36 protein-coding genes and 1 rRNA gene (1 of these 37 running past the window's edge) are annotated in these 40747 nt (G+C 73.0%); 14 read left to right on the forward strand and 23 right to left on the reverse strand.

Annotated features, from left to right (window positions below):
• The 4 genes from HHX37_RS34770 to HHX37_RS34785 all read right to left on the reverse strand — a co-directional run.
• Positions 1-15: the beginning of an HD-GYP domain-containing protein gene (locus tag HHX37_RS34770; protein WP_182877757.1), read on the reverse strand. It extends 1341 nt beyond the left edge of the window; the window shows 15 of its 1356 coding nt (coding positions 1-15); its start codon is at positions 13-15; its stop codon lies beyond the left edge, outside the window.
• Positions 16-317: 302 nt separating this feature from the next.
• The gene (locus HHX37_RS34775) at positions 318-1235 is read right to left on the reverse strand and encodes an NAD-dependent epimerase/dehydratase family protein (protein WP_182883782.1); all 918 of its coding nucleotides are present in this window, start codon (positions 1233-1235) and stop codon (positions 318-320) included.
• A 101-nt stretch (positions 1236-1336) separates the two neighbouring features.
• A complete protein-coding gene (rsrA, locus tag HHX37_RS34780; RefSeq protein ID WP_117408816.1) occupies positions 1337-1603 on the reverse strand; it encodes a mycothiol system anti-sigma-R factor in 267 nt (88 codons plus the stop codon).
• Entirely contained in the window at positions 1600-2241 is a 642-nt protein-coding gene (locus HHX37_RS34785; protein WP_117408844.1) for a sigma-70 family RNA polymerase sigma factor, read from the reverse strand. The genes rsrA and HHX37_RS34785 overlap by 4 nt, the downstream gene beginning before the upstream one ends.
• A 302-nt stretch (positions 2242-2543) precedes the next feature.
• Here HHX37_RS34785 and HHX37_RS34790 point away from each other — a divergent pair, with 302 nt between their 5' ends.
• Entirely contained in the window at positions 2544-3284 is a 741-nt protein-coding gene (locus tag HHX37_RS34790; protein ID WP_182877759.1) for a class I SAM-dependent methyltransferase, read from the forward strand.
• A 61-nt stretch (positions 3285-3345) separates the two neighbouring features.
• Here HHX37_RS34790 and HHX37_RS34795 read toward each other — a convergent pair whose 3' ends face one another.
• Positions 3346-3675 carry a TraR/DksA family transcriptional regulator gene (locus HHX37_RS34795; RefSeq protein WP_117408817.1) on the reverse strand — a complete coding sequence of 110 codons (330 nt, stop codon included), beginning with the start codon at positions 3673-3675 and terminating at the stop codon, positions 3346-3348.
• Between the two features lie 131 nt (positions 3676-3806).
• Positions 3807-4556, reverse strand: coding sequence for an SOS response-associated peptidase (locus HHX37_RS34800; protein WP_182878095.1), 750 nt, complete (start codon positions 4554-4556; stop codon positions 3807-3809).
• Between the two features lie 87 nt (positions 4557-4643).
• Here HHX37_RS34800 and aroA point away from each other — a divergent pair, with 87 nt between their 5' ends.
• Together aroA and rsgA are read left to right on the forward strand one after the other, a co-directional pair.
• Positions 4644-6008 (forward strand): 3-phosphoshikimate 1-carboxyvinyltransferase, encoded by a 1365-nt coding sequence (aroA, locus tag HHX37_RS34805; protein ID WP_182888107.1) that lies wholly within the window; start codon positions 4644-4646, stop codon positions 6006-6008.
• A 31-nt stretch (positions 6009-6039) separates the two neighbouring features.
• Positions 6040-7068 (forward strand): ribosome small subunit-dependent GTPase A, encoded by a 1029-nt coding sequence (rsgA, locus tag HHX37_RS34810; RefSeq protein WP_182878099.1) that lies wholly within the window; start codon positions 6040-6042, stop codon positions 7066-7068.
• Here rsgA and HHX37_RS34815 read toward each other — a convergent pair.
• Positions 7065-7700: a LysE family translocator gene (locus HHX37_RS34815; protein ID WP_182888108.1), complete on the reverse strand. Its 636-nt coding sequence runs from the start codon at positions 7698-7700 to the stop codon at positions 7065-7067. The genes rsgA and HHX37_RS34815 overlap by 4 nt on opposite strands.
• 125 nt (positions 7701-7825) lie before the next feature.
• Here HHX37_RS34815 and HHX37_RS34820 point away from each other — a divergent pair, with 125 nt between their 5' ends.
• Positions 7826-9163 (forward strand): PLP-dependent aminotransferase family protein, encoded by a 1338-nt coding sequence (locus tag HHX37_RS34820; protein ID WP_182883786.1) that lies wholly within the window; start codon positions 7826-7828, stop codon positions 9161-9163.
• A gap of 34 nt (positions 9164-9197) precedes the next feature.
• Here HHX37_RS34820 and HHX37_RS34825 read toward each other — a convergent pair whose 3' ends face one another.
• Positions 9198-9641, reverse strand: a complete 444-nt coding sequence (locus tag HHX37_RS34825) for a DUF4442 domain-containing protein (RefSeq protein ID WP_117408822.1) — start codon at positions 9639-9641, stop codon at positions 9198-9200.
• 82 nt (positions 9642-9723) lie between these two features.
• Between HHX37_RS34825 and hisN the strand changes: the two genes are divergently transcribed.
• Positions 9724-10509, forward strand: a complete 786-nt coding sequence (hisN, locus tag HHX37_RS34830) for a histidinol-phosphatase (RefSeq protein WP_182883788.1) — start codon at positions 9724-9726, stop codon at positions 10507-10509.
• 14 nt (positions 10510-10523) lie between these two features.
• Here the strand turns inward: hisN and HHX37_RS34835 are convergent, their stop codons facing one another.
• Positions 10524-11480, reverse strand: coding sequence for a hypothetical protein (locus HHX37_RS34835; protein ID WP_182888109.1), 957 nt, complete (start codon positions 11478-11480; stop codon positions 10524-10526).
• A 4-nt stretch (positions 11481-11484) separates the two neighbouring features.
• A complete protein-coding gene (locus tag HHX37_RS34840) occupies positions 11485-12210 on the reverse strand; it encodes a hypothetical protein (RefSeq protein ID WP_182888110.1) in 726 nt (241 codons plus the stop codon).
• A 183-nt stretch (positions 12211-12393) separates the two neighbouring features.
• Between HHX37_RS34840 and HHX37_RS34845 the strand changes: the two genes are divergently transcribed.
• Positions 12394-14262 (forward strand): helix-turn-helix transcriptional regulator, encoded by a 1869-nt coding sequence (locus HHX37_RS34845; RefSeq protein ID WP_182888111.1) that lies wholly within the window; start codon positions 12394-12396, stop codon positions 14260-14262.
• An 11-nt stretch (positions 14263-14273) separates the two neighbouring features.
• On the opposite strand, the gene HHX37_RS38050 is transcribed toward HHX37_RS34845, so the two are convergent.
• Positions 14274-16889 carry a CHAT domain-containing protein gene (locus HHX37_RS38050; protein ID WP_220503394.1) on the reverse strand — a complete coding sequence of 872 codons (2616 nt, stop codon included), beginning with the start codon at positions 16887-16889 and terminating at the stop codon, positions 14274-14276.
• 163 nt (positions 16890-17052) lie between these two features.
• Between HHX37_RS38050 and HHX37_RS34855 the strand changes: the two genes are divergently transcribed.
• From HHX37_RS34855 to HHX37_RS34865, 3 genes are read left to right on the forward strand one after another with little or no spacing between them, the layout of a single operon-like run.
• A complete protein-coding gene (locus tag HHX37_RS34855) occupies positions 17053-18639 on the forward strand; it encodes a S8/S53 family peptidase (protein ID WP_182888112.1) in 1587 nt (528 codons plus the stop codon).
• 56 nt (positions 18640-18695) lie between these two features.
• Positions 18696-19259: an RNA polymerase sigma factor gene (locus tag HHX37_RS34860; RefSeq protein ID WP_208759317.1), complete on the forward strand. Its 564-nt coding sequence runs from the start codon at positions 18696-18698 to the stop codon at positions 19257-19259.
• Positions 19260-19284: 25 nt separating this feature from the next.
• The gene (locus tag HHX37_RS34865) at positions 19285-19722 is read left to right on the forward strand and encodes a carboxypeptidase-like regulatory domain-containing protein (RefSeq protein WP_182888113.1); all 438 of its coding nucleotides are present in this window, start codon (positions 19285-19287) and stop codon (positions 19720-19722) included.
• Between the two features lie 75 nt (positions 19723-19797).
• On the opposite strand, the gene HHX37_RS34870 is transcribed toward HHX37_RS34865, so the two are convergent.
• From HHX37_RS34870 to HHX37_RS34915, 10 genes are all read right to left on the reverse strand, one after another.
• On the reverse strand, positions 19798-20568 hold the full coding sequence (locus tag HHX37_RS34870) for a peptidoglycan-binding protein (RefSeq protein WP_182888114.1): 771 nt from the start codon (positions 20566-20568) through the stop codon (positions 19798-19800).
• A complete protein-coding gene (locus HHX37_RS34875; RefSeq protein ID WP_165900820.1) occupies positions 20540-20689 on the reverse strand; it encodes a hypothetical protein in 150 nt (49 codons plus the stop codon). The genes HHX37_RS34870 and HHX37_RS34875 overlap by 29 nt, the downstream gene beginning before the upstream one ends.
• A complete protein-coding gene (locus HHX37_RS34880; RefSeq protein ID WP_182888115.1) occupies positions 20686-21684 on the reverse strand; it encodes a hypothetical protein in 999 nt (332 codons plus the stop codon). The genes HHX37_RS34875 and HHX37_RS34880 overlap by 4 nt, the downstream gene beginning before the upstream one ends.
• Positions 21681-24584: a hypothetical protein gene (locus tag HHX37_RS34885; protein WP_182888116.1), complete on the reverse strand. Its 2904-nt coding sequence runs from the start codon at positions 24582-24584 to the stop codon at positions 21681-21683. The genes HHX37_RS34880 and HHX37_RS34885 overlap by 4 nt, the downstream gene beginning before the upstream one ends.
• Before the next feature lie 18 nt (positions 24585-24602).
• Entirely contained in the window at positions 24603-26828 is a 2226-nt protein-coding gene (locus HHX37_RS34890) for a hypothetical protein (RefSeq protein ID WP_182888117.1), read from the reverse strand.
• 15 nt (positions 26829-26843) lie between these two features.
• Positions 26844-29021, reverse strand: coding sequence for a hypothetical protein (locus HHX37_RS34895; RefSeq protein ID WP_182888118.1), 2178 nt, complete (start codon positions 29019-29021; stop codon positions 26844-26846).
• A gap of 37 nt (positions 29022-29058) precedes the next feature.
• The gene (locus HHX37_RS34900) at positions 29059-31335 is read right to left on the reverse strand and encodes a hypothetical protein (protein ID WP_182888119.1); all 2277 of its coding nucleotides are present in this window, start codon (positions 31333-31335) and stop codon (positions 29059-29061) included.
• Positions 31332-33668, reverse strand: coding sequence for a hypothetical protein (locus HHX37_RS34905; protein ID WP_182888120.1), 2337 nt, complete (start codon positions 33666-33668; stop codon positions 31332-31334). Before HHX37_RS34905 ends, HHX37_RS34900 begins: the two co-directional genes overlap by 4 nt.
• A 98-nt stretch (positions 33669-33766) precedes the next feature.
• Complete coding sequence (locus HHX37_RS34910) at positions 33767-34576, reverse strand: fructosamine kinase family protein (RefSeq protein ID WP_182888121.1); 810 nt, start codon at positions 34574-34576, stop codon at positions 33767-33769.
• A complete protein-coding gene (locus HHX37_RS34915) occupies positions 34563-35024 on the reverse strand; it encodes a low molecular weight protein-tyrosine-phosphatase (protein WP_182888122.1) in 462 nt (153 codons plus the stop codon). The genes HHX37_RS34910 and HHX37_RS34915 overlap by 14 nt, the downstream gene beginning before the upstream one ends.
• A 163-nt stretch (positions 35025-35187) precedes the next feature.
• On the opposite strand from HHX37_RS34915, the gene pstS reads away from it, so the two are divergent.
• The 5 genes from pstS to HHX37_RS34940 are packed head-to-tail and all read left to right on the forward strand — an operon-like array spanning position 35188 to position 39684.
• Complete coding sequence (gene pstS, locus HHX37_RS34920; RefSeq protein ID WP_117408838.1) at positions 35188-36297, forward strand: phosphate ABC transporter substrate-binding protein PstS; 1110 nt, start codon at positions 35188-35190, stop codon at positions 36295-36297.
• A 4-nt stretch (positions 36298-36301) separates the two neighbouring features.
• A complete protein-coding gene (gene pstC, locus HHX37_RS34925; RefSeq protein WP_182883803.1) occupies positions 36302-37282 on the forward strand; it encodes a phosphate ABC transporter permease subunit PstC in 981 nt (326 codons plus the stop codon).
• Positions 37279-38163 (forward strand): phosphate ABC transporter permease PstA, encoded by an 885-nt coding sequence (gene pstA, locus HHX37_RS34930; protein ID WP_117408840.1) that lies wholly within the window; start codon positions 37279-37281, stop codon positions 38161-38163. Before pstC ends, pstA begins: the two co-directional genes overlap by 4 nt.
• 3 nt (positions 38164-38166) lie before the next feature.
• Positions 38167-38943 (forward strand): phosphate ABC transporter ATP-binding protein PstB, encoded by a 777-nt coding sequence (gene pstB / locus HHX37_RS34935; RefSeq protein WP_182883804.1) that lies wholly within the window; start codon positions 38167-38169, stop codon positions 38941-38943.
• Positions 38944-38979: 36 nt separating this feature from the next.
• Entirely contained in the window at positions 38980-39684 is a 705-nt protein-coding gene (locus tag HHX37_RS34940; protein ID WP_310740672.1) for a response regulator transcription factor, read from the forward strand.
• Positions 39685-39696: 12 nt separating this feature from the next.
• Here the strand turns inward: HHX37_RS34940 and HHX37_RS34945 are convergent, their stop codons facing one another.
• Entirely contained in the window at positions 39697-40554 is an 858-nt protein-coding gene (locus tag HHX37_RS34945; RefSeq protein ID WP_182888123.1) for a phosphotransferase family protein, read from the reverse strand.
• Positions 40555-40628: 74 nt separating this feature from the next.
• Positions 40629-40745: ribosomal RNA gene (rrf, locus tag HHX37_RS34950) — 5S ribosomal RNA — on the reverse strand.
• Positions 40746-40747 lie beyond the last annotated feature (2 nt).

Here is a 40747-nt window from a genome sequence, read left to right on the forward strand (position 1 = left end):
TGGAAGTTCCCGCATTGGCGGCCACCTCGAATGCGGATCGGACCTGTGGGCCGGCCGTCCGTGACCGGCCCACAGGCAGTGACTACGTCCAGGAGATCCCCGGGGTGCCGGCAGCGAGGCCGACCAGAGCGACCACCGGAGTGAGCAGCGCCAGCGCCACTATCAGCCTGACGACGGTCTTCCCAAACATTGCGCCGCCTCCACGTCGATTGCGCCCTCAGGCTACAGAAGGGGCGCGGGCCGGTCCGGGATGTCGCGACCATCGCAGCCAAAACGTAACCAAGCAATCACACCGCGTGCAATTGCAGGGGTTCGCGTCAGGCCGGCGCCTCGCGGGCCCATTCGACGGTGGCCTTCAGGCCGGTGGCCAGATCGTGGCGGGGACGCCAGCCGAGGCCCTCCAGCGCGGGCGCCGGGTCGACGGCCATGTCGGGGAGGTCGCCGAGTCGCGCGGGCTCGAAGCGCGGCTCGTCGGGGACGCCCGCCGCCGCGGCGACCAGGGTGTGCAGCTCCCGGTCGCTGGTCCGCACGCCGGTGCCGAGATTGAACCGGCGGCCGTCGCCGTCCGGGCCGCAGGCGCGGGCGAAGCCGTCCACCACGTCGTCCACGAACACGTAGTCGCGGGTCTGGGAGCCGTCGCCGTAGACGACCGTGGGCTTCCCGGTCAGCAGGGCGTCGGTGAAGATGGCGACCACCCCGGCCTCGCCCTCGGGCGACTGGCGCGGCCCGTAGACGTTCGACAGCACGAGCGTGGTGTATTCGAGGCCGTGCAACGCGCGGTAGGTCGCGAGGTAGAGCTCCCCGCCGAGCTTGGAGGCGGCGTACGGCGAACGGGGATCGGCGGGCGCGTCGCCGGGGACCGGGATGACGGCCGGCCTGCCGTAGACGGCCACGGACGAGGCGTAAACGATCTTGCGGGCGCCGGCGCGGCGGGCGGCCTCCAGGACGTTCACAGTGCCCTCGACGTTGACCGCGGCGTCGGTCACCGGGTCGGCCACGCTCCGGCGCACGCTGATCTGCGCGGCGAGGTGACAGACGACCTCCGGCCGCCACCGGGCGGCGACCTCCGCGAGCGCGGGGTCGCGCACGTCCATCGCGTGCAGGGGGGCGTCGGAGTCGCGCGGGTGCCCGGACGACAGGTCGTCCACCACCGCGACCTCGTGTCCGTCCGCGAGCAACCGGTCGACGAGGGTCGACCCGATGAAGCCCGCTCCGCCCGTTACCAGCGCACGCATGCCCCGCCCCCTCCCGGCCCCGTACGGGGAAGATCCTAACGGGCCGCGCCGCGGCCCGGGCCTCGCACAGCCCGGTCCTCACTCTGCCCAGGGGACGCGGCCTATTCGGCCATCTCGGCGCGTACCTGCTGGATGCGGGTCAGGACCCTGGCGCGCAGGTCCTGTGGCACGGGATCGCACCCGCAGTGCTTGGCCACGAGGCGCTTGACCGCCTCCTCCAGGCCGTACTCCTCAAGACAGGGGCCGCACTCGTCGAGGTGCTTCCTGATCTCGGCGATCCGGTCGTTGTCGAGCTCGCCGTCCAGGTAGGTGTAGACCTTGTCGAGCACCTCGCCACACGGCGTGTCGTGGTGTTTCCCGCAGCTCATCGCTCCTCCTCGCCAACCGTCCCGCCCTGATCCGCGCCGCGGGAGTCCGGCCGTACGAGGCCGCGCTCGCGCGCGTAGTCCTCGAGCTGGTTGCGGAGCTGCCGGCGGCCGCGGTGGAGGCGCGACATCACGGTCCCGATGGGCGTGCCCATGATCTCGGCGATCTCCTTGTACGGGAAGCCCTCCACATCCGCCAGGTAGACGGCGATGCGGAACTCCTCGGGAAGTGCGGCGAGAGCATCCTTCACGTCACTGTCGGGAAGATGCTCAAGCGCCTCGATCTCGGCCGACTTCAGCCCGCTGGACGTGTGCGACTCCGCCCGCGCGAGCTGCCAGTCCTCGATCTCCTCGGTGCCCGCCTGCTTGGGCTCCCGCTGCTTCTTCCGATAGCTGTTGATGAAGGTGTTGGTGAGGATGCGGTAGAGCCAGGCCTTGAGGTTCGTCCCCTCCTGGAACTGGTGGAAGGAGGCGAAGGCCTTGGCGAAGGTCTCCTGCAGGAGATCCTCCGCATCCGCTGCGTTACGGGTCATCCGGAGCGCCGCGGAGTAGAGCTGGTCGAGAAACGGCATGACGTCGCGCTCGAACCGCTCGCTGCGCTGCTCCAGAGTCTCCTCGGCTGTCTTGGAGACCGGACCCACCCCCTTCAGGACGCCGTACCCAGCCGAGGATACCGGTCCGCCCAGGCCGGGCCAGTCGAGGCCTTCTGACAGCACCAACGTCTTCATGCACAACTGCAACAGGGCGGGCGTAGAGTCTGTTCCCGGTGCAGTTTGAGGTGACGAACGACCCGGTGCGGGGAAAAAACCAGGCACCGGCGAGGGAGTGTCCGGCCGATGCCGTCCGTCGCGTGCGTGTGCCGGACACGACCGAGGTGGCCCGGAGACCGAGTTTCGCCGTTCCACGCGAGTGCGCGGGGACGGCCAGAGTGCAGGAGCCGCTCGTGCTGCCTATACCGGCCAACGAACTCAACGGCTCGGGCACACTCGGGCCGTACTGGACCTTTTATCACGCGGTGGTCGCCGAGCAGCTCCGGCGGTGGCTGCCCGCCCGTCCCTCCCTGCTGCTGGACCTGTCCGGCGGACGGGGGCGGTGGCCGGCCCAGGCGGCGCGCGCCGGGCACCGCGTGGTCGAGGTCGTCGACTTCCGCAGGCCGGCGGATCCCTGGCTGCGCGACGCCTCCGAGCGCATCCAGAAGGTGCGCGCCGACGATCTGGGCTTCCTGCCCGACGGCAGCGTGGACGGCGTCATCGCCGAGGAGCGCGTGCTGTCGGTCGAGATCATGGCGGAGTCGGTCGTCGAGGACGTGGCCCGGGTGCTGCGGCCCGGCGGGCGCGCTCTGTTGTGCGTCGACTCGCTGGTCCTCGGGATGGCGATCCTGGCCGAGCAGAACTACTGGGCGCACCTGTGCCAGACCGGGGAGGTCATGCTGATCCCCTGGCCGGACGGCAGCATCACGCGCTGCTTCACCACCCAGCAGGTGCGCGAGCTGGTCACCGGCGCCGGGCTGGAGGTCGAGTGGGTGCGCCCGCGCACCGTGCTGTCCCCGTCCACCGTGGACCACGTGCTGAGCTCGGAGAGCAAGTCGCTGTCCTGGCTCGTGCGCACCGAACTCGAGACCCAGGCGGACGGCGACGACACGGTGGGAATCCACCTCGTGGCCAGCGTGCGCAAGCCGTCCTGAGCGCGGCGGCCCGGTCAGCAGGGCGGGCCAGCTGCCGGGGTCGGCAGGGCGGGCCGGCCGGTCAGCGCCGGCGCTCGGCCCGCGACTGGCACTGCACGCAGCGCGCCGCCTCGGGACGGGCCTCCAGCCTGCCGTCCGGCACGGCCGACCCGCAGTCGACGCACCGCCCGTAACCGCCGTCGTCCAGCCGGCGCAGCGCCGCGAGCACGGCCGTACGCTGCCGGCCCGCGGCGTCGAGCATCGCCCGGGCGCGGTCGGCGTCGGTGAGACCGGCTCCCGCGTCGGCCGAGGACCCGCCGTGCCGGTCCGTGCCCGCGCGCAGCACGCCGATCGACCGGTCGAGCTCGTGCAGCATGCTTTCCAGGCGCATACGCGCGGTCGCGACGTCCACGAATCCGCACCTCCGGGAGTGGGGAGTCATCCGTCCAGGAGCCCCCGGCCTCCCGGTCGGTCAGCGGCCGTTCACTTACCGTGCAACCGCTTTCTCGAACGGATTCCCACTTCCCGCGCCGCTTACACCCTCTAGCCGAGCGTCGGGACGTCGTCGCCTTCCAGCGGCTCGACCAGCTCGGGACCGTTGTGGCGGACGTTGTTCACGACGTCGGACACGGCGTACGCCTCCAGCCGGTCAGGGCCGGCCGGGACGAGGAGCCCGGTGGGATCGGTGACGCCGGGGTCGAGCCACTCCGCCCAGCGCTCCCGCTCGACCATCATCGGCATGCGGTCATGGATGCGGCCCAACCTGTCCTCCGCCGTGGTGGTGATCACGGTGCAGGTGCACAGCCACTTCAGCGGGTCGTCGTCCGCCCGGCCGGGGTCCTTCCAGAACTCGTAGAGCCCGGCCATCGCGAGCACGCCGCCGTCGGCCGGGTGGATGAAGAAGGGCTGCTTCTTCTTCCCCTCGACCGGCATCCACTCGTAGTAGCCGTCCGCCGGCAGCAGGCAGCGGCGCGACTTCAGCGCCCTGCGATAGGACGGCTTCTCCGCCACCGTCTCCACCCGGGCATTGATCATGCGGGAGCCGACGGACGGATCCTTGGCCCAGCTCGGCACGAGCCCCCACCGGACCAGCCGGAGCTGCCTGACCGGCCGGTCGCCGGCGCTCTCGCCGCCCTCGTCCTTCGGCACCCGGCACATCACCGCGTAGACGGTCTTGGTGGGCGCGACGTTGTAGTCGGGCCGCAGCTCCTGGTCGGGCACGCCGTCCAGCTCGACCTCGAACTCCTCCAGCAACTCCTGCTTCTTGCGCGCAGACGCGTACCTCCCGCACATGTCATCAAGACTGGCACAAAGACCGCCGTCCCGGCGGGCCCCGCGCGGCGTGCGGCCGCCGGAGAGGGGCCCGATAAGCTTGCCCGCATGGCCTCTCCGCAGTCCGCGTCCGGCGGCGCCGAGCCGCATGCCACCCGTCAGCACGACGTCGACGCACCGCTCTGGCCCGCTCCGGTGGCCGCCGGGCCGGTCCGCGCGACGGTGCGCCTGCCCGGTTCGAAGTCGGTGACCAACCGCGCGCTGGTGCTCGCCGCGCTGGCCGACGCCCCCGGCACCGTACGGCTCGCGCTGCGCAGCCGCGACGCCGACCTCATGGCGGCGGCCCTGCGCGCGCTCGGCGCCGAGATGACGCCGTCCAACGAGAGCGCCGACAGCGTGGACTGGTCGGTGACCCCGCGTCCCGTACGCGGCGGGGTGTCGATCGACGCCGGGCTGGCCGGGACCGTGATGCGCTTCGTGCCTCCGGTCGCCGCGCTCGCCGGCGGGCCGGTCTTCTTCGACGGCGACCCGCACGCGCGCAAGCGCCCGATGGGCCCGATCCTCGGCGCGCTGCGCGCGCTCGGCGCGTCGGTCGACAACGACGCGCTGCCGTTCACGATCCGCGGGCCGATCTCGGGCGGGGAGGTCGTCCTCGACGCGTCCGTCTCCTCCCAGATGGTCTCGGGCCTGCTGCTGGCCGGCGCGCGCTTCGAGAAGGGCGTGACGGTGCGGCACGACGGCCCGCCCGTCCCCTCGATGCCGCACATCGAGATGACCGTGCAGATGCTGCGCCGGGCCGGGGTCGAGGTGGACGACACGGAGACCGACGTGTGGCGGGTGCAGGCCGGGCCGGTCCGGGCCGGTGACGTCACGGTCGAGCCCGACCTGTCCAACGCCGCGCCCTTCCTCGCTGCCGCCCTGGTCACCGGTGGCGCCGTCGTCGTGCCGGACTGGCCGGAGGAGACGACGCAGGGCGGCGACGCGCTGCGCGGGCTGCTCGCCGAGATGGGCGCGCGGGTCGAGCGGGTGCCGGAGGGCCTGCGAGTGACCGGCACCGGATCCCTGCGGGGCATCGACGCCGACCTGCGGGACGTCAGCGAGCTCACGCCCACGATCGCCGCGCTCGCCGCGCTGGCCGACGGCCCCTCCCGGATCAGGGGCGTCGCGCACATCCGGGGGCACGAGACCGACCGGATCACCGCTCTCGCGACGGAGATCAACCGGCTGGGCGGCGACGCGCGGGAGACCGACGACGGCCTGGAGATCCGTCCCCGGCCGCTGACCGGCGGTGTCTTCCGCTCCTACGCCGACCACCGCATGGCCACGGCGGGCGCCGTCGTCGGCCTGGTCGTGCCGGGCGTCGAGGTCGAGGACATCGCGACGACCGCCAAGACGCTGCCCGAGTTCCCGCGCATGTGGGCCGCGATGCTGGGCAGCGAAGGCCTCGGCGGAGGGCTCGGCGAGGGGCGCTGATGGCGGCACTGGGACGATCGGGGCACGGGAACTGAGCAGACGGCGCTACGACGAGGACGACGTCAGGATCAGGCCGGGCAAGGGCTCGCGGCCCCGGACGCGCATCCGGCCTGCCCACAGCGAGGCGGTCGAGGGGTTCGTGGTGGCCGTCGACCGCGGGCGCTACACCTGCCTGGTCGGTGAGGGCGTGCCCGGCACCGAGACGTCCGGGCGGCGGAGGGGCGAGCGGACGCTCGTCGTCGCGATGAAGGCGCGCGAGCTCGGCCGTAAGGGCATCGTCGTGGGCGACCGCGTCGCGCTGGTGGGCGACGTGACCGGGCAGCCCGACACGCTGGCGCGCGTCGTCCGCGTCGAGGAGCGGACGTCGATGCTGCGCCGCAGCGCCGACGACACCGACGACATCGAGCGGCCCATCGTCGCCAACGCCGACCGATTGGTGATCGTCACCGCCCTCGCCGATCCGCCGCCGCGTCCCCGCATGATCGACCGGATGCTCGTCGCGGCCTTCGACGCCGACATCGAGCCGCTGCTCTGCCTCACCAAGTCGGACCTCGCCCCAGCCCGTGACCTCGTGGCCCTCTACGAGCCCCTCGGCGTGCCGTACGTCGTCGTCCGCAGGGGCGGCGCGCTCGACGAGCTGGCCGGGGTGCTCGCGGACCGGATCAGCGTGCTGGTCGGCCACTCGGGTGTCGGCAAGTCGACCCTGGTCAACGCGTTGGTGCCGCACGCCCGCCGGGCCGTGTCCCACGTGAACGCGGTCACCGGCCGGGGCAGGCACACCTCCACCTCGGCGGTCGCGCTGGAACTGCCCGAGGGCGGTTGGATCATCGACACGCCGGGGGTGCGCAGCTTCGGGCTCGCCCACGTCTCGGTGGAGACCGTGCTCGCGGCGTTCCCCGACCTCGTGGACGCCACGGCCGGCTGCCCCAAGGGCTGCACCCATCTCGACGACGACTGCGCGCTCGTCGGCTACGTCGCCGAGGGGCACGCCGATCCCGCGCGCCTGGAGTCCCTGCGGCGGCTGCTCGCCAGCCGCGAGGGCGCTCCGGACGAGGACTAGGACGAGGCGCCGCCGACGGCGAGCGTGACGGCGAGCACTCCGAGCATCCCGCCCATGACGATCCGCTGCGCCCGCAGCCACCCCGGCCGGTGCGCCAGGAAGCCCGCGACGCCGCCGGCGGCCAGCACGATCGAGCAGTTCACCGTGGCGGCCACCGCGATCTGGAGAGCGCCGAGAACGACGCCCTGGAGCAGCACGTCTCCCCGGCTCATGTCGACGAACTGCGGGATGACGGACACGTACAGGACGGCGATCTTCGGATTGAGCAGGTTCGTCATCAGGCCCATGGCGAAGAGCCGCCGCGGGGGGTCGGGCGGCACGTCCCGTACGGCAAACACCGAGACGCCGCCGGGCCGGACGGCCTGCCAGGCGAGCCACAGCAGGTAGGCCGCCCCGGCCAGCCGGATCACGGCGAGGACCCGCGGGAACGCCGCGAGCAGCACCGCCAGGCCGAGGTTCGCGGCGGCCAGGTACACGAGGAAGCCCGCGACGACGCCGCTCAAGGAGACCAGCCCCGCCCGGCGTCCCTGGCCGATGCTCCGCGACACGAGATACATCATGTTCGGGCCCGGGGAGAGCACCATTCCGAGCGCCACGGACACCACGCCCAGCACCGCGTTCCGTTCCACCATCGATGCCGCCTTCTTCGTCGAAAAAAGTCCTTGATGCCGGTCCGGAAGGCTTTTTCAGGCTATTTCACGCGCTTTATCGAATGCAATGTTTATATTGCTCTCGGAGCAATTGAGAGGAGGAGACCGTGGACGACTACCGGAAGCTGGCCGACGAGGTGGCCGCCGACATCGCGGCCGGGCGGCTCAGGCCGGGTGACCGGCTGCCGCCGCAGCGGGACTTCGCCCGGCGGCGCGGCATCGCCGGGTCCACGGCGGCACGGGTCTACGCGGAGCTGACCCGTCGCGGCCTGACGGTCGGCGAGGTGGGCCGGGGCACCTTCGTCCGCGCCTCCGCCCGGCACGCCGGGACGGTCCTGGCCGAGCCCGCCGCCACCCGGATCGACCTGGAGCTCAACCATCCCCTCATCCCCGGGCAGGCCCGCCTGCTGGGGGAGGGCATCCGGCCGTTGCTGCGCCCCGACCTGCTGGAGGCGTCCCTGCGGCCGGTGGGCGCGGCGGGCACCGCCGACGCCCGTGAGGTCGTGGCGGACCTGCTGGCCCGTGCGCGGTGGCGGCCGGACCCCGCGCGGGTGCTGTTCGCGGGCAACGGACGCCAGGCGATCGCGGCCGCCGTCGCCGCGCTGGCCCCTCCCGGCTCGCGGCTGGGCGTCGAGGAGCTCACCTACCCCGTCCTGAAGACGATGGCGGCCCGGCTCGGGGTCACCCTCGTGCCCCTGGCGGCCGACGAGGCGGGCCTGGTCCCCGGCGCCGTCGAGGCCGCCGCGCGCCGGGCCCCGCTGAAGGCGCTTTACGTCCAGCCGACGCTGCACAACCCGTTGTCGGTCAGCATGCCGGTCGAGCGCCGCGCCGAACTCGCGGACGTGCTCGCGCGGCTGGACCTGCCCGCGGTGGAGGACGGCGTCTGGTCCTTCCTCCGGCCCGATCCGCCCCCGCTCGCCGCCGTGGCGCCCGATCGCGTGATCCTCGTGGACAGCCTCTCCAAACGGGTCGCGCCCGGCCTGACCGTCGGGTTCGCCGTCGTACCCGAGGCCGCCGTCCCCGGCGTGACCGCCGCGCTGCACTCGGGAGGCTGGGCGCCGTCGCGGTTCGCGCTGGACGCGGCGGCCCGGCTCGCCGCGGGCGGTGTGCTGGACGCGCTGGGCCACGGCAAACGGCGGGACGCCGAGGCCCGGCAGGAGATCGCGGCGCGTCACCTCGGCGGGTTCGCGGTGCGCGCCGACCCGAGGTCGTACTACTGCTGGTGGGAGCTGCCGCCCCCGTGGCGGGCCGACACGTTCGTGGCCGCCGCGGCGCGGCACGGCATCGGCGTCACCCCGGCGGCGGCGTTCGCGGTCGGCGACTACCGCGCGCCGAACGCCGTCCGCCTGGGCCTCGCCTCCCCTCCGGCGGAGACGCTGGAGCTCGCCCTGGCCACCCTCGCCCGGCTCGCCAGGTCCTCCCCCGACGAGGTCCTCGCGGACTGACCGCCGACTGACCGCGGGCCGGCCGCGGACCGGCTCAGGCGTCCCGGTTGGGGCGGAGGGTCCAGGAGACGGTCATCTCGGTGACGACGACGCCCTCGGCGTTCCGGATCTCGACGCCGACCTCGAACTCGGGCCGTTCCCCCGCGTCCAGGCGGGCGACGACCTCCTCCCGCCCCGCCCGCAGGGTGGCGGCGGCCGTGACCTCGCCCGTGGCGAGCTTCACGTAGCGGATCGCGGCCCCGGTCGCCAGCGGCACGGCCCGCGTGAGCTGGTCGCCGAACGCCGACAGCATCGCCGCGCCCGAAGCCGTCTCGGCCAGCGTGAACAGGGCGCCGGCGTGCGGGCCGCCGACGTGGTTGCGCAGGTCCTCCCGGTCGGCCAGGCGGGCGACCGCCGTGCCGGAGCCGACCGAGTCGAACGTGATGCCGAGCAGCCGGGCGAACGGGACGCTGTCGAGGAGAAAGGCGGCGATGTCCATGGCCGAGATGTTACCGACTGGTACGACCCGGAGTGATCCGTCCGCCGATGCGAACGGGGAGGGTCGCGATACCTTGGGGCATGTGACGGAGTATCGCGACGACCTGAACCTCGCGCACCTGATGGCCGACGCCGCCGACGACATCACGATGCGCCGTTTCAAGGCCGTCGACCTGCGGGTCGACACCAAGCCCGACCTCAGCCCGGTCAGCGACGCCGACCGGGCCGTCGAGGAGGCGATCCGGGGCACCCTCCGCCGCGCCCGGCCCCGCGACGCCGTCGTGGGCGAGGAGTTCGGCACGACCGGGTACGGCATGCGCTCGTGGGTGATCGATCCGATCGACGGGACGAAGAACTACGTCCGCGGGGTGCCCGTGTGGGCCACGCTGATCGCCCTGATGGAGCACGGCAGGGTCGTCGCGGGCGTGGTCTCTGCCCCCGCGCTCGGCCGCCGCTGGTGGGCCGCCAAGGAGGGCGGCGCGTGGACCGGCCGCAGCCTGAGCAAGGCGTCCCGCTGCGAGGTCTCGTCGGTGGGCCGGCTCGACGACGCCTCGTTCTCCTTCTCCGACCTGGAGGAATGGGAGAAGGCCGGGCGGCTCGAACCGTTCCTCGACCTGACCCGGGCATGCTGGCGCAGCCGCGGCTACGGCGACTTCTGGTCGCACATGATGGTCGCGGAGGGCGCGGTGGACGTCTCCGCCGAGCCCGAGCTGTCGCCGTGGGACATGGCGGCCCTCACGATCATCGTGGAGGAGGCCGGCGGCTCCTGCACCTCGCTCGACGGCGCCTCCCCGCTCGACGGCGGCAACCTCGTCTGCACCAACGGACTGCTGCACGACGAGGTGCTCAAGCGCCTGTCCCCCCGCTGAACCTCATCTGAACCTCAGGGACCGGCGTACGGCAGGAACGACAGCCGGACGTGCTCGTCGTACGGCACGACGAGCGTGCCGCCGCCCCGCCAGACGAGGGGCCACCGGGAGCCGGTCGGCCATTCGGCGGGGATCAGGAACAGGCGGCCGCCGGACTCGGTGAGCAGGCGCAGGTGGTGGTACCGGTAGGCGAACCGGCGGCCCTTGGCCTTGGGGAGCCTCGACTCGGTGGCTCCCGCGAACTCTGGCCCCAGGTCGAGCGGCTCGGTGGTGTCGAGCACGACCTCGGGCCGGCGGTCGAGGCCGGCGACGAAGTCCGCCGCGCGGCTCCTGCCGTACGCGATCGCGTAGCCGGCGCTGGCCCAGAACAGGCTCGCGACCGCCAGCGAGACGACGGCCACGGCCGCCGCGCGTTCGAGCAGCCGCTGCCGGTGGACGCGGCGCCACGTGACCAGCCAGCGGCCGTAGGCGCCGAGCAGGGTCCCGGCGCCGAGGCAGAGCGCGCTGGTCCCGGGCGCCTCGCGGGCGGCGACGTCGGGGGCGAGCGTCCCCGCCACACCCCTGCCGACCAGGAGTACGCCCACCACGAGTAACGCCCATCCCGTCACCGTCAGCGTGGGCGACCGCACGGCGGGATCGTCGATCGACGCGCGCCGGCGGCGCCGTACGAGGCGGCTGATCTCGACGTGGCCCCACAGGGCCAGGAGCGCGACGAGGAACAGCGCGGCCAGGGGGAACCACAGCGCCTCGGAGCCGTACAGCAGCACCGCCTGCGTCGGCAGGTCGAGGATGTCGAGATCCAGGCCGAACAGGGCGAAGCGGCGGCGGCTCGACACGTAACCGAAGTAGAAGAGCAGGCCGACGGCGATGCTGGGCGGCAGCGCGCCGATGCCCACGGCCTGGGCGAACGCGGCGAACCTGCGTTCGAGCGGACTCGGCTGCGGGGCCTCCTCCTCCCTCTCCTCGGTCATGGCCTCACCCCTGTGCCGGCTCGTCCGTCGGCACCTGATCGGTGGGTTCGCCGGTGGGGCTCGGCGTGGTGGACGGCGGCCCCGACGGCGGGGGGCAGGGGGCGGCGCGGATGCCGGGGAAGCCTTCGGACGGATTGGGGCAGTAGTAGTACGTGAGGGCGTATTTCCAGGTCACGACGGCCGGATCGGCGGGCGAGGGGGACGCTGGGATGCCGTCGCAGACGGGGGCCTCGTGGTCGACGCACGTCCGCTGCAGCGTCAGGACCAGCCGTGCCTTCGAGTCGGCGTCTCCTTCTCCGTCCAGCCCGAACGGGCAGACGGATCCCCCCGGGGTGAGCACCATCCCCTCGCAGGAAGCGGCCGGGCCGTCGAACGTACACGGATAACCTCCGGGAGCGGCGGTCATCTCTCCCGGGCCGTCCTGCACCAGGCGCACCCGCACGACCCGCACCTCGCCGGGGATAGGGCTGGACAGCGTCACGCAGGTGCTGCCGCCGCCCCCCGTACCCTGGGGGCCGCTGAAGTCGCCGTCGAGCGTCGGGCCCGACGTGAGGGTGAAGTGCCCGGTCTTGCGCCCGTTTCCCCCGCCGCCTCCGGGTCCCGCCCCGCCCTTCAGCCCTTTCCCGCCGCCGCCCGCCGCGCCGGTCGCGGCATCGGTCGCGGCCGAGGCCGTTCCCCCGTCCGCCTGCGGATCATCACAGCCGGCCAGCGCGATCACGACGAGCACCACCGGCAGGATCCATGCCCACCGGTGTCGCGGGCTCGTGCCGGCCCGCGCCTGAACGGCTCTGCGAATCACTGTCCTGCGGCGTCCCATGGGGCGACGGTAAGAACGCCGCGAGGGCCCGCCAAGAGTAGCCCCCTACTCACAAGAGCGGATGTATCAGGCGCACGCCACAAGGCTCATGAGGACATGAACGATCCACGAGACCGATGGCCGTTCTGCGGCCGGGCGGAGGAGCTCGAGACGGTGCGCGCCGCCGTACGCGGCGTCAGGCGCGGCATCGTCGTCGCCGGTGAGGCGGGCACGGGGAGGAGCAGGCTGGCCGCGGAGGCCGTCGCGGATCTGGCACACGTCCGGGTGTCGGGGACCCGCGGGGGCGCGTCGCTCCGTTTCGGCGCGTTCGCCCATCTGCTGCCGGGATCGGCCGCCGACTCGCTCAGCCGGGCCGTACAGGTATTGCATCGGGTGCGGGTGCTCGTGATCGACGACGCCCACCTGCTCGACGACGCGTCCGCGGCCCTCGTCCACCACCTGGCCGCGCACGGGGGCGCGCATCTGCTCGTCACGGTCCGCGCGGACGAACCGGCGCCCGAGGCCGTGGCGGAGTTGTGGCGGCGGCACCTGCTGCCCCGTCTCGACCTCACGCCGCTGTCCGTGCCCCGGACGGGCGAGCTCCTCGCCCACGTGCTCGGGGCCCACGTCGAAGAGCTCACCGTACGGCGGTTCCACCGGGTCTGCGGAGGCGACCTGCGGCAGCTGCGCGAGCTGGTCGCCGCCACCCGTGAGGCGTCCGCCCTGGACCGGGCCCACGGCGTGTGGCGCTGGCGGGGCGAGGTGCCGGTCACGGCGACGCTGCGCGATCTGGTGTCGGCGGAGATCGGAGGGGTCGACGACGCGGAGCGGGAGGCCCTGGAGCTCGTCGCCTTCGCCGAACCGCTGGAGGCCGGGGCCGCCGCCGCTCCCGTGCTGGAACGGCTGGAGGCCAGGGGCCTGGTCGTGATCGACGACGACTTACGGGTGCGGCTGGCCCACCCCCTGTTCGGCGCCGCTCTGCGCGCCGGTGTCGGCCGCCTGCGCGCACGGCGGCTCGCCGGCACGGCCCGGCCGCCGCGGGATGTGGCGCGTGCCCTTTCCGCGCAGGTCGCGGAGTTGACGGCACGCGGCTACGCGGGGGATCTCACGGGGCTCGTCCCGGGTGCGGGTGAACGCCTCACCGAGGACGACGCGGGCTGGGAGCAGCCCGGGATGGCCGAGTTCTGCGCCCGCAGGGCGTGGCTCGCCCGGCTGCGGGGGGAGGTCCGGGACGCGGTGGCCTGGAGCGGCGAGGGCACCCGGCGCGCCCCCGGGCACCACGCCTGCTCCGCCGAGCTCGCCCGGGCCGCCGCCCACATCGGTGACCTGCGCACCGCCGAGGAGGCGCTGGGCCGGTGCGGAGACGACGCGTCCGCCCGCGCGTGGGTCCTGGCCGCGCGGGGCGACCTGGACGGGGCGCTGCGGTGCGCGCTCGCGGCGGCGGGGAGTGCGAGACGTGACGGTGCGGACGACCTGTTCGCGCTGCACGACGTGGCCCGGCTCGGCGCGCCCGAACTGGTGACGAAGCGGCTGGACCGCCTGGCCGAGACGATGAGCGGCGATCTCGCGGCCGTGCTCGCCGAGCACGCGGCGGCGCTGGCCGCACGGGACGGGGCGGCGCTCGACAAGGCGGCGCGCAGGCTGGCCGACCTCGGCCTGCTGCTGCACGCGGCCGAGGCCGCCGGGCACGCCGCGAACGCCCACCGGAACGGCCGCGCCGCCGCGGCGTCCCTGGCGCACGCGTCGGCGCTGGCCCGCGCCTGCCAGGGGGCCCGCACCCCGGTGCTGACCGGCCTCGCCACCCCTCGGCTCACCCCGCGGCAGCGGCAGATCACCGCGCTCGCCGCGGCCGGTCTCACCAACCGGGAGATCGCCCAGCGGCTCGGCCTGTCGATCCGCACCGTCGGCAACCAGTTGTGCCGCGCCTACCAGAGGCTCGGCAGCAGCGACAGGAGCTCTCTGGGACGGCTGATCGGCCTGGCGTAGGAACGTTCCCGTCAGGCCCCGCCGATCGCCGTGAAGGACCACGCGGTCGCCTGGTGGAGAGGATCGTCCGGGATCTCCCGCCTGGCGTCGCGCAGAGCCTCCGCGGTGGAACGCCCGGCGCTCAGCCCGGCGTGGAGCGCCAGCATCAGGGGGATCACGGCCTCGTCGTGCACCGGGACGAGACCCGCGACGATGCCGGCCGTTCCCAGTGGGAGCAGCGCGGCCGCGAGGCCGAGCAGCTCGTCGGCGCCCACGGGCTGCAGACCGCCGGAGTCACAGCTCGGCAGGATGATCCGGTGGGGTGCCCGGCCCAGCCGTTCGAACTCGTACACGGTCAGCGGACCGTCGGCCATGCGAAGGCTGGAGAACATCGGGCTGTCGGCTCTGAAGATCCCATGGGCGGCGATGTGCGCGAGCCGGGCGCCGTCGATCGCCTTGAGGACGGCCGAGGCCGTCGCGCCACCCTCCTCCAGGACGGTGGCGCCGCCGTACAGCCGGGCGAGTGGCGGCACCTCACCCCCGCCGCTGCCCAGGCCGGGGCCCCGGACGAGCACGATTCCCGACGCCGGGCCGCCGGCGGGCGGAGGGACGAGATCGACCGCCCGCAGCCAGGCGCGGGCGGACGGCGACACGCTCACCACGCGGTCGCGCAGCGCGGGGAGCACGGCCCACGGCACGCCGTGCAGGCGCCCCGGCGGGACGATCACGATCGGCCCCTCCCCGAGATTCCGGGCGGCCGGCCCGAAGAGCATGTCCTGGAGACGCCGGCCGGCCTCCTCGACCAGCGCGAGCCGCCGGGGCGCTCCCTCGTAGGCCAGCCGCCGCAACCCCGCGCGCAGATGCTCCACCTCGGCCGCCGCGTCGGCGATCCGCCCCGCGCCGTACCCGCGGACCCGCCCTTCGCCGCACAGCAGCACGTGCAGGTCACCGTCGACCTCGGCGATCTCGGCCAGCCTGGTGCCGCCGAGCCTGCGGAGCAGCGCCCCGGCGTCGAAACGGTCGCCGCCCGGCTCTCCCCGGGCGCGCATGGTCAGCGTCCGGCCGCGGATCTCCCGCTCCAGCCGCGCCCGCTCCCGATCGAGCGAGGCGACGGGGGCGCCGGCGGAGCGGGCCGCGTCGGCCCGGCTCGCGATCTCGCGGAAGGCCGTCACATCGCGCAGCAGCTCCCGGTCGCCCGGCGAGCGCGCGGGCGGCACAGCCAGGGCGGTCGCCCGCCAGCGTTCGCTCCACGCGAGGAGCCGCCGCGCGTCCCCGGACCGGCGGCTGACCCGCTGCGCGAGCGCGGCCAGCTCCGCCCCCCGGGCCGTGGCGCGGGCCCGCAGCTCGGACGCGCCCAGCGTCAGCCTGTGCTCGTCGAGCACGTCGAGCCCCCGGCGGCACGCGTGGAGCACGCCCCGGGGCCGCCCCTCGGACTCGGCCCGCAACGCGTGGGCGAGCCAGCCGTCGGCCCGCGCGAAAGCCGGTCCCCTGAACCGCCCCCGCGCGGCTCGCGCCAGGTGGGGCGCCGCCTCCTCGGCCCGGCCCAGCGCGAGCGCGGCCCGGCCGGCCAGCAGGAACGCCTGGACGTCCTCGGGTGAGCCCAGCCGGGACAACGTCGCGGCGAGGGCCGCGGCGTCCCGGGCCAGGCTCGGGGAGATCCGCCCCGAGGCGAAGCGGGCCTGGCACAGTGTCAGGCGGGCGTGCGTCTCCCACCACTCCCGCTTCTGCGCCGCGAACAGCCGGATCGCCGGCCGCACCCGCGCGATGGCCGTCTCGGGGTCGCCCGCCGCGAGCGCCGCGCCCGCGGCGGTGAACAGGAGCTGCGCCCGCCTCGTGGGCTGCCCGCCGGTCCGGTCGAGCAGGTCGATCGAGGCGTCCGCGCGTTCGAGTGCCTCGCGCGGCAACCCCGCCGCCATGAGCGCGGCGCAGCGTTCCATCTCCAGGACGAAGGCGGGCGTGCCCAGGGCGAGGTAACGTCCGGCCGCCTCGTCGAAGTGGCCGAGCGCGGCCGGGAGGTCTCCCGACCGGAAGGCGGCGCGACCGCGGTTCTCCAGCGCCACGACCTTGTCGTGCTCCTGGTCCGTGGTCGCCCACAGCCGCTCGGCGACGAGGAAGTCCTGGTCCGCGCGCTCCACGGAACCGAGCGCGAGCAGCAGGGTGGCGCGGAGGGTGAGCGCCCGGGCCGTATAGATCGTGTCGCCCGCCTCGCGCAGCTCCGGGAGCGCCCGCCGCAGGTCGTCGAGGGCCTCCCGGTGCCGGCCGAGGATCCACAGCGCCCCCGCCCGCAGGAACAGGATCTTGGCCGCGGACACGCCCGCCGACCGTTCGCGGGCCTGGTCGAGCGCGGCCAGGCCCGGCCGCGTACGGCCGGAGTGGACGAGGGCGATGCCCAGAGTCGCCAGGACGTCGGCCTCGCGGGTGGCCGAGCCCGTCCTCCGCGCCAGCGCGCGGGCCCGGCGCAGATGCCCGAGGGCGGTCGTGAGGTCGCCGAAGTCCCGTTCGAACAGGCCGAGGACGTGGTGGGCCACCGACGCCTCGAACGGGCCGGGCCGACCGGCGAGCAGGGCACGCGCGCCCGCGAGGGCCTTCCGCGGCTGGGAGAAGACCAGGGGCAGCAGGTCGAGCGGATCTCGGGGGTCCCCGGCCACGGAAGGGATGCTAGACGCGGGCCCGCCGGTTCGTCCACACTGCTGCCCATCGGGGCCCGCCTCCTGCCGGCGGTTCCGCCCGGGCTCTCGCCGGCCGGTGTATCAGCGCTGGGTGACGCCGCTCCTGATAGAGGATCCGAGCGACCACAGGAAAGGGACCGTCATGGACACGACGCCGGAGCAGCCCTCCAGGGACGCCCTCCACCGCCGGTTCTGGCGGCAGTTCGGGCTGGTCCTGGCGGAACTGCCGGCCGGGATGTGGCTGGAGGTGGCCGAGGCGTCCGCCACGCGCGACCCCGAGGGCCCCGTCGCCCGATGCCACGTGGTCCGGTCTCCGGAGGACCGCGGGTATCGCGAGGCGCTCGCCGCGGGGCTCACGACGCTCGCTCCTCCGCCCCTCGACGACTTCGAGCCCGGATACGTCTACGAGAAGGACGTGCTGGTCTGCCATGACGAGGAGGGCCGCGACGAGCTGCGACGCCTCGTGCCCGGGGTGGAGGAGGACGTCGCGCGGAGCCGCGAGTCGTCCGCGGGGACCGTCATGCGGCTGACCGCGGAGCCCGGGACGGGCGGGTCGCGCGTGCTGGACGCGCTGCGCGGCCTCCCGGACGGCGCGCGGGTGAGCCCCAACTACCTCGTCTCCATCTGCAACGTGAACCTCTGCCCGGCGGACGAGCCCCGCGTGCCGTCCCGCGGGCTTCCCGTCCCTCCGGTGAACAGGGACGCCGGCGCCGGGCTCGGCACGTCGGTCGTCGTGATCGACACCGGCCTGGTGGTGAACTGGGACCTGGACGAGCGCCTTGAGGTCTACCCCTGGCTGCGGGACGAGGACGGCCGCGTGACCGGCAGGCTGGAGCAGCGGGACGGTTCGGACCTTCTGGACGACGTGCCCCCGCGCGTGCTGCCGGGCGAGCCCTGGGACCCGACGTCGCTCCCCACCGGAGAGGTCGCGGGTGAGCTGAGGGGCCAGGCGGCGAGCGGCGTCGTCCACGAGTACGTCGGCCACGGGACGTTCATCACGGGCGTGGTGCGGTGCGTGGCGCCCAGGGCCAGGGTGCGGACCTACAACAGGCTCCAGTGGGCGGGGACCACGGACGCGGACGGGTTCGGGCGCCATCTGCTCGACGCCCTCGCCGACTACGAGGACCGCAACGGCGCCTGGCCCGACGTCATCAGCCTCTCCGCGGGCGTGCGTCCCCTGCCCGGCGAGTCCCTCCGCAGCCTCGACGCCTTCATGGAGGAGTTGCACAGGCGCGACAGGACGGTGCTGGTGGCGGCGGCCGGGAACGACGCGAGTTCCGCCCCCTTCTACCCCGCGGCGTACGCCCGGCACGACCCGAGCGTGATCGCCGTGGGAGCGCTCGACGCCACGCAGAGCCGCCGGGCGGTGTACAGCGACCACGGCCCCTGGGTGAGCGTCTACGCCCGCGGCTCCTACCTCGTGAACGCCTTCGCGTTCGGCTCCTACACCCCCCTGCACCCCGACGACGAGATCTTCGAGGAGAGGCCGGAGGACGAGGACGGCTACGACGACCCCGGTGACGGGCTGTTCCACGGCCTGGCCCGGTGGAGCGGCACGTCGTTCGCCACGCCGCTCGTCGCCGGTCTGATCGCCGCCCGCATGTCGGCCGCCGGGGAGTCGAGCCGGGTCGCCGCCCGGTGGCTGCTCGGCCGGGCCCACGCCCAGGCCGTCCGGGACCGGGACGGAGAGCCGCTGCCGCGGTTGCTCGTGGACCAGGAAGTCCGATAGCACCGGGCCGGGGATACTGCGTACCATGCTCACCCCCGGATGTGAGGACGGGCCGCGTGGACAGCGACTCAACGGAACACCTCTTCCGGGCCGCGGCCGACGGCGACGGCGCGGCCTGGGAGGCGCTCGTCGGGCGCCTCAGCCCGCTCGTGTGGTCGGTCATCCGGTCCTACCGGCTCATCGACGCCGACGCCCACGAGGTCTTCCAGACCTGCTGGTTCCGGCTCGCCGACAACCTCGGGAGGATCAAGGAGCCGGACCGGGTCGGCTCGTGGCTGGCCACGACCGCCAGGCACGAGTGCCTCAAGGTCATCCGGGGCTCCCGCCGGGTCATCCCGACGAGCGACCTGGACGTGCTGTCCCCCGGCGCCGACGACCGGTCGCCGGAACGGGCGGTCCTGGACGCCGAGGAGGCCGACGGCCAGGAGGCGCTGCTGCGGAGCGTCTGGGAGGCGTACGAGCGACTGTCGGAGAACTGCCGGCGCCTGCTGCGGGTGCTCATGGCCTCGCCCCCGCCGTCGTACGCCGAGGTGGCGGCCGGCCTCGGCATCGCGATCGGGAGCATCGGACCGACCCGGGGCCGCTGCCTGGCACATCTGCGGAAGCTGCTCGCCGGATGAGCCGCCGGATTCGAGGAGGCGCCGCGTGAACGAGGACACCGAGCTGGAAGGGCGGCTGCGCCGGGCCGCCGAGCTCTTCGACCCGGTGCCGGAGAGCCTCCTGCGTGTCGCTAGGGGGGCCTACGCCTTCCGCACGGCCGACGCCGAGCTCGCCGATCTGACCTTCGACTCCCTGGCCGGACCGGCCCCGGTGCGCGGCGGTGCGCAACCCCGGCTGCTGACCTTCGACGGCCCCGGGGTGTCGATCGACCTGGAGATCACCCCGTCCGGCGCGGGCGGGCGTGTCGTCGGCCAGGTGATGCCCGCGCAGCAGGCGACCGTGGAGGTGCGAGGGGCCGCGCCCCGCACGGTGACCACGGACGGCCTCGGCCGCTTCGTCATCGGCGACGTGCCGTCCGGGCCGTTCAGCGTACGCTGCCGGGCCGGCGACGCCGCGTTCACGACCGAGTGGGTCACCGTCTGACCTCCGGCGACACGTCGTCGCCCTCCCCCGCGATTCCTGAAGCGGGAGAGGGCGACGGCCTCGACGGCGGACGGCTCAGACGGTGATCGGGGCCTCCCACAGCGCCTTCCAGGTCTTCGCGTCGACGATGCCGGTCGGTTCGATCCCCTGGCTCCTCTGGAAGTCCATGACCGCCGACCTGGTGGCGGGGCCGAAGTCGGCGTCGATCCCGGACGGCCCGAGGCCGAACCGGCGCCGTCGCAGTTTCTCCTGCGCCCGCCGGACGTTCGCGCCCTTCCGGCCGAGCTGGAGGACGCCGGGAAACGCGGGGGCGTCCCCCAGCTCGGCGAGAACGGAGATGAGCGAGACGTCCGGCTCCGACGGCAGTCCGTCGTAGGCCGGGCGGCCGTACCCGGCGACGAAGGCGCTCGTCCGGCGGCGCCTGACACAGGAATCGCCGATGTTGCCCTCGATCGTCTGGATGTCGTCGGGCGAGAAGACCTTCTCCACCGTGGCGACGTGGTCGATGAACTTGATCTCCTTTTCGCCGTGCCAGTCGAAGAAGACGATGTCGCCCGGCCGGATGCCCGCGGCGCCGCGGCGCCAGCGCCCGTCGTCCCGGAACCAGGCGGCGTGGGCCGTGGTCAGGCTGAAGTCGCCCACGAGACGCAGCATGTCCGGCCCGCCCGCCGCGAGCGCGCACTGCGCCACGAACATGTCGCACCACGGCCCCCGGTCGAACGCCTCCTCGGGCCGCAGGTTCTTCCGCTTGCGGAAGGTCACCCCGAACACCGTCTCGCGGCTGGGCGGCTCGTGGTAGCCGAGATACCTGCTCATCTCACGGAGCAGCTCGCTGGCCTTGGGCATCGCGCGTCACCTCTTCGTCGATCGCGTCGTAGTCGGGCTCCTCGAAGATCTGGGGCGGGTCGCCCGGCGCGGGCCCGGGCTCAGGCCTGGGCTCGACGGGCGGGAGAGTGTCACCGGTCATACGTCAATGGCACCGCGCGGACGCGCGTCCGGACATGAGTAGGCCCCTACTCCGATTCGCGGCGATTTTCCTGTTCGCGCTGGTGTTCCGGGCGAGATCCCGACACTCGTACGGAGGCTCCGGCCCTCCGGGTCCAGGCCGAGCGTGACGAGACCGGCGCGCCACGCCCCGGTGCCCGCCGCGCCTGACAGCATGGCGTTCACCGGTCCGCTCACCATGCCGTTCACCATGCCGTTCACCAGGGCGGAGAGCATCGCGGGCCCGGCGGGGAAGAGCGTGCGCGCCGACGCGAACAGCGCCAGCTCGATCGCGCCGTCGCTCCCCCGGGCGACGCTCAGCCCGAGCCGGCGGCCCCTCAGCCGCCCCAGCCCGTCCGCGAGGCCGCGTTCGACCGCGCCGAGGGCGGCGCCGTGGCCGGTGGCGTGCAGGAACGGCAGGAGGTCGAGCGGATCGACCTCGGGCAGGCGCACGTAGACCTCGGTCCGGCCGCGCGCCGGTTCGACGCCCAGCATGCGCGCGCGGGCGCCGTACGGCAGCAGGCCCCACGGGAACGACGACGGAACCGGCAGGCCGGGAGGGGGGAACTCCGGGGGGATGTCGGCATAGAGCTTCAGCCGGGAGGACCCGGCGCGGGCCGGGGACTCGCGCCCGCCGATCCACGCGCCGAAGCGCAGGCCCGCCCCCGCCTGGGCGTGCCGCAGGGCGCCGGCGAGCGCCGGGTCGGGGGCCTGGCCGTGCGCCGCCAGAATCGCGACGGCCAGGTCCAGCCGGGCGGAGTCCGCCACCTCCGGAGGAGCCACCTCCGCGGTCCAGCGGAACACGTCGCCGCCGATGGTCAGCTCCACCGGGAACCCGGACGGGGTGAGGCGGCTCCAGCGGGTGACCACCTCCGGCCAGGTGCTCTCCTCCAGCCGGGTGACGGCGGCGTCGAGCGGCGGCGGCAGCGCACGCGGGCCGGCGGCCTCGCGAACCAGCCGCTCAAGCGTCCGTCTCATGACGCCGGCCCGATGGGGATCAGCGTCTCCTCCCCGTCCACCGGGGGTCCCTGGACCAGGTGGCCCTCGGCCGTCACGATCGTTACGCGGTGCCGGAAGGTCCGCACCGCCGGGTCCAGCAGCGCGATGCGCAGTCGCAGGGGCACGCGGGCGTCCGCCGGGATCTCCAGCCGCTCGCCGCGGTGGTAGCCGTTGCCGGGATCGTCGTACTCGACGTCCAGGAAGGCCATCCGGATCGTGCCGGGCTCGAAGATGGGGACGGCGCGGATGTCGAGGGCGTCGAGGAACGGATCGTCGACGGGGAGGAACGACGCGTCGCCGGCGATCGGTCCCGAAGTGCGGACCGAGCCGTTCCTGAGGTGGTGGGTGAAGCGGGCCGTCCAGCCGCGCCGGTCCGGGCGGGTGAGGCGCAGCCGCCACGTCTGGGCCGCGTTGCCGGGCCGCACCCGGAAGACGTCGCGCCGCTGGAACGTCGCCCCGTCGTCGTACGACACCTCGACGTCGACGGCGTCGACGGCGCCGGCGTCGATCCTGTTGGGGAAGATCTCCAGCTCCAGGAAGCCCAGGTCGTCGTTCGGGTCGGCCTTCAGCGTGCGGTCCGTGCTCCGCCTGGGGGTGATGTCGTAGCTGAGCCTCTCCCCCGCCCAGCCGGAGTCGGCGCGGAAGTGGTGTTGGAACCCGACCTGGAACCCGAGGTCGCGCGCCTCGTCGAGGAAGGTGGTGAACCGTTTCGGCCCGGGATCGAGCGCGGTGAGCCGGAAGTCGGCGTCGCGATGGTCGTGCGGGTCGCCGTAGTCGATGCGCACGTCGGTGGCGAAGAGCCCGATGCGCTCGAAGTCCACCGGCGTGACCACGTCGACCTGCAACTGCTGGAAGAACGGGTCGCGCAGATCCACATTGAGGAAGTGGGCGGATTTGTCGGGTATCTGGTCCAGCAGGAGCCCGATGAACCCCTGCGGGGCGTAAACGCGCTTCACCGCCTTCCTGCGGTCGTACAGGACGGTGAGCCGCTTGCGCTCCTCCTGCCGTACGAACCTGAGCCGGAAGGACACGAGCGCCGGGATCCCCCCATCGCCGCCGGAGGGCGCGGGGGTCGGGGTGGGAGTCGGTGTGGGAGTGGGTGTGGGTGTGGGGGTGGGCGGCGTCACCGGGGCCGCCGGCCGCGCCAGGACGGCCTGGATCGAGACCGCCGGGTCCGCGCCCTGCACCCTGCCCGTGATCTCGACGACCCGGTCCTCGTCGCGGCCCACGCGTCCCGCGGCCTGGGCGCGCGAGAAACCCTTGGCCTCGCTCGCCACGATCGTGGCCCGGTTGGCGATGACACCGCGGGCGACGGCCAGCCGCCGCTCGGAAAGGCGCTGGTTGAGCGCGGTCGTCCCCGGCGAGGAGTCGCCCTCGTAGCTCGCGTGGGCGACGACGGTCACGTTCTTCGGCGGGACGAGCCGGTGGTCCAGCCAGTCGCGCAGCGCGGCCGCGCCGGAGGGCGGAGCCGTACGACCGGGGGCCGTGCTCTGCGAGAAGCGGGCGTCCGGGGGCGTCGGGGCGTCGAGCAGGTAGGAGGTGTAGACCGGGTTGCCCGGGGCGGCGGAGAAGCCCTGTTCCCGGGGCTGGTCGAAGGTGAACCCCAGCGTGAACGTCTCGTCGGCGGGCGGGGAGGCGGGCCAGTCCACGGTCACCGGGAGGGTCGCGCCGGCGGGAACGTCGACGCTGACCGTCCCCGCGCCGTCGAGGACGCGGGCCTGGCCGCCGACGGTGACGGTCGCGCCGGGACGCCCCTCGACGCGCAGGGTCTCCGTCTGTTCGTGGGAACCCGGCACGAGCGACACTCCGTACCCGGCGGGAAGGGGTGAGGGGGCCGACCGGGTGACGGTCAAGGTGGCGGCCGGCGGTGCCCCGGTCCCGGCCCCGGCCCCTGTGGCCGCCGTGGCCGCCGTGGCCGCCGGTCCCGTGGTACCGGCGCCCGCGCCGGGGCTCGTACCGGGCGAGCCCGCGACGCCGGTGGGTGACGGCGTGGACCGGCCCAGCTTCCTGAGGCGTTCCAGCACGGCGTCGAGTCCCTCGGGCTGGTCCGCGCCCTGCAGCCGCCCCAGGTCGAGCGACGGTTCGAACCACTTGGCCAGCAGGTCGTTCTTGAAGAAGTCGAGGGCCCACTTCTCCTTGGCCTCGCGGTCCGCCGTTCCGTCGAAGTCGATGACCTTTATCTGGATCGCCCCGTCCTGGACCAGCTTCTCGAATCCGGCGTCGATGCCCGCCCGGACCCAGTAGACCTGCGCTTCCAGGCTCGCCGAGAAGTGGGTGTAGACGCGTTCGAGATCGGCGGTGATCTCGACCTTGAGGTCCGGGGTCAGCCCCGAGTACTCCAGCTCGTACACGACCCCGATCGGGGTGAGGCCGTGGGCGAAGGCCTGTTCCAGGATGATCGCGCCCTCCCGGTCGAGCACGAGGGAGAACGCCGCGGTCTCCTCGCCCGTGAGGGACGGGGTGGTCGCGCCCAGGATCTTGGTGACGGCGGTGAAGCCGCCCGGAGGCGCCTCGGCGGCCGTGGTGCCGCCCGGCCCCTCCAGGTTGAGCGCCACGACGCGTACGGTGCCCCGCTCGACGGGGGCGGGGGCCAGCCTCGCTCCGCCGTCCGGCACGAGCCCGGCGAGCCGCCCCATGATGGTGTCCCGGGTCCGCCGGGGCAGCTGGACGACGGCCTCGAACATCAGGAAACCGCCGCCCTCGATCCCCGCGTCCGCGACCTCCTGGCGGAACTTGATGAAGCTGAACGCCGGCCGCCCGTCCGGCCGCCGGCCGAGGGCGACCTGGGTCGCGAGGTACCAGAACTGGGCCGGGTCGGCGTGGTCGCGGAACACCGTCACGCCGTCGACCTCGAACGTGTCGGAGCCGAGCTGAAGCAATGGTCCGTCCCTTCTCGCTCAGGGCCTGGCCGGGATCGTGACGTCGTCCTGGTCGAAGCGCCTCCAGTCCTGCTCCGGGCTGAGCCCGTTGCGGAAGAACCGGCGGATCTTGAGTTCGTACGCGTCGGCGGTGGCGAAGTCGAACTCGAACACGGCGGTCGCGTCCGGAGCGGAGAGGTCGACGGCGTCCTCGAAGGAGAGCCCGGCCGGCTCGTCCTTCGCGCGGGCCTCGACGTGGATCCGTTTGAGGCCCTGGGTCGTGAAGTCCGCCGGGGCCCGCAGCGTCACCGCCCGATGGCCGCGCACGTCGGCCCGGACGAAGATCCTCGTGCCCACCGTGGTCGACCACGGCCCCTCGATGAGCGTGGTGTCCTTCATGAGCACGGTGACGCGGTAGCGGGTGTGACCGGCGCCGGGGTCGGTCCGCTCGGCGACGAAGGTCCGCGGCGACCGGCCCGAGACGATCTCGATCGAGTCCTCGGCGCGGATCCCGTTCGCCGGATCGTCGTAGACGAGGTCGACCCAGGCCCGGTCCACCACGGCGAAGTCCAGCACGGGAACGATGGTCACCTTCAACCGGTGGGGGAAGGGATCCGGCACGTCGAGCTGCGGCCCGGCGAGCGGCGCGAACGGCGTGACGTGGTCGCGGTTGTCGGCCGCGCGGTAGGTGAGCCGCGCCATGACCGGCCCGGCAGGCGGCCCGACGAGGAACCGGAGCCACTCCGCCTGCGGCTCGTCCGACGTGAGGTGCACCACGTCGTCCTGCCGGATCCCGTGCGCCGGATCGTCGTACCGGAGCTGCACGTCGATCCGGGGATAGCGGTCGAACGGGAAGCTCGGCAGGGTGAGGACCGGGATGGTCTCCAGGGAGAACAGGTCGCGCGGCTCGATCCCCTGGATCTCGCCCAGCACCTGGGTGGCCGCCTCCGAGACGAGCCTGGCCGGCCGCTCCCCCGCCTCGGCCGGCTCCAGGTCGACCGCGAACGTGAGGTCCACCGGCTGGATCATCTGCCCGTCGGCGACGACGGACGGCCACTCCACCACGGCGGACGGCGTGCCGGCGTCCAGCCGTACGGTTCTGGGCTGCCCCTGGTAGGTCAGGGTCGCGGTGATGGAGCGGACCGGGTCGTGGGCGAAGTCGGCGTGGGAGACGACCTGGACCTTCCGTCTCTTGAACCAGGGGTCGTCGGCGTCGATCCTCCGTACCAGCCGGTCTCGGTCGAGCCCCGCCCCGAACACGCGGAACAGGCCGTCGAGGTGCCCCTGCGGATAGATCGTGCGCCGCGCCGTCGTCCGTTCCGAGAAGTTCACGTCGAGCCGCTTGGCGTCGATCCGCGTGTAGTGGAGCTTCTTGTACGTGAAGACGCCGATCGGAGTGGTGCGTTCCGGGGCGAACGACTTGATCACCTCACGCGCCTTGTCCCAGCCGTCGGGCGGCCGCCGCAGGGGGTCCAGCGAGCTCTCGAAGAAGGCGTCGGTGATCATGTCGCGGACCCGGGCGGCCGCGGCGTTCCTGCGGTCGAGGACGCCTCCGGTGTCGTCGTCCTCGGGGACGGTGGTGTCCACCTCGTACGTGACGGCCCGCTCGTCCTCCAGGCGCTCCACGACGTCCTGGATCTGGATGTCGGTGAACTGGCCCTCGTGGCCGAACGTCTCGTCCAGGATGTCCTGCGTGCGGTCCCAGTCGATCGACAGGTGCACGTGGTACGCGGGGCGCAGCGCCAGGTAGTCGAGGGAGTAGACGACGCCGATGGGCGCCAGATCTCCCGCCATCGCCTGGTCGAGGACCGTGACCCCGCGCTCGTCGAGCTCGACGGAGAACGCGGCGCGGTTGTCGCCGAACAGCGCGGGCTTGGCGGCGTGCCGGACGGCCCGGACGAACCCCGTGCTCCCCGTGTCCCCGTCCGTGGCACCGAAGATCATGAGCTGCACGGAGCCGTCGACGACGGGCACCGGGGCGAGCCTGGGCGGCTCGGCCAGACCGGCCAGCCGCTGGAGCTCCCGCCGTACGGTCTCCATCTCCCCCGGGGGCATGCCGAGATCGACGTCGAACTCGGCGAAGCCGCCGTTGAGCGACTGTGAGCGGATCTTGAGCAGGAGGAACGCGGGGACCTCCGCGCCGTCCTCGGTCCGGGCCGGGAACCGGGGAGCGAGCGGCAGGTAGTAGAACTGCAGCGGGTCCGCGTGGTCCCGCATGATCGACACGCCGTCGATCAGATAGTACGGCGGTGCCTCGATCAGCATGAGTGGCCCTCCCGCCTACGCCGGAAGCTCGACGACGAGCGTCTCGTCGGTCACCGGTCCGGGCGACGCGGCCTCCTTGCGGCTTCCGTCGGCCATGAAGAACCTGGCCTTCCACGTGTAGCTCTTGTGCGTGCGGTCCTGGATCGCCAGCTCGAACTTCTGCTCCGCGCCCGGCTTGCGGAAGGTGAAGGTCTCGCTCTCGTCGATGCCGTGGGCGGGGTCGGCGTAGTGGATCTCGACGGTGGCCAGCTTCACCAGGGTCCAGTCGATGAGGTCGGGCACCACCGCGACCGTCAGCGTGACGGACTCCTCGCCGAGCAGCAGGGTGCGCCCGGTGACGGCGAGCTCGCCGCTGTCGGAGGACGTGCCGTCGCGGTAGGTGGTGATGGCGCGGTAGGTGACCTCGCCCTGCCCCTCGTCGATCACCGGGAACGACCAGTCGCCGGACCGGTTGTCCTTGTCCAGGGCCATCGAGGAGGTCTGGCGGTAGTCGTTGCGTGCGTCGGCGTAGGTGAGGTCGACGAAGATGCTGTCGATCCGCCGCTCGAAGTCCCCCCGGGTGCGCAGCTGCACCGTCCGGGTCGCCGAGAACGGGTCGTCCACGTAGAACCGCCGGCCCTTGAGGCCGGTCAGCTCCTTGACGTACTCGCGCCCGTCCTTCATGAAGTACTTGATCGAGCCGCCGTACGGCTGGACCGGCTCCAGCAGCAGCTCCCGCACGGTGGCCTTCTTGGTGTTCTGGTCGATCTGGAAGCGCTGCACCGCCGGGACCCCGGGCGCGATCTCGGGGTGCTCCAGCGTGAGCACGGCCCTGCTCACCTGCTCGAAGTTCATGTCGCCGATCTCGACGTCGACCAGCCACAGGCCCAGCTCGTCCACGTTGATCTTCAGGTCGGTGGTGTCGTCCTCCTTCCACTGGGAGGTGAAGACCCGGCTCTCCCCCTTGTAGTTGACGACGTACTGGTACTTGAACTTGGTCGGCCCGCCCTCGGTGAAGGCCGTGAACTTCCCGATGTCGTCCGCCTTGCGGAAGCCGAAGGTCTGGACGCCGTGCGTCGCGGTGTGCGGCGGATAGTCGATCTTCACGTCGACGCTGAAGATCGGCAGGTCGGTGAAATCGGCGTTCACCTGGATGACCAGGTTGAGCTGCCGGAAGAACGGGTCGTCGAGGTCGACCTCCATGGCGAAGTCGTCCCAGGCGAATCCCTGACTGACCAGCGACGGCATGTTCGCCTGCGGATGGACCCCGACCGAGGCGACCTGGTTCTCCCTGAACTCGATGCGGACGTCCGACCGCTTGTCCACCATGACGCTGCGCCGGATGTTCTCGAAGTCGTCGTCACGGATCTTCGAGAAGTCCCGGTTCTCCGGCGGGACGGCCTCCAGCAGGTTCCGCTTGACCGCCTCGTCCAACTGCTGGGTGACCGCGCTGCGCATCGTGTCCAGCACCTTCGCGGTCGCGGGGTCGTCGCCGGGCAGCGCTCCGGAGTCGATCTCGATCGTCCGGGACTCCGAGTTGCGGAAGATCTCGCTGACCCGCTCGCTGAAGTCGTCCTCCGACCAGAAGTTCTCCTCGAAGTCGACCTCCTGGACGAAGCTGTAGAACTTTGTCGCCGTCCAGGTGCCGACGGCGCGCACCGGCGGCAGCCGGGCGGCGAACGTCAGGTCGTACACGACCCGGACGCCGCCGGCCCCCTTGCTGCTCATCACGGCCTCGAAGACGGGCGCGCCGAACTGGTTGAGCTCCGCGGAGACCGCGACGACGTTGTTCCCGTACATCGACGGCGTGCCCGCGTGGTTGACCTTCTGGACCAGGTTGCCGCTGCCGCCGAGCACGTCCACCGTGACGGTGGCGGTGAGGACCTGCGGCTTGACCAGGACGATCGTGGCCGGGTCGACCGGCTGGGCGCCGGGCCCCCGCCGGGCGGAGACCGTCTGGGCCAGCCGGCCGCGCACCGACTGCTCCTGCTGCGCGTCGAGTCCGAGCTCGATGTCCATGAAGGCCAGCGCGGCCCCCACGTCTCCGTTCGGCAGCGGCTTGAGCGTCCGATACTTGACGAACTTGAAGACCGGAAGGCCCCCGTCGCGCCGCAGCATGGGCACCTTGGGCAGAACGTGGAACCGCAGTTCGCTCTCGTCGTCGAGATAGGCGGTCGCCTCGGGCAGGTCGACGGCGCCGTAGAGCAGAAGCATGGAATCCCCTCCTGGGTTTCGCTGGCTGATGTTTCGATTACCGAGTGGGTTCGAGCAGGTCGGCGACGTCGCGGACGCGGATCTCCGGGCCGGTGGGGGCGTCCAGTTCCCCGACCAGGCGCAGGCGGCCCCTGGTCCCCGACAGGGCGGCCTTCACGGCGGCGGCCTGCCCGGGGTCGAGCGTCGCCGCCAGCGCCGTGGTCCACGGCGGAAGGCCCGAACTGGTCCCCTCGGCGACGGGCGCCCACGCGCCGTCCGGCGGCCTCGCCTCCAGGGCGACCCGCCGTACGGCGACGGGCGCGGGACGCACCCGCTCCGGCTCGCCGGACGCCCTGCGGCGCAACTCGCCCAGCAGCGCGGCCCGCGCCGCCTCGGGCAGGTCGAGCCGGCTGGTGACCTGCAGGAAGGCGGTCGCGCCCGCCTCGATGAGGCCGATCGCCGGACGGCCGTCCTGGCCGAGTTCGAGGAACGGACCCGGCGGCAGGTAGGTCCACACGCCCGGCTCGGCGTCGTCCGGCCGCATCTCGACGCCGTTCACCATGATCGGCTTCGCCTCGTCCACGACGATCACGAGCCGCTCCGCGGGAGCCACGGGTGCGGACCAGGGACCGGCCTGGTCGCCGTCGGCCACCCGCCACACCAGACCCGGCTGGAAGGGGGAGGTGGCGATCCATCGGATCTCGGCCGCCGGCCGGTCCCGGTCGAGCCGCACGGACCGGGGCGGGTCGTCCGCGCCCTCCGCCCGCCACTCGACCCGCACGGGGGGCTTGCGGCAGGCGATCGTGGCCCGCTGCGCGCCGTATCCGGGCAGGGTCACGAGATCGAGGTCGAGGCGGTCCCGCCCGCCGAGCGGGAGCTCGATCACCCGCCCGGGCCCGGTCGGCCGGATCACCACGCGGGCGGGCAGGTCCTCCGGCCGGAGCGGGACGGCGGTCATCGGGGTGGCGTCATCCAGGCGGGCCGCCACCCGCCCGTCCGCCGTCACCACCTCCGCCGTGGCGAGGCGGGTCAGTTCGGCCGGGGCCCGCACGACCGTGAGCGGCATCGGGAAATCCGCTGGCCCGAGCAGCACGTGCCGGTCCGAGGCGGGCCGCCACGGACCCGCGACCTCCGCCGGTCCGCCGGGCAGGTCGAGCAGCGCCCGCAGCCGCGCCTCCCCGCTCGGCTCCTCCCCGGCCGCGAGCACGACGCCCGCGGTCCCCGTACGGCCGGGCCCGTCGAGCGCGGCCCCGGCCGTGACGGGCTGCGGACGCAGCGGCGGGGCGGGCGGGATTCGCAGGTCGGCGAGGAGCGCGAGCAGCCCGGCCACCGGCTCGGGCAGGTTGGCGGCGAACTCGACGACGACGTGGCCCGCGGGCAGCGGCGGCGTCGTCACCCGGCGCACGTGCCGGTCCAGCGCGCCGCCGGACACGGCCCGGGCCGCGGCGAACGGATCGAGGGTGACCACCCGGTCGACGAGCACGGCGGCGGGCACGGCCAGGTCCACCCGCTCCTGGCCCGGCAGCACCTCGTCGGGGTGGCGGAGCAGGTAGCGGCCCTGTGCCGGGCCCTGTGCCGGGACCTCCGGGCGGGCCAGGATCTCCTTCAGGCGCAGCGCGAGCGCCCGCCCACGGGCCTCGTCCGTCACCGGTCCGCCGGCCTCGTCCCCCGGGCCGGGAGCCGACGGCGCCAGCGAGCCCGCCAGCAGTTCGTCGAGTCCGCCCGCGAGATCCTCCACGGTCAGCGCGGCCTGCGCGCCGAAGCGCGCGGCCAGCCGTACCGCGATCTCGTGGGGGTCGACCGTGGTGGCCAGGGGCAGCCGCGGCGCCACCGCCCGCAGCGTGAGCCGCAGCGTCGCGGTCACCGGCAGCGTGGCGTCCTCGACCAGCCGGGCGGCGGCCACGGCGGCGCGCGGGGCGAGCGCCACGGAAACCCGGGCGCGGGTCAGCAGGCCGGGCGCGAGCTCCACCGGCGGCGTCAGCACCTCCTCCGCCACCGGCCCCAGGCGGGCCGTGACCTCCAGCACGCCTCCCCGCAGGTCCGCGGCCGCCACCCGCAGCAGCTCCCCCTGCTTCTCGGCCTGGTGCGCCGCGGCCTCCCCGATCTCGCTGAGCGGCGAGCCGATCGCGAAGCCCGCCTCGATCCGGCCGTACGGCTCCTGCTCGCCTCTGACCAGGGTCACGAGCAGGACGGGCGTACCGTCCGCCGCGCGTTCGAGGTCGAGCCGGTCCGGCAGGGCGATCGCCAGGCCGGGGTCCTCGTAGCCGCGGAAGACCGTGCCGGGCAGGGAGGCCAGCGGCGCCCCGAGGTCGGGCAGCCCGCGCAGGATCGTCATCGCCCGCCACCTCCCTGTGGTGACGGGCTGGGGGCCGTGCGCACCGGCAGCAGGATCGTGGCCTCGGTCTCCCGCCAGTCGCTCACGCCGATCCCGCCGGACTGCCACCACGTCTCGGTGCGGTAGCGCAGCGGAGGCGGCGGGGCCCCGGTGAGCAGCGGCCGCACCGGAACGCGCACGGTCGTGACGCCGGTGGGCACGTCCTCGGTGAGACGCACGGTGCCGCCCCTCTCGACCGTCACGACGAACGCGGCGACGCGGTCTCCCTGAGGGCCGGTTCCCCGAGGGCCCGCGAAGAGCGCGGGGACGGCCTCGACGGAGACCTCGCGGACGAGCTGCGGCTGGGCGGTGCGGTCGAACACCAGCGCCCAGATCGCCTCCCGGTCCGGATCGACGACGACCTCGCTCTGGTCGAGCACGACGCCCTGCGCGCCGGTCTCCGGCAGCGGGGTCCGCGGGACCAGCCGGACGTCCAGCCCTTCGCCCGGGGACAGGACGAGATCGTCCGCGAGCCCCTCGATCCGCAGCGGGATCTGACGGCCGGCGCAGACGGCCAGGGCGGGCGGGTTCCCCGGGCGGACCCGGCTCTCGATCGCGTTCGTCAGACGGGCCTCGATGTGGGCCGCCGACGCGGCCGTGACGGTCAGGGTGAGCACGTCGCCCGCCGTACGGTCGAAGCGCAGCTCCAGCGGCACGTCCTCGGGCGTGCCGCCGGCGCCGACCCGCACCTCCCCTCGCAGCAGGCTCAGCGAGGCGCCGAAGAGCGCGTCGTACACCAGGCGGAAGTCCTCCAGCGCGAGGGTCTCCGCGTGGGTCACGCCCAGTTCGAGGTCGATCTCGGCCTCCGGCCGCTCGACGAGGCCGGTCGAGGGGGCGCCTCCCCGCGGCAGTGCCAGCCGGAGGGAGGGCTGCGGGTCCGGGAGCACCTCCAGGCGCACGGGCGCGTCGACCCCTCTCGCCTTGGCCTCCTCCTGCAGGACCGGGCGGGCCGCCTCGAGGCGCTCCCGCACCAGGACCGGCTGGGCGTAGAACTCCAAGGTCACCCGGACGTCGTCCACCGAGGCGGCGCTCGTCGCCCGCACCTTCAGAGCGGGCGGGCGTCCGGTGCCGGGCAGCCGCGCCAGCAGGAACCGGTCGGGCAGGAAGTAGAAGCGCTCCGGCCGCGCGGGATCCTGCCAGTAGGAGTGGCTGCGACCGTCGAAGGGGATCCGCGTGCGCCCCATCGGCTGGATCCCGCCGGCCACCCCGCCGAGCCGGTTCCGGTGGGCCTCCGAGATCACCAGCGGGGACGGTGGAGCGGTCCATTCCAGCAGCAGCCGCTCCTTGCGGTAGCCGGGACGGCCGTCCTCCATCGTCTCCCCCGTCGGGACGCCCACCGTCACCGCGCGGCCGGCGACGAGCGAGACGCCCGCCTCCAGCGAGGAGAGGGCCGCGAGCAACTGCTGCCGCAGCCCCGGAGTGGTCAGCGGCATCTCGGCGACGACGGTGGTCCCGTCGATCCGCACGCTGGGGAACGGCAGGTCGAGCACCACCGTCCCGCCGGTGATGACCGGCACGCGGTACTTCAGCGACACGGTCACGAGGTGGGGCAGCTTCGCGACGCCCGGTGCCGCCGCCGGGGAGGGCGTCTCGGCGAACGCCATGACGAGGATCGCCGTTCCGTCCCGCTCGACGATCGAGATGCGGGGATCACCGGTCGTCTCGAAGGCCAGGGAGTATCGCGGCAGCGCGTAGCGGGTGCCTCCGTCGGGGCTCTCGAACAGGTCGCCGTCCGTGGGCGACGCGCTCGGCGCGACGGGTACGTCCAGGTCGCCCCTGTGCACGGAGTTTCGCGGCGGCGTGGGCACCCACGTCCAGGGGTCGGGCGAGTCCTCGCCCAGCAGGGAACGGTCGATGATGATCGGATCCCGCCAGACGAACGGCAGCCGGCGATTCGGGTCCACGAAAATGGGCGGGTCGGTGGCGAGGCCCGGCCTGTCGGGCGGCTCCCGCCCGTCGACGCCGGGGTGAAGGCCCAGCTCGTCGGTGTCCGGCTCGTCGGTGTCCGGCTCGTCGGTGCCCAGCTCGTCGATGCCCACGCCGAAGCGGCCCAGGTCCTGGTGGCCGAGGTCCTGGTGGCCGAGGTCCGTGCCGACCTGGTCGAGCTCGCCTAGGGAGACGCCGACGCCCAGCCGGTCGGCACCGGCGAACCTGTCCGGAGCCTGGAAGAGGTCCCCGATCCGCGCGCCACGGATCTGGTCGAGCCCGGGCAGCTCGGGCAGCATTCCGGCCAGGTCGAGATCACCGTCACCGGCGTTGAACGCGAAGGACACCCCTCCGATGTCGGTCGTCACAGCAAGGCTCCCGCCGTTCGTCAACGTTCGTCCACAGACGAGCGTGCGCGCGGGGAGCCGGGCGCCGCATGAGTAGGGCCGTACTCAAATCGCCGTGCTCAAGCGAGCACGTCGCCGGCGGCGGTGAGCAGGCTGCCGCGGTACGCCTCACCGAACAGGCAGACGTGCACGGCCAGCGGGTGAAGCTGGTGCAGCGGCACCCGCTCGCGCCACCCGGCGGCGAGCGGCGCCGCCTCACGGTAGGCGCCGAGGATCGTGTCGAGGCGCGGCGCGCCGAACAACGCGAGCATCGCCAGGTCCGTCTCGCGGTGGCCGCCGTGCGCGGCCGGGTCCACCAGCACGGCTCCGCCGCCGTGGGACCACAGCAGGTTCCCGCTCCACAGGTCGCCGTGGATCCGGCTGGGCGGCTCGGGCGGCCCAGCCACCTCCGCCACCCGGTCGCACGCCTCCTCGACCAGGGCCACGTCGGCCGCCGACAGGGCCCCCCGGTCACGCGCCAGCCGTACGAACGGCAGGACGCGGCGGGAGACGTAGAACGACGGCCAGTCCGGCGCGGGGTCGTTGTCCATCGGCAACTCGGCGATGTGACCCGGCCAGGGCGCGCCGAAGGCGTCGGCCCCGGCCGCGTGCAGGGCGGCGAGGTCCCGCCCGAACCGCTCGGCCGCCGCCGCGGTCGCCGGCCCGGTGTCGATCCACTCCAGCACCAGCGTCCCGCCGCCGGCGGCGATCACCTCGGGCACGGCCACGGCCCGCGGCTCGGCGAGCCACCGCAGGCCGGCCGCCTCGCTGTCCAGCACCCCGGCCACGTCACCGGCGCCCCGCTTGACGAACACGCGGCGGCCGTCGTCGAGAAGGCCCTCGTGCAGGGTCCACGCGTGGCCGTCGCCCAGATCCCTAGTGATCCTCAAGGTGCTTCGCCACCCCCTCGCAGGCGGCCTCGACCATGCGCAGCACGTCGGTGAACCCCTGCCGCCCCCCGTAGTACGGGTCGGGCACCTCGGCGCCCTCGGGGGCCGCCGGGTCGAACGAGCGCAGCAGCCGCACGTCGGCCCCCGGCGGCGCGAGTCGCCGTACGGCACGGAGGTTGTCGCGGTCCATCACGAGGATCAGGTCGCGCTCGGCGAACCACGCGGCGTCGAACTGACGGGCCCGGTGCGCCGAGCCGTCGTACCCGTGGTCGGCCAGCGTGGCCAGCGCCCGCTCGTCCATCGGCTCCCCGGCGTGCCAGCCGCCGGTGCCGGCGCTGTCCACCTCGACGTCGCCGAGCCCGCGTTCGGCGAGCGTACGGCGCAGCACCACCTCGGCCATCGGGGAGCGGCAGATGTTGCCCATGCAGACCAGACATACACGCTTCATGAACTCAAGTCTCTCCCATAACGCCCGTGACCTGCCCGTTATCTCCTGGAAGCCGCGCAAGAGCGACCAGGGGCGTTCACTACGCGTTCACCTTTACCAAGGTTTTAAGTCACCTCGGCTCCCTACCGTCCCTGGTGTTGAGAAGACAAGGGGAGGAACAACCGTGAAGTATGCAGGCCGGCTCGCAGCCGCCACCCTCGCCGGCGTGCTCTCGCTCGCCGCATGCGGGACCGATGACAACTCCGGCGGCGCGGGGGCGACCGCCGGCGCCGCCGCTCCCGCTCAGGGCGACGACAGCCTCAAGGGCACCATCAACGCCGCCGGTTCCTCGGCCCAGGCGAACGCCATCGCGGAGTGGAAGAAGAACTTCCAGTCGTCGAACCCCGGCGTCAGCGTCAACTACAACCCGAGCGGCTCGGGCGCCGGTGTCCAGGCGTTCATCCAGGGGACGGTGGCCTTCGCCGGCTCCGACTCCGCGCTGAAGGAGGACAAGGGCGAGCCCGCCCAGGCCGACGCCCGCTGCAAGACCGGCAAGGCGATCAACCTGCCGATGGTGACCGGCCCGGTGGCCGTCGTCTACAACCTGCCGGGCGTGGACGGCCTGCAGCTCTCGCCGAAGACCATCGGCGGCATCTTCAACAGCAAGATCACCAAGTGGGACGACCCGGCCATCAAGGCCGACAACCCCGACGCGAAGCTGCCCTCGACCGCCATCCAGGCGTTCCACCGCTCGGACGAGTCCGGCACCAGCGACAACTTCACGAAGTTCCTCAAGGCCACCGCCGAGTGGCCGTACGAGCCGGCGAAGGCGTGGCCGGCCGAAGCGCAGGGCCAGGGCGCGAAGGGCTCCGACGGCATCGCCTCCAGCATCAAGAGCACCGAGGGCGCGATCAGCTACGTCGAGCTGTCCTTCGCGGAGAACTCGCAGCTGCAGAAGGCCAAGGTGGCCAACGGCTCGGGCGAGTTCGTCGAGCTCACCCCGGAGAACGCGGCCAAGACCGTCGAGGCCGCCCAGGTCGAGGGCACCGGCAACGACCTCAAGCTGAAGATCGACTACGCCACCAAGGCCGCGGGCGCCTACCCGATCGTCCTGGTGACCTACGAGATCACCTGCGAGAAGGGCCTGTCGGCCGACGACGCGAAGCTGGTCAAGTCGTTCCTGGGCTACACCTCCAGCGACGAGGGCCAGCAGGCGCTGACCAGCCTCGGCTACGCGCCGCTGCCGTCGAGCCTGCTGACCAAGGTCCGCACCGCCGTCGAGGCCATCTCCTAACCACATGGCCACACCAACCAGAACCACGGAGAGCGGACCGGCCGTGCGCCGGTCCGCCTTCCGGCGCAGCCGCGGCGACGGCCCGTTCCGCTTCGCCTCGACCGGCGCCGGGGTCGTCCTGCTGGCGATCATGGCCGCGATCGGGTTGTTCCTGGTCGTCAAGGCCCTTCCCGCCCTCCAGGCGAACACCTCCCACTTCCTGACCGAGCTGACCTGGCAGCCGAACGCGACCAAGCCGATCTTCGGCATCGGTGCGCTGGCGTTCGGCACCGTGCTGAGCTCGCTGCTGGCGCTGCTGATCGCCACTCCGGTGGCCGTGGGCGTCGCGCTGTTCATCTCCCACTACGCGCCCCGGCGGCTCGCCTCGGCGCTGGGCTACGTCGTGGACCTCCTCGCGGCGGTGCCGAGCGTGGTGTACGGGCTGTGGGGCGTCGCCTTCCTCGTCCCGTTCATGCTCGGGCCGTCGAAGTTCCTGAACGACTACCTCGGCTGGATCCCGCTGTTCAGCGGAGAGTCGATCGTGGGCAAGAGCATGCTCACCGCCTCGCTCGTGCTCGCCATCATGATCCTGCCGATCATCGCCGCGATCTCCCGCGAGGTCTTCCTGCAGGCCCCCAAGATGCAGGAGGAGGCGGCGCTGGCGCTCGGCGCGACGCGCTGGGAGATGATCCGGACGGCGGTCCTGCCGTTCGGCCGGCCCGGCGTGATCAGCGCCGCGATGCTCGGCCTCGGCCGGGCCATGGGCGAGACCATCGCCGTCGCGCTCATCTTCCCGGCGACCTTCAAGATCTCGTTCCAGATCCTCGGCCCGTACGGCAACAGCATCGCCGCCAACATCGCCAACGGCTTCGGCGAGGCGACCGAGGTGGGCCGCGGCGCGCTGATCGCCTCGGGTCTCGTCCTGTTCCTCATCACCCTGCTGGTGAACATGGCCGCCCGCTTCATCATCGCCCGCCGCAAGGAGTACGCGAGGGCCGCAGCGTGACCGTACAGACCGGAATCCAGCCCATCTCCGCGACGCGGCGAGCGAAGGACCGCCTGGTCCAGGTGCTCGTCTATCTGGCGTTCGCGCTCGCGGTCATCCCGCTCGTGTCGGTGCTGTGGCTCGTCGTCAAGAACGGCATCGGCCGGTTCGACATGGAGTTCTTCACCCACTCGATGCGCAACATCGGGGCGAGGGACGCCGGCGGCGGCGCCTACCACGCGATCATCGGCACGCTCGAACAGGTGCTGCTCGCCTCGCTCATCGCGGTCCCGATCGGCCTGCTCACCGCGGTCTACCTGGTCGAGTACGGCGAGGGCGGCCGGCTGTCGAGAACCATCAGCTTCTTCGTGGACGTCATGACCGGCGTCCCTTCCGTGGTTTCCGGCCTGTTCGTCCTGGCCTTCTGGATCCTGGTGCTCGGCATGCCGTTCTCGGGCTTCGCCGGCGCGCTCGCGCTGTCGATCCTGATGATGCCGGTGGTGGTCCGGGCCACCGAGGAGATGCTCCGCCTCGTCCCGCGCGAACTGCGCGAGGCGTCGTACGCGCTGGGCGTGCCCAAGTGGCGCACGATCGTCAAGGTGGTGCTGCCCACGGCGCTTCCCGGCATCGTGACCGGCGTCATGCTGGCCGTCGCCCGGGTCGCCGGTGAGACGGCCCCGCTGCTCCTCACCGTCTTCGTCACCGACTCCATCAACAACGACCCGTTCAACGGCCCCCAGATGGGTCTGCCGTTGTACGTCTTCAACCAGACGATCCTGCCGACCGACGTCGCCGTCGCCCGCGCCTGGACCGGGGCGCTGACCCTGATCCTGATCGTCATGCTGCTCAACCTGGTCGCGCGCCTCATCACCTGGTGGCGTTCGCCCGCGAGGAGGAGGTAAGGAATGGCCAAGCAGATCGAAGTCGCCGGCCTCGACGCCTACTACGGCTCGCACAAGGCCATCGAGGGCATCTCGATGACCATCGAGCCGCGTTCGGTGACGGCGTTCATCGGCCCTTCCGGCTGCGGCAAGTCGACCTTCCTGCGCACGCTCAACCGCATGCACGAGGTCATCCCCGGAGCCCGGGTCGAGGGCAAGGTCCGCCTGGAGGACCAGGACCTGTACGGGCCGGAGGTCGACCCGGTGTCGGTCCGCCGGACCATCGGCATGGTGTTCCAGCGGCCGAACCCCTTCCCCACGATGTCGATCTACGACAACGTGGCGGCGGGGCTGCGGCTGAACGGCCGGGTGTCCCGCTCCCAGCTGGACGGGATCGTCGAGGAGTCCCTCAAGGGCGCCAACCTGTGGAACGAGGTCAAGGACCGGCTCGCCCGGCCCGGCGCCGGCCTGTCCGGCGGCCAGCAGCAGCGCCTGTGCATCGCCCGCGCGATCGCCGTACGGCCGCAGGTGCTGCTCATGGACGAGCCGTGCTCGGCCCTCGACCCCATCTCGACGCTCGCGATCGAGGACCTGATCTCCAAGCTCAAGCAGGACTACACGATCGTGATCGTGACCCACAACATGCAGCAGGCGGCCCGGGTCAGCGACAGGACGGCGTTCTTCAACCTCGCCGCCCAGGGACAGCCCGGCAAGCTCGTCGAGATGGACGAGACCTCGAAGATCTTCACCAACCCGGCCGAGAAGGCGACCGAGGACTACATCACCGGCCGCTTCGGCTGACGCGCACTTCCTGCCGACGAGCTTTGGAGGGACCGGGTGACGGCACCCGCAGTGGAGGGGGACACTCGGACGGCGCCCATGCTCCTGGTGGCCGATCCGGACGCGGGACTGGTGCGGCAGCTCTCGGCCGCCATGCAGGCCGAGGGCGTCGACGTTACCGGCGTGCCGGACGGCGCCCAGGCGCTGCTGCAGGCCGGGGCGCTCCGGCCGGACGCCGTGCTGATCTGCGCCTCCCTCCCCATCGTCGGGCCCGTGGACTTCGTCCGGGCCGTACGGCTCGCGCGAACCATGCCCGTCCTGCTCGGCATCGACCTAGGCAGCGATGCCGGGCAGGCGTTGCGGGCCCTGGAGGCCGGGGCGACGGCCTGCGTGGCCCGGCCGTACCGGGTGCCCGAGCTGCTCCCCCTCGTCCAGGCCGCCTTCCGGCGCCAGGACAACCACCGGACCGTGCTGACGATCGGCGAGGTCGAGCTCGACGTCACGGCGTACCAGGTGAAGGTGGGCGGGAGCATCGTCCACCTGCCGCTGCGGGAGTTCGAGCTGCTGCACTACCTGATGCGGAACGCGGACAGGACCGTCACCCGCGAACAGATCATGCGCAACGTCTGGCACTCGACCGACGGCATGTCGACGAACACGATCGCCGTACACGTGAAGCGCCTGCGCGCCCGGCTCGGCGACGTCGAGGACACCATGATCCAGACGGTGCGCGGAGTCGGCTACCGGCTCGTCAGCGGCTGAGGGCCCGCCCGCTCAGGAGAAGGTGCGGCCGAGGTTCGCGAGGCCGGCCTCCGCGTACGGCCTGATGCCCGTGCGCAGGCCGTACGCGACGTCCTCCAGCAGCGCGCACCGGGCGTAGAAGAGCATTCGCTCACGGCCCGCGTCGTCCAGCCCGCCCCGGTAGTGCTCCAGCGTCCGGGCGAGGACGGCGGGGCCGAGATCCCGGTAGACGAGGGCCAGGTCGTACGCGGGGTCGGCGACGGCGGCGTCCGTCCAGTCGATGACCCCCGTCACCGCGCTCGTCGCCACGTCCACCAGCACATGCTCGCTGCCCAGGTCGTTGTGGCAGAACTTCAGCGTCTCGGGGTCCGCGGGCGCCTCGACGGCGAGGAACTCCTCGACCAGCCGGCGCTCCGCCGCGGGGAGACGGCCGGCGATCTCCTCGTAGTCTCCCTCCGCCTCCTCCCTGAGGTCGCGCAGTGGGTAGGCGTCGCGCGGCACCAGGTCCTCCACGCGCGGGACGGGCAGCAGGTGCAGTGCGCTGAGGAAGGCGCCCATGGGCGCCGCCAGGCGGGCCGGCTCGGGTACGGGATACTGGTTCAGCGGCAGGCCAGGGAGCTTGGGATACGCCAGCATCCCCGCCTCGGGGACGACGAGAACCGGCCGCGGAACCGGGAGCGTCGACACCTCACCGACGACGGCGAGCAGCGCCGCTTCACGCTCGACCGTCTCCCCGCGTTCGTCGGGGTTGCCGGCCTTGCTCTGCCGCACGACCAACTCGCCGTTGACCTCGTACGCGGCGTTGTCCTGTCCCTCGCCCAGCCGGTCGATCTTCCGGACCTCGAAGCCGGGCAGATGGCGGGCCAGCAACCGGCGAATCTCCTCGGTCATCGCGGCATTCCAATCCCCGGGCGAAATAAAAAAAGGGGGGTCATCCCAAACGGGATGACCCCCCTCAAAAGATTGTCCGGCGGCGTCCTACTCTCCCACACCGTCCCCGGTGCAGTACCATCGGCGCTGGTAGGCTTAACTTCCGGGTTCGGAATGTAACCGGGTGTTTCCCCACCGCTATAACCGCCGTAAC

Source organism: Microbispora sp. H10885 (assembly GCF_014161415.1).
Lineage (GTDB): Bacteria > Actinomycetota > Actinomycetes > Streptosporangiales > Streptosporangiaceae > Microbispora > Microbispora triticiradicis.

Excerpts from the sequence above, each read along its gene's own strand:
- HHX37_RS34870 (WP_182888114.1), bottom strand. The coding sequence starts at position 20,568 with ATGCCCAAGGCCAGCGAGCTGCTCCGTGAGATGAGCAGGTATCTCGGC.
- HHX37_RS34845 (WP_182888111.1), top strand. The coding sequence starts at position 12,394 with ATGAACGATCCACGAGACCGATGGCCGTTCTGCGGCCGGGCGGAGGAG.
- HHX37_RS34855 (WP_182888112.1), top strand. The coding sequence starts at position 17,053 with ATGGACACGACGCCGGAGCAGCCCTCCAGGGACGCCCTCCACCGCCGG.
- pstB (WP_182883804.1), top strand. The coding sequence starts at position 38,167 with ATGGCCAAGCAGATCGAAGTCGCCGGCCTCGACGCCTACTACGGCTCG.
- HHX37_RS34945 (WP_182888123.1), bottom strand. The coding sequence starts at position 40,554 with ATGACCGAGGAGATTCGCCGGTTGCTGGCCCGCCATCTGCCCGGCTTC.
- HHX37_RS34915 (WP_182888122.1), bottom strand. The coding sequence starts at position 35,024 with ATGAAGCGTGTATGTCTGGTCTGCATGGGCAACATCTGCCGCTCCCCG.
- HHX37_RS34800 (WP_182878095.1), bottom strand. The coding sequence starts at position 4,556 with ATGTGCGGGAGGTACGCGTCTGCGCGCAAGAAGCAGGAGTTGCTGGAG.
- aroA (WP_182888107.1), top strand. The coding sequence starts at position 4,644 with ATGGCCTCTCCGCAGTCCGCGTCCGGCGGCGCCGAGCCGCATGCCACC.
- HHX37_RS34890 (WP_182888117.1), bottom strand. The coding sequence starts at position 26,828 with ATGCTGATCGAGGCACCGCCGTACTATCTGATCGACGGCGTGTCGATC.
- HHX37_RS34835 (WP_182888109.1), bottom strand. The coding sequence starts at position 11,480 with ATGACCGAGGAGAGGGAGGAGGAGGCCCCGCAGCCGAGTCCGCTCGAA.
- HHX37_RS34895 (WP_182888118.1), bottom strand. The coding sequence starts at position 29,021 with ATGCTTCTGCTCTACGGCGCCGTCGACCTGCCCGAGGCGACCGCCTAT.
- rsrA (WP_117408816.1), bottom strand. The coding sequence starts at position 1,603 with ATGAGCTGCGGGAAACACCACGACACGCCGTGTGGCGAGGTGCTCGAC.
- HHX37_RS34880 (WP_182888115.1), bottom strand. The coding sequence starts at position 21,684 with ATGAGACGGACGCTTGAGCGGCTGGTTCGCGAGGCCGCCGGCCCGCGT.
- pstC (WP_182883803.1), top strand. The coding sequence starts at position 36,302 with ATGGCCACACCAACCAGAACCACGGAGAGCGGACCGGCCGTGCGCCGG.
- HHX37_RS34900 (WP_182888119.1), bottom strand. The coding sequence starts at position 31,335 with ATGACGATCCTGCGCGGGCTGCCCGACCTCGGGGCGCCGCTGGCCTCC.
- HHX37_RS34825 (WP_117408822.1), bottom strand. The coding sequence starts at position 9,641 with ATGGACATCGCCGCCTTTCTCCTCGACAGCGTCCCGTTCGCCCGGCTG.
- HHX37_RS34775 (WP_182883782.1), bottom strand. The coding sequence starts at position 1,235 with ATGCGTGCGCTGGTAACGGGCGGAGCGGGCTTCATCGGGTCGACCCTC.
- HHX37_RS34815 (WP_182888108.1), bottom strand. The coding sequence starts at position 7,700 with ATGGTGGAACGGAACGCGGTGCTGGGCGTGGTGTCCGTGGCGCTCGGA.
- HHX37_RS34875 (WP_165900820.1), bottom strand. The coding sequence starts at position 20,689 with ATGACCGGTGACACTCTCCCGCCCGTCGAGCCCAGGCCTGAGCCCGGG.